This is a genomic window from Stenotrophomonas rhizophila, from assembly GCF_001704155.1.
Classification (GTDB): Bacteria; Pseudomonadota; Gammaproteobacteria; order Xanthomonadales; family Xanthomonadaceae; genus Stenotrophomonas; species Stenotrophomonas rhizophila_A.
This window is the reverse complement of sequence record NZ_CP016294.1, coordinates 2373510-2430362: the sequence shown is the minus strand read 5'-3', so window position 1 is coordinate 2430362 and position 56853 is coordinate 2373510. Positions and strand designations below refer to the sequence as shown.

General features: G+C 67.8%; 50 protein-coding genes and 1 pseudogene (2 of these 51 running past the window's edge). 20 read left to right on the top strand and 31 right to left on the bottom strand.

The genetic code is table 11. The features are described 5' to 3' along the window. Positions 1–1186: the 3' portion of a GH92 family glycosyl hydrolase gene (locus BAY15_RS10840; RefSeq protein ID WP_237334249.1), read on the top strand. Its footprint begins 1118 nt before the window's first position; 1186 of the gene's 2304 nt are visible here — the last part of the coding sequence; the start codon falls outside the window, past its left edge; it ends in the stop codon at positions 1184–1186. A gap of 6 nt (positions 1187–1192) precedes the next feature. On the opposite strand, the gene BAY15_RS10835 is transcribed toward BAY15_RS10840, so the two are convergent. Beyond that, complete coding sequence (locus tag BAY15_RS10835) at positions 1193–1921, bottom strand: SOS response-associated peptidase (protein WP_068852325.1); 729 nt, start codon at positions 1919–1921, stop codon at positions 1193–1195. A gap of 94 nt (positions 1922–2015) precedes the next feature. Between BAY15_RS10835 and BAY15_RS10830 the strand changes: the two genes are divergently transcribed. Next, a complete protein-coding gene (locus BAY15_RS10830) occupies positions 2016–2813 on the top strand; it encodes an AraC family transcriptional regulator (protein ID WP_068852322.1) in 798 nt (265 codons plus the stop codon). Between the two features lie 126 nt (positions 2814–2939). Here the strand turns inward: BAY15_RS10830 and BAY15_RS10825 are convergent, their stop codons facing one another. Further along, positions 2940–3878, bottom strand: coding sequence for a hypothetical protein (locus BAY15_RS10825; RefSeq protein ID WP_157771737.1), 939 nt, complete (start codon positions 3876–3878; stop codon positions 2940–2942). A 364-nt stretch (positions 3879–4242) separates the two neighbouring features. Beyond that, positions 4243–5484 (bottom strand): MFS transporter, encoded by a 1242-nt coding sequence (locus BAY15_RS10820; protein ID WP_068852319.1) that lies wholly within the window; start codon positions 5482–5484, stop codon positions 4243–4245. A 179-nt stretch (positions 5485–5663) separates the two neighbouring features. Here BAY15_RS10820 and BAY15_RS10815 point away from each other — a divergent pair, with 179 nt between their 5' ends. From BAY15_RS10815 to BAY15_RS10805, 3 genes are all read left to right on the top strand, one after another. Then, entirely contained in the window at positions 5664–7028 is a 1365-nt protein-coding gene (locus BAY15_RS10815; RefSeq protein ID WP_068852317.1) for an XAC2610-related protein, read from the top strand. Positions 7029–7094: 66 nt separating this feature from the next. After that, positions 7095–7517 carry a DUF2231 domain-containing protein gene (locus BAY15_RS10810; RefSeq protein WP_068852315.1) on the top strand — a complete coding sequence of 141 codons (423 nt, stop codon included), beginning with the start codon at positions 7095–7097 and terminating at the stop codon, positions 7515–7517. Next, positions 7514–8893 carry a PQQ-dependent sugar dehydrogenase gene (locus BAY15_RS10805; protein ID WP_068852312.1) on the top strand — a complete coding sequence of 460 codons (1380 nt, stop codon included), beginning with the start codon at positions 7514–7516 and terminating at the stop codon, positions 8891–8893. The genes BAY15_RS10810 and BAY15_RS10805 overlap by 4 nt, the downstream gene beginning before the upstream one ends. Before the next feature lie 67 nt (positions 8894–8960). Here BAY15_RS10805 and BAY15_RS10800 read toward each other — a convergent pair whose 3' ends face one another. Further along, a complete protein-coding gene (locus tag BAY15_RS10800) occupies positions 8961–9635 on the bottom strand; it encodes a hypothetical protein (RefSeq protein ID WP_068852309.1) in 675 nt (224 codons plus the stop codon). Positions 9636–9798: 163 nt separating this feature from the next. Between BAY15_RS10800 and xth the strand changes: the two genes are divergently transcribed. From xth to glgX, 8 genes and pseudogenes are all read left to right on the top strand, one after another. Beyond that, a complete protein-coding gene (xth, locus tag BAY15_RS10795; protein WP_068852306.1) occupies positions 9799–10596 on the top strand; it encodes an exodeoxyribonuclease III in 798 nt (265 codons plus the stop codon). A 326-nt stretch (positions 10597–10922) separates the two neighbouring features. Beyond that, on the top strand, positions 10923–12491 hold the full coding sequence (gene glgA / locus BAY15_RS10790; RefSeq protein WP_083214154.1) for a glycogen synthase GlgA: 1569 nt from the start codon (positions 10923–10925) through the stop codon (positions 12489–12491). 41 nt (positions 12492–12532) lie between these two features. Beyond that, positions 12533–14440 (top strand): annotated as a pseudogene (glgB, locus tag BAY15_RS10785) (1,4-alpha-glucan branching protein GlgB); the annotation flags it as partial. Continuing rightward, positions 14437–16176 (top strand): malto-oligosyltrehalose trehalohydrolase, encoded by a 1740-nt coding sequence (gene treZ, locus BAY15_RS10780; protein WP_068852303.1) that lies wholly within the window; start codon positions 14437–14439, stop codon positions 16174–16176. The pseudogene glgB and the gene treZ, both read left to right, overlap by 4 nt. Beyond that, positions 16173–18086, top strand: coding sequence for a 4-alpha-glucanotransferase (locus BAY15_RS10775; RefSeq protein ID WP_068852300.1), 1914 nt, complete (start codon positions 16173–16175; stop codon positions 18084–18086). The genes treZ and BAY15_RS10775 overlap by 4 nt, the downstream gene beginning before the upstream one ends. Then, entirely contained in the window at positions 18083–20587 is a 2505-nt protein-coding gene (gene treY / locus BAY15_RS10770; protein ID WP_068852298.1) for a malto-oligosyltrehalose synthase, read from the top strand. The genes BAY15_RS10775 and treY overlap by 4 nt, the downstream gene beginning before the upstream one ends. Positions 20588–20596: 9 nt before the next feature. Further along, positions 20597–20761 (top strand): DUF2934 domain-containing protein, encoded by a 165-nt coding sequence (locus BAY15_RS18900; protein WP_083214152.1) that lies wholly within the window; start codon positions 20597–20599, stop codon positions 20759–20761. Continuing rightward, positions 20758–22884 carry a glycogen debranching protein GlgX gene (glgX, locus tag BAY15_RS10765; RefSeq protein ID WP_068852296.1) on the top strand — a complete coding sequence of 709 codons (2127 nt, stop codon included), beginning with the start codon at positions 20758–20760 and terminating at the stop codon, positions 22882–22884. The genes BAY15_RS18900 and glgX overlap by 4 nt, the downstream gene beginning before the upstream one ends. A gap of 18 nt (positions 22885–22902) precedes the next feature. Here the strand turns inward: glgX and BAY15_RS10760 are convergent, their stop codons facing one another. Next, positions 22903–24126 (bottom strand): patatin-like phospholipase family protein, encoded by a 1224-nt coding sequence (locus BAY15_RS10760; RefSeq protein ID WP_068852292.1) that lies wholly within the window; start codon positions 24124–24126, stop codon positions 22903–22905. Positions 24127–24181: 55 nt separating this feature from the next. Continuing rightward, positions 24182–25102, bottom strand: coding sequence for a LysR family transcriptional regulator (locus tag BAY15_RS10755; protein WP_068852289.1), 921 nt, complete (start codon positions 25100–25102; stop codon positions 24182–24184). Between the two features lie 126 nt (positions 25103–25228). Between BAY15_RS10755 and BAY15_RS10750 the strand changes: the two genes are divergently transcribed. Continuing rightward, positions 25229–26359, top strand: a complete 1131-nt coding sequence (locus tag BAY15_RS10750; RefSeq protein WP_068852286.1) for an alkene reductase — start codon at positions 25229–25231, stop codon at positions 26357–26359. On the opposite strand, the gene pip is transcribed toward BAY15_RS10750, so the two are convergent. Next, the gene (pip, locus tag BAY15_RS10745; protein ID WP_068852283.1) at positions 26335–27297 is read right to left on the bottom strand and encodes a prolyl aminopeptidase; all 963 of its coding nucleotides are present in this window, start codon (positions 27295–27297) and stop codon (positions 26335–26337) included. The two genes, BAY15_RS10750 and pip, sit on opposite strands and share 25 nt — an antisense overlap. A 49-nt stretch (positions 27298–27346) precedes the next feature. After that, on the bottom strand, positions 27347–27793 hold the full coding sequence (locus tag BAY15_RS10740; RefSeq protein ID WP_068852279.1) for a hypothetical protein: 447 nt from the start codon (positions 27791–27793) through the stop codon (positions 27347–27349). A gap of 130 nt (positions 27794–27923) precedes the next feature. On the opposite strand from BAY15_RS10740, the gene BAY15_RS10735 reads away from it, so the two are divergent. Then, entirely contained in the window at positions 27924–32678 is a 4755-nt protein-coding gene (locus BAY15_RS10735; RefSeq protein WP_068852276.1) for an ATP-dependent helicase, read from the top strand. A 10-nt stretch (positions 32679–32688) separates the two neighbouring features. Here BAY15_RS10735 and BAY15_RS10730 read toward each other — a convergent pair whose 3' ends face one another. The 21 genes from BAY15_RS10730 to BAY15_RS10630 all read right to left on the bottom strand — a co-directional run bounded on the left by BAY15_RS10730 (position 32689) and on the right by BAY15_RS10630 (position 52642). Beyond that, the gene (locus tag BAY15_RS10730; protein WP_335743673.1) at positions 32689–33288 is read right to left on the bottom strand and encodes a nucleotidyltransferase family protein; all 600 of its coding nucleotides are present in this window, start codon (positions 33286–33288) and stop codon (positions 32689–32691) included. After that, positions 33285–34316, bottom strand: coding sequence for an XdhC family protein (locus BAY15_RS19645; protein ID WP_068852270.1), 1032 nt, complete (start codon positions 34314–34316; stop codon positions 33285–33287). Before BAY15_RS19645 ends, BAY15_RS10730 begins: the two co-directional genes overlap by 4 nt. After that, complete coding sequence (paoC, locus tag BAY15_RS10720; protein WP_068852267.1) at positions 34313–36511, bottom strand: aldehyde oxidoreductase molybdenum-binding subunit PaoC; 2199 nt, start codon at positions 36509–36511, stop codon at positions 34313–34315. Before paoC ends, BAY15_RS19645 begins: the two co-directional genes overlap by 4 nt. A 3-nt stretch (positions 36512–36514) precedes the next feature. Continuing rightward, positions 36515–37465: an FAD binding domain-containing protein gene (locus tag BAY15_RS10715; RefSeq protein WP_068852264.1), complete on the bottom strand. Its 951-nt coding sequence runs from the start codon at positions 37463–37465 to the stop codon at positions 36515–36517. After that, a complete protein-coding gene (gene paoA / locus BAY15_RS10710; protein WP_068852261.1) occupies positions 37462–38106 on the bottom strand; it encodes an aldehyde dehydrogenase iron-sulfur subunit PaoA in 645 nt (214 codons plus the stop codon). The genes BAY15_RS10715 and paoA overlap by 4 nt, the downstream gene beginning before the upstream one ends. A 60-nt stretch (positions 38107–38166) precedes the next feature. Then, complete coding sequence (locus BAY15_RS10705) at positions 38167–38634, bottom strand: molybdopterin synthase catalytic subunit (RefSeq protein WP_068852258.1); 468 nt, start codon at positions 38632–38634, stop codon at positions 38167–38169. Then, positions 38631–38873 (bottom strand): MoaD/ThiS family protein, encoded by a 243-nt coding sequence (locus tag BAY15_RS10700; RefSeq protein WP_068852256.1) that lies wholly within the window; start codon positions 38871–38873, stop codon positions 38631–38633. Before BAY15_RS10700 ends, BAY15_RS10705 begins: the two co-directional genes overlap by 4 nt. Continuing rightward, the gene (locus BAY15_RS10695) at positions 38873–39463 is read right to left on the bottom strand and encodes an NTP transferase domain-containing protein (RefSeq protein ID WP_068852253.1); all 591 of its coding nucleotides are present in this window, start codon (positions 39461–39463) and stop codon (positions 38873–38875) included. The genes BAY15_RS10700 and BAY15_RS10695 overlap by 1 nt, the downstream gene beginning before the upstream one ends. Further along, positions 39460–39948 (bottom strand): cyclic pyranopterin monophosphate synthase MoaC, encoded by a 489-nt coding sequence (gene moaC / locus BAY15_RS10690; protein ID WP_237334248.1) that lies wholly within the window; start codon positions 39946–39948, stop codon positions 39460–39462. The genes BAY15_RS10695 and moaC overlap by 4 nt, the downstream gene beginning before the upstream one ends. Further along, positions 39948–40973: a GTP 3',8-cyclase MoaA gene (moaA, locus tag BAY15_RS10685; protein WP_068852247.1), complete on the bottom strand. Its 1026-nt coding sequence runs from the start codon at positions 40971–40973 to the stop codon at positions 39948–39950. The genes moaC and moaA overlap by 1 nt, the downstream gene beginning before the upstream one ends. 1 nt (position 40974) lies before the next feature. Further along, positions 40975–42135 (bottom strand): molybdopterin molybdotransferase MoeA, encoded by a 1161-nt coding sequence (locus BAY15_RS10680; RefSeq protein ID WP_237334247.1) that lies wholly within the window; start codon positions 42133–42135, stop codon positions 40975–40977. A gap of 99 nt (positions 42136–42234) precedes the next feature. Then, positions 42235–44511, bottom strand: a complete 2277-nt coding sequence (locus tag BAY15_RS10675; RefSeq protein ID WP_068852244.1) for a xanthine dehydrogenase family protein molybdopterin-binding subunit — start codon at positions 44509–44511, stop codon at positions 42235–42237. After that, positions 44508–45578 carry an FAD binding domain-containing protein gene (locus BAY15_RS10670; protein ID WP_068852240.1) on the bottom strand — a complete coding sequence of 357 codons (1071 nt, stop codon included), beginning with the start codon at positions 45576–45578 and terminating at the stop codon, positions 44508–44510. Before BAY15_RS10670 ends, BAY15_RS10675 begins: the two co-directional genes overlap by 4 nt. After that, entirely contained in the window at positions 45551–46135 is a 585-nt protein-coding gene (locus BAY15_RS10665; RefSeq protein ID WP_083214151.1) for a (2Fe-2S)-binding protein, read from the bottom strand. Before BAY15_RS10665 ends, BAY15_RS10670 begins: the two co-directional genes overlap by 28 nt. A 162-nt stretch (positions 46136–46297) precedes the next feature. Continuing rightward, entirely contained in the window at positions 46298–47503 is a 1206-nt protein-coding gene (locus BAY15_RS10660) for a sensor histidine kinase (protein ID WP_208856098.1), read from the bottom strand. 71 nt (positions 47504–47574) lie between these two features. Next, on the bottom strand, positions 47575–48267 hold the full coding sequence (locus BAY15_RS10655) for a response regulator transcription factor (RefSeq protein ID WP_068852237.1): 693 nt from the start codon (positions 48265–48267) through the stop codon (positions 47575–47577). A gap of 1 nt (position 48268) precedes the next feature. Further along, positions 48269–49381, bottom strand: coding sequence for a type 1 glutamine amidotransferase domain-containing protein (locus BAY15_RS10650; protein WP_068852235.1), 1113 nt, complete (start codon positions 49379–49381; stop codon positions 48269–48271). A 75-nt stretch (positions 49382–49456) separates the two neighbouring features. After that, a complete protein-coding gene (locus tag BAY15_RS10645; protein ID WP_068852234.1) occupies positions 49457–49849 on the bottom strand; it encodes a hypothetical protein in 393 nt (130 codons plus the stop codon). Between the two features lie 43 nt (positions 49850–49892). Continuing rightward, positions 49893–50144, bottom strand: coding sequence for a hypothetical protein (locus BAY15_RS10640; RefSeq protein WP_068852233.1), 252 nt, complete (start codon positions 50142–50144; stop codon positions 49893–49895). Continuing rightward, the gene (locus BAY15_RS10635; protein ID WP_068852232.1) at positions 50141–51475 is read right to left on the bottom strand and encodes a hypothetical protein; all 1335 of its coding nucleotides are present in this window, start codon (positions 51473–51475) and stop codon (positions 50141–50143) included. The genes BAY15_RS10640 and BAY15_RS10635 overlap by 4 nt, the downstream gene beginning before the upstream one ends. Before the next feature lie 18 nt (positions 51476–51493). Further along, a complete protein-coding gene (locus BAY15_RS10630) occupies positions 51494–52642 on the bottom strand; it encodes an SPFH domain-containing protein (protein WP_068852230.1) in 1149 nt (382 codons plus the stop codon). 522 nt (positions 52643–53164) lie between these two features. On the opposite strand from BAY15_RS10630, the gene BAY15_RS10625 reads away from it, so the two are divergent. The 3 genes from BAY15_RS10625 to BAY15_RS19205 all read left to right on the top strand — a co-directional run bounded on the left by BAY15_RS10625 (position 53165) and on the right by BAY15_RS19205 (position 54282). After that, a complete protein-coding gene (locus BAY15_RS10625) occupies positions 53165–53422 on the top strand; it encodes a hypothetical protein (protein WP_068852228.1) in 258 nt (85 codons plus the stop codon). Between the two features lie 269 nt (positions 53423–53691). Then, complete coding sequence (locus BAY15_RS19210; RefSeq protein WP_157771736.1) at positions 53692–54012, top strand: hypothetical protein; 321 nt, start codon at positions 53692–53694, stop codon at positions 54010–54012. A 78-nt stretch (positions 54013–54090) separates the two neighbouring features. After that, positions 54091–54282: a hypothetical protein gene (locus tag BAY15_RS19205; protein WP_141236262.1), complete on the top strand. Its 192-nt coding sequence runs from the start codon at positions 54091–54093 to the stop codon at positions 54280–54282. 136 nt (positions 54283–54418) lie between these two features. Here BAY15_RS19205 and BAY15_RS10615 read toward each other — a convergent pair whose 3' ends face one another. After that, positions 54419–54694 carry a hypothetical protein gene (locus tag BAY15_RS10615; protein ID WP_068852224.1) on the bottom strand — a complete coding sequence of 92 codons (276 nt, stop codon included), beginning with the start codon at positions 54692–54694 and terminating at the stop codon, positions 54419–54421. A gap of 150 nt (positions 54695–54844) precedes the next feature. Here BAY15_RS10615 and BAY15_RS10610 point away from each other — a divergent pair, with 150 nt between their 5' ends. Continuing rightward, positions 54845–55159, top strand: a complete 315-nt coding sequence (locus BAY15_RS10610) for a hypothetical protein (protein ID WP_068852222.1) — start codon at positions 54845–54847, stop codon at positions 55157–55159. Here the strand turns inward: BAY15_RS10610 and BAY15_RS10605 are convergent. Then, positions 55126–56337, bottom strand: coding sequence for a sensor domain-containing diguanylate cyclase (locus BAY15_RS10605; protein WP_237334246.1), 1212 nt, complete (start codon positions 56335–56337; stop codon positions 55126–55128). The two genes, BAY15_RS10610 and BAY15_RS10605, sit on opposite strands and share 34 nt — an antisense overlap. Before the next feature lie 156 nt (positions 56338–56493). Here BAY15_RS10605 and BAY15_RS10600 point away from each other — a divergent pair, with 156 nt between their 5' ends. After that, positions 56494–56853, top strand: partial view of a TonB-dependent receptor gene (locus BAY15_RS10600; RefSeq protein WP_068852218.1) — the beginning only. It continues 1686 nt past the right edge of the window; the window shows 360 of its 2046 coding nt (coding positions 1–360); the start codon lies at positions 56494–56496; its stop codon lies beyond the right edge, outside the window.

The window sequence follows — 56853 nt, the reverse complement described above, 5'->3', positions numbered from 1 at the left end:
CCGCGCCCTGCACCCGCTGCTGACCCTGGTGCAGCCGGAGCAGCGCACCAGCGACATGGTCAATTCGCTGCTCGCGCACCAGCACAGCAGTGCCTACGGCATGCTGCCGGTGTGGGCGTTCCATGGCCAGGAAACCTGGTGCATGATCGGCTACCACGCAGTGCCGGTGATCGCCGATGCCTACGTCAAGGGCATTCGTGGCTTCGATGCCGACAAGGCGCTGCGGGCGATGGTGACCACCGCAAACTACGGCCCCTACGATGGCATCGCGCAGTACCGCGAGCTGGGCTGGGTGCCGATCGACGAAGAGGGCGAGGCGGCCAGCAAGACGCTGGAGTATGCCTTCGACGACTGGACCATCGCGCGCATGGCCACGGCCATGGGCAAGACGGATGTGGCGGCCGAGTTCGACAAGCGCGCCGGCAACTGGCGCCATGCCTTCGACGCCGAAACCGGCTTCATGCGCGCACGCAAGCGTGACGGCAGCTTCCGCACCCCGTTCGATCCCAGCGCCAGCGGTTACGGCACCGACTACACCGAAGGCAACGCCTGGCAGTATTCCTGGTACGTGCCGCAGGACGTGGCCGGCCTGGCCGAAGTGCACGGCGGCGCTGACAAGCTGCTGGCGCGGCTGGATGCGGTGTTCGATGCCAAGGTGGATCCGTCCATCTTCGAGCACATGGAAGACATCACCGGCCTGATCGGCTGGTACGCGCACGGCAACGAGCCCAGCCACCACGTGGCCTACCTGTATTCGTACGCGGGCCAGCCGTGGCGCGCGCAGGCGCGCTTGAAGCAGATCATGGACACCCAGTACGCCGACCGCCCCGATGGCCTGGCCGGCAACGACGACCTGGGCCAGATGTCGGCCTGGTATGTGTTCACCGCGCTGGGCTTCTACCCGGTGGCACCGGGCAGCGCCGAGTACATCATCGGCCGCCCGTTCCTGCCCAAGGCGGTGCTGAACCTGCCCAACGGCAAGACCTTCCGCATCACCACCGACGGCATGGGCAAGGGCCACGAGTACGTGGGTTCGGTGACGCTCAACGGCAAGCCGTTGAACCGCACGTTCCTGCGCCATGCGGAAATCCTGGCCGGCGGCGAACTGCACTTCACCCTGCAGGCAACGCCGAACAAGGCATGGCCGGGGCAGGGCGCGGAACAGCCGTACTCGATGTCGCGCTGACGCCGCTCAGCTGTCCTCGTCCCAGCCATCGCCGTCCCCGTCCACCGGGGGCGGCGATGTCGTTTCCACGTCCGGGTCGACCGGTTCCAGCAGCGTGTAGTCGTCGCGCTTGAGGTCGCGGAAGGCGCGTCCGACCGGATACGCCTCCAGTGCCGGCGAGCGTACCCGCAGCGAGGCAGGGGTGTTGGCGGCACCGGAAAGCCATGCCATTGCCAGCTCGGCGGACAGGAACACCGGCCCATCCGGCGTCAGCGGTTCCGGAATGGCGCGGTTGGGTGCGGTGAGCACGCTGAAGGAATCCATCGCGTGGCCGTCGCCGTCCTCCCAGTGCTCCCAGATGCCGGCGGCCAACAGGGCGAGGCCATCGCGCCGCTGCACGAACAGCGGCCACGGCGGCCGGCGTTGGCGGTCCAGCTTGTAGTACCCGGTCATCGGAATCACGCACGGGCGTTCGGCCCAGGCCTTGGCGAAGATGCGGCTGCCCGGCGCCCGATCCAGCCGGGCGGTGACGGTGGTGTAGGGCGTATCCGGCGTCTTCGACCAGCGCGGCACCAGGCCCCAGACCATGTCGGTTACGATCAGCTCGCCATCGGCATTGCGGGCCAGCACCGATGCCGTGGACCCCTTGCCGATGTTGTAGCGGTCCGGCGCTGCGGCCACGGCAGTGGCGAGCTCGCGCGGCAGTCCGTCGGGGACCGATTCCGGCTCGGCAATGGCTTGGGCGAAACGACGCATGGGTGCAGGGTAGGGCGCGTGCCGTGATCGTGTGGTTGAGTGGCGGCGCGGGCGGGGCTAGAGTTGCGGGGTGGTTGTTTCGCGGTATCTGCCCATGCCTCATCGGAAAAAAGACATCCCGCCGGTCGACGCTGCAGGCCAGCGTCTGCCGCTGGGCCCCGAGTCCGCCGTGCTGTGCCGGGCGCGCGACTACGCCGCCGGCACGGTGATTCCGCTGCACCACCATCCGGACCGCCACCAGCTGGTCTACGCCGCCTCCGGCGTGCTGGTGGTGCAGGCCGGCGCCGGCCGCTGGGTGGTGCCCAGCACGCGCGCGATCTGGATGCCGGCCGGGATCGGCCACAAGGTGAGCTGCATCGGCGCGGTGCGCATGCGCAGCCTGTACATCCTGCCGCAGGCCATCGCCGATGCGCCGCCCAGCGCAGCGACCGTGTCGATCACACCCTTGTTGGCCGAACTGATCGGTGCGGCCGCCATCGTGGAGCAGCCCTACGTTCCGGACTCGCGCGACGGCCATCTCATGCAGCTGATCCTGGATGAACTGCAGGCGCTGCCGGTGCTGCCACTGCATGTTCCGGAACCGGTCGACCCGCGCCTGCAGCAGATCGCACAGCACTGGGACGCCGCGCCCGACGACGCTTCCACGCTGCAGGACTGGGCCGTTCGCCTCGGCGTGGACGCCAAGACGATCCAGCGCCTGTGTGCGCGCGAACTGCACATGACGTTCGGTCAATGGCGCCAGCAGATCCGGCTCGTCCGCGCCCTCGAACGCCTCGCCCATGGCGAGAAGGTCATCGACGTAGCGCTGTCGCAAGGCTACGCCAGCCCCAGCGCGTTCACCGCCATGTTCAAGAAGCGATTCGGCCAGCTGCCCAGCCAGTTCTTCGAGTAGTGCCGGCCGCTGGCCGGATCCCCGCCACCCAAGCGAAAGGTCGTGCTGACGGTAGTGCTGAATGTCGGTCGGCAAAGCACTGAAGCTGCCGACCGTTGGGTCGGCAGCGAGAGACATCTGTATCAATCAGGGGCGCGGCGTTGGTTGCCGGGAATGGGCAAACGACTGGTACAGCTGTGACGCGCGTCGGTCGATGGCCGCCTGTTCCATCTGCTGCAGTCCAGGAAAGCGCCGCTGCAGCTCGTCACTTGCCTTGGAATCACCGAGAATGTAGGCGACTCTCAGATACGCGCCAGACTCTACGATGCCGCCCAATCCCGGTGTCCCATACACTCTCGACATTGCGTAATAACCATAGATGCTGCCTCGCTGAGTCGCATCGAAGATGTACACGAGACCAGCATCGGTATCCCCTTGCGAAGCCAATCGTTGGCCATAGTTGACCATCGCCGCCAGCGAGCCTCTATCAGCCTCGCGCTTCAGCTGACGATCTGACATGGCCTCGAGTCGATTCAGCAGCTCGGAGGATGGAAACCCATTCTGTAACAGCCACCGGGCCTCTTCGGGTGTACTTGCGCCGAGAATATCCGCGTCGCAAACAGGACCCGCTTCGCAGATGTATGCCAATGACAAAAGCTCCTGCGATGGAGTTGAGCTGCCAGGAGGAGGGGGCGCTGAGGAATTGTCCGCACTGGGCTCGGACGCCACCTGGGCAGCCTTCTCCAATTCCGCTTCCTTTGCCGGTGCGTTCTCGTGCCGAACGCAGCCTGCGCTTGTCGTCAGGACTATCATGATTGAGATCGACAACACGAGCCTGTGGTTGCGCATGGAGAACTTCCTGGTCAAATGCTGCATTGCTTTTCCCCCGCTGCTCAATGCCTCAATTCTTCGGGCAATCAGAAAGAGCAGGTCGCACGATATGCGGCCGGCAGCTCGGGACGGAGCGTCAAGCCCCTGGAGAGAGGCTGGATGTGAGTAGATGTACGGCTTACTTCCATCCAGTGCGCGAACCATGGCCGCGAATTGGCTCGGCTTCTTCGGACGATAGAGCGTGAAGTTGGTCACGCAACTTCGCCGCCAAGGCAGGCTGAGCTGAGGCAGGCCTCAATCTCAGGGGGCGATGCTCGCGCCCAGGGCGAGCGCGACGGAACTCTACGGGTAACACTTGCTTGCATTGGACAATCCATTTGCCGAGTCTCGCTTTGCTCCTGGCTGGAAAGTTGAATTACTTTCCGGCATCCGCAATGGAGTGCGGAGGCTGAGCAGCGTATTTCGGCGCACGCTGGATATCCAATTGATCTTCACGGCACTTGTGGGCCGGAGTGATATTTCCCGTCGATCGTTAGCTAGCGATCTGCAGCTGTCAGCTTCCAATAACGCGAAAAGTCTGACGCGAAACGGTAGTGCCGACTGTTAGTCGGCAACTATGTCAGCGCCCGTTGGTCTTCGGCAGAAACGCAGTAGCCAACCCCAACAACGGCAGGAACGAAGTGAGGTGATACACCCACACGATGCCATGGATGTCAGCCAGCTTGCCCAACCCGGCCGCGCCGATCCCACCGATACCGAACATCAGCCCGAACATGAGCCCGGACACCATCCCGACACGCCCCGGCACCGCTTCCTGCGCATACACCACCAGCGCGGCAAACGCAGATGACATCACCAGCCCGACGGCAACGGCCAACACCGCAGTGCCCATCAGATTGGCATAGGGCAGGGCAAGCGCGAACGGCGCCACGCCCAGGAACGAAATCCAGATCACTGCCTTGCGCCCGATCCGGTCACCCACCGGGCCACCGATGAAGGTGCCCAGCGCGATCGACGCCAGGAACACGAACAGGTACATCTGGCTCTGCTGCACGCTCAGGTGGAAACGTTCGATCAGGTAGAAGGTGAAGTAGTTGGTGATGGAGGCGATGTACACGAACTTGGCGAACATCAGCACCGCGATCACCGCGATGGCCTGCACCACCTTGCCGCGGCTCAGGCCGATGCCATGCGAGCGCGCCAGGCTGTTCATCTTGGCCTGGCCGTGGCGCACGGTCCAACCGGTCAGCCGGAACAGCACGAAGATGGCCACGGCGGCGATCAGCAGGAACCAGCCGATGGCGCGCTGGCCGTGCGGAATCACCACGGCAGCGGCCAGAAGCGGGCCGATGGCCGAGCCGGTATTCCCGCCGACCTGGAAGGTGGACTGCGCGGTGCCGAAACGCCCGCCCGAGGCCATGCGCGCCACCCGCGAAGCTTCCGGGTGGAACGTGGCCGAGCCCACGCCCACCACGGCGGCGGCCAGCAGCAGCATTTCGTAACTGCTGGCCATGGCCATCATGCCGATGCCGACGAAGGTGGCGATCATGCCGGAGGGCAGCAGGTAGGGCAGCGGGCGCTTGTCCGTGTACATGCCCACCCACGGCTGCAGCAGCGAGGCGGTGAACTGGTAGACCAGCGCGATGGTGCCGATCTGGCCGAAGGTCAGCGCGAACTGGCTCTTGAACATCGGGTACACGGCCGGCAGCACGGCCTGGATCATGTCGTTGAGCAGGTGCGCGAACGCGGCGGCACCGACGATGCGGATCGCAAAGCCCTGGTGGGCGGGATCGGAGGCGGCGGGCAGTACCGGGGAAGCTGGGACGGCGGGCGGAGCGGACGGCGGGGCTTCTGTGCTCATGGGACCATTGGAACTACAGCTGCGGTCCCGGCCGGCCACGCCGCCAGGGATCCGGCGCGTGCTCCAGCCTGGACCTGGTGGGGGACAAGCGGAGCACGAGGGTAAGCCGGCCGCACGCTGCCGTCTCGCGCGATAGGGACCACTATCGTCGCGTTAGGGACATCACGCATGATGGCGGCATGAGAATCCGCTACGCCGCGTTGTTGCTTGCCATCCTGACGACCCATGCCGAAGCGGGACCGCTGCTGGAGCCCGGCATTTACCAGCTTTCGCCCGAGGCGCCCCAGGCAGAAACGGCAGCACCGCCGGCCGCAGGCGAAATCCAGCAGGACCTGCTTGCCACCGCGATTCCCGACGCGGCGAAGGTGCGCTACGCCTTCGTGTCGCGCGATCCGGGCGAGGCGTTGAACAAGCTGGTGTTCGTCACCGATGCGGCGTACCGCTACGACATCAACAGCGCCGACCGGCTGTGCCCGGCCTATGCGTTTCCCGATTGGAACGAACGTTCCGAGGCGCAGCCGTTCTGCCGCACCAACATTGGCAGCGCGGACAGCGAGGCGGCGCTGGCCTGGACCGAACGTGGTTTCACCCTGCGCTGGGCCGACCAGAAAACGCTGATCCGTACCGAGCAGGTTCCCGCCAGGCGCAAGCCCACCCCGGATGAGATCGGCGCCTGCGCGGTGGGCGGCGTGTGTGCGCCCGACGCTTACGGCAGGTCTGTGCACCACTACCAGGTCAGCCACTATCGCGACGGGTTCGCCCTGCAGGCGCCACGACCCTACATCGATGTGTTCGCGGCGACCGTGGACACCCCGGTCTACCGAAGCGCCGGGGACGGCACGGCATCCGGCACGCTTGCCGCGGGGCGCTATGCCGGTGTGCTCAGCAGGGGCGCTGAGTGGATCGGCATCGAAGAAGTGGCGGCAGACGGCGCGGCGACGCCCGGCTGGATCCGTCGGGATGATCTTGCCGCCGGCGATATGCGGATTCCCCAGCAGGCAGCCACCGACCACCTGCGTTTCGTGCTGGTCGTTGCGCCCGCCGACGACGATCAAGCGGTGCTGCAGGCCATCGACATCCTGGACGCCACGACCGGCCAGCGCCGGCAGATCCTGCGCGACATCGATGCCGAGCCGCTGAGCGCCGGCCCGGACGTGGTGCAGCTGGTGGACGCCAACTTCGACGGCTGGCCCGACCTGAGCGTACCCGGATACGCCGGGGGTGCAGGCCCGAATGCCACGCGGAACCTGTACCTGTTCGACCCGGTGGCCCAGGCCTTCGTGTTCGAGCCAACGCTGTCGAGCCTGCCACAGCTGGACATCGACCCCGCCACGCGCACCCTCATCTCCGCCTCGCGCGGCGGCTGCTGCTCGCACGCCACCGAAACCTACCGTTACGTGGACGGGCAGCTGCAGCAGGTGGCCAGCTGGGAGGAATCGCTGTCGCCCGATGGCGAGCACCTGCAGACGACGGAGGGAACGCTGCGCAATGGAACGATGAAGTACCGCACCCGCACGCGGAAGCTGCCCGCCGACTGGCGCTGAGCACATCAACCGCCCGTCACGCAGGCGGTGGCAGGATACCGGTTGCATTCCCCTCAGGAGACAGCCGTGTCCACAACCGCCGTCGTGACCCGCCACTGGGTCATCCATCCGTTCCATGCCGCCGTGCTCGGCGGCGTGCTGCCGCTGTTCCTCGGCGCGCTGCTGGCCGATTACGCGTACTGGAACACCTACGAAATCCAGTGGAGCAACTTCGCCTCCTGGCTGCTGGTCGGGGCGATGGTCATGACCACGCTGGCGCTGGTGTGCGGCCTGGTGGGCCTGGTGCGCGGCAGCCGGAACGGTTTCTACGTCATCGTGCTGGCGGTCACCTGGATCGTGGGCTTCATCAACTCGCTGCACCACGCACGCGATGCCTGGGCGATCATGCCGGCTGCGCTGCTGTGGTCGGTGATCGTCACGGTGCTGGCATTGATTGCCACCTGGCTTGGTTTCTCCAGTGTGCGCGTGCGCGTGGGAGGTGTCCTGTGAACCGCGCCCCGAAGGTATTCGCACTTTCCGTACTCGCCGTGGCCTTGGCCGCTTGCAGTGGCAAGGCCCCGGAGCTGCAGCAGCTCGGCGCCAACCCGGAACTGCCCAAGCCCCATCGCGGCGTGATGCCGGACATGACCATTGCCCAGCCGACCGCGTGGGGCGATACCGTGCCCACCGTGCCGGCCGGTTTCAAGGTCGCGGCGATCGCCACCGACCTGGCCATTCCGCGCCAGACCCTGGTGCTGCCCAACGGCGATATCCTGGTGGCCGAAGGTCGGGGCGGCAGCGCGCCCAACCTCAAGCCGAAGGATGTGATTGCCGGCAAGATCAAGGCCAAGGGCAATACGCAGGTGAAGAGCGGCAACCGCCTGACCCTGCTGCGGGATGCCGATGGTGACGGCGTGTATGAGCTGAAGACGGTGTTTGCCGACAAGCTCAATGCCCCGTACGGGCTGGCCCTGGTGGGCAACGCCCTGTACGTGGCCAACCAGGATGCGCTGGTGCGCTTCGACTACACCGAAGGCCAGACCAAGGCCAGCGGTGCGCCGACCAAGGTGACCGACCTGCCGTCGGCCATCAACCACCATTGGACCAAGTCGCTGGCGGCCAGCGCCGATGGCAGCCACCTGTACGTGGGCATCGGCTCCAACAGCAACATCACCGAACGCGGCATGGCGGCGGAGATCGATCGCGCCCAGGTGTGGGAGATCGATGCGCAGACCGGTGCGCACCGCACCTACGCCAGCGGCATCCGCAATCCCACGGCACTGGCCGTACAGCCCGGCACCGGCACGTTGTGGGCGGTGGTCAACGAACGTGACGAAATCGGGCCGAACCTGGTGCCGGATTACCTCACTTCGGTGCGCGACGGCGGCTTCTATGGCTGGCCCTACAGCTACTGGGGCAAGCACGTGGACCGCCGGGTGATGCCGCAGAACCCGGAGAAGGTGGCGTCCGCGCTGACCCCGGACTTCGCGCTGGGCTCGCACGTGGCCGCGCTGGGCGTGGCGTTCGCCAACCCGGCGGTGGGCGGCAACTTCACCGACGGTGTCTTCGTCGGCCAGCACGGCAGCTGGAACCGCAATCCGCCGGTCGGCTACAAGGTGGTGTTCGTGCCGTTCCGTGATGGCAAGCCCGCCGGCGACGCCATCGATTTCGCCACCGGCTTCCGCGGCGATGACGGCAAGACCCGGGGCCGCCCGGTGGGCGTCAGTGTCGATCCGCGCGGTGCGGTGATCGTGGCCGATGACCTGGCCAACACCATCTGGCGGATCACGCCGACCGCAGCTCCCGCTACGCCAGCCGCACCGCCTTCGGCAACTCCGTCGACGCCGCCGGCAACCCCATCGGCGCCTTCGGCCCCGGCGCCGTAGAGCCACGCCCTGCGTGGCTGCTCGACCCTGAAGCGCGCCTGCGGCCCAACGCCGCAGGCGCAGACGTTCACTCCACCCAGCGCACGGCCTTCAAGGCAGCCGCAAGCTTGTCCCGCGCATCCTCAGTGCTGAACGGCGGTGTACGCGGCGGGTCGTACACCTCCGGCCGGGTACCGGCCACGACCAGATCAATCGCATAGCACCGCCCGTGCTGCACGGCGCGGTAGCTGTCGGCCGATACGTAGTGACTCATCGCTGCGTCGCCCACCGGGAAGTAGGTGAAGCTCACGCCGCCTATGTCCACGGTGTCGGCTGGCCCCGTAGCCTCCGCGGGAGGCGTCAGGCAGTCGGCGACGGCACCGGCGTCGTCGCTGCGTCCGACGCGTAGCTCGGCAGCCGTTACCTCGTTGGACCCGTCCAACACCAAGGCCGCCAGTGGCGAACCGGTGCTGCCAGGCGCGGCAAACAGCTTCCAGCCATCAAGCGCCAAGTAGGTGCGGGTGAAATCCCTGCGCAGCTCCGTACCAGGAACCGCAGCCAGCGCGATGCCGGGCGGCGTTTCACTGAATGCCAACGTGGGCGCTTCGGATTCTGCGTGGACGTCGGTCGCCACGGCGGCTTTCGCGGCACCCGGATCGGCGCCGGAAGGCTGCGGTGTGCCGGCGCTTTCCGGCGAAGGCGCACAGCCGGCAGACGCCAGCACGGCCGCCAGCAGCAGCGGACGGGTGGACAGGATAGGCATCGAAAAGGGCTCCATTAATAGGGTCCAACAAGCATGCGCTCGCCCCCGTTGCGCGGAGTGAAGCAGGCAGACGCGTGGGTGCGATGGCCCCGTGAGCGGGCTCTTGACGCGCACGCAGCGCAGCGACGGGAATACTGCTGCTTCCCTCCTGCTGGAGCACGGTATGGCCCGTCGCAGGCGTCTCCGGATTGCCACCTTCAACGTCAACGGGATCAAGACGCGGCTTCCGCACCTGTTGGCGTGGCTGGAGAAAGAGAAACCCGACATCGTGGCGCTGCAGGAGCTCAAGGCCAGCCAGGATGCGTTTCCTGAAACCGAGATCCGCGACGCAGGCTACGGCTGCCTGTGGCAGGGGCAGCGTGCGTGGAACGGCGTGGCGCTGCTCGCGCGTGGGCAGGACCCGATCGAAAGCCGGCGTGGGCTTCCAGGCGATCGCACCGATGACCAGAGCCGCTATCTGGAGGCGGCGGCGCACGGCGTGCTGGTGGGAGGGCTGTACCTGCCCAATGGCAACCCGCAGCCCGGCCCGAAGTTCGAGTACAAGCTGAAATGGATGCAGCGGCTGCACAAGCACGCGCTGGGACTGGTCGGCCTGCCGCATCCGGTCGCGCTGATCGGCGATTTCAACGTGGTCCCGACCGACGCGGACATCTACGATCCGAAGTCGTGGCGGCGGGATGCGCTGTTGCAGCCGGAAGTCCGGGAGTCTTATGCCGAGCTGCTTGCACAGGGCTGGACCGACAGTCTCCGCCACGTCTACGGCGAGCAGACGATCTACACGTTCTGGGATTATTTCCGCCAGCACTACGAACGCGACCGCGGGCTTCGCATCGACCACCTGCTGCTCAACCCGGTTCTTGCCGAGGGACTGAAGGACGCCGGTGTGGACCGCTGGGTTCGTGGTCTGGAGAAAGCAAGTGACCACGCGCCGACCTGGATCGAGGCGCTCGCTCCGCAATGACTGCAACGCAGGCGTGACAGTACGCGGCCGAGAATGAAGGATTCAGGCGGGCGGCTGCAGGCGCGAAGGTCATGATGCGAACGCATCTGCTCATGCCGTTCAAGCATCGACAACCTGCGACAAGCGCTGCATTGCAGGCACTTTGCGCCTGCGAAGCGTGGCGGGGTCACGATGTTGTCGCATCAAGTTCACGCGGTGTTTATTCCGCACACAGGTAGATTTCAACCAAGGTTCGCGCGCGACGTTTCCGGCGCCGCAGAAACCCCCGCCCTTGGCGCAATGCCGATGGCACCCCCACCGCGGTACCACCTTCGAGATTTCCCCCCATGTCGCATCTGCGTCAGATCGCTGTTCCCGTGGCTTTGCCCGTTCCCGCTGGCGAGGAAGGCGGCGCACGCGTTCGTCGCACGCCCCGGCTGCGCGCCGTCGAGACCACCCCGCCGCCGCTCGGTCGTGTCGATCCGGCTCGGCGCGTCCTGTTCGTCACCTCCGAGATGGCGGACTACGTCAAGGCCGGCGGGCTGGGCGACGTTGCCGCGGCCCTGCCGCGTGCGCTGCGCACCCGATCGGATGTGCGGGTGCTGATTCCGGGCTACGACGAAGTCATCGCCGGGGCGCCGGACCTGCGGTTGGTGGGCCGCGTGCCGGCACGGGCCGGAATTCCCGCCTGCGACATCGGGGAGACGTTTGCGGGTGGCGTGCCGGTGCTGGTGCTGGTGTGCCCCGGGCTGTTCCAGCGGGGTGGCAGTCCATACGTGGATGGCAGCGGGCAGGACTGGAGCGACAACGCGGTGCGCTTTGCCGCGCTGTCGCGCGCCGCGGCGGTGATCGCCTGCGGCAATGCCGGCATGGAATGGCAGCCGGAACTGCTGCACCTGAATGATTGGCCGTGCGCACTGGCCGCCGCCTATCTGCGCTGGTACGGCTCGGACGTGCCCGCGCTGCTGACCGTCCACAACCTGGCCTACCAGGGGTTGTTCCCGCTTCAAGACGCCGCAGTGCTGGGCGTTTCGCCCGAGCAGGCCGAGAGCATCACCTTCCATGGCCGGCTGTCGTTCCTGCAGGCGGGCATCGTGCATGCCGACCATGTGAACACAGTCAGCGTGAGCTACGCGCGCCAGATCACCGGCCCCGAACAGGGCTGCGGGCTGGACGCGCTGCTGTCCGGCCACGCGGCGAGCGGTCGCTTGAGCGGCATCGTCAACGGCATCGACAGCAGCTGGGACCCGCGCACCGACCTGCACCTGAGCGAACACTTCGACCTGCACCGCTGGGAAGGCCGGGTCGCCAACAAGCGGCGCGTGCAGCGTGCGCTGGGGCTGCCGCACAGCGACGGGCCGCTGTTCGCGGTGGTCTCGCGCCTGGTCCACCAGAAGGGCCTGGACCTGAGCTGCGCGGTGGCGCACCAGATCGCCGCCGCCGGGGGCCAGTTGGCCATCATCGGCGGCGGTGAACCGCGCATCGAAGCGGAAGTGGCCGCGCTGTCGCGGCGGTTCCCCTCCAGCGTGGGCGTGTACCCCGGGTTCGACGAAGGCCTCGCCCGCAAGATGTTCGCCGGTGCCGATTTCCTGCTCATGCCCTCCCGCTTCGAGCCGTGCGGGCTGAGCCAGATGTATGCGCAGCGGTTCGGCTGCCTGCCGATCGCGCACGCCACCGGCGGCTTGATCGACACGGTGGAGGACGGCGTGACCGGCCTGCTGTTCAACTCGGCCGACGCCGACTCGCTGCGCCGCTGCGTGCAGCGTGCGTTCCGCACCTACCGCATCCCCGGGCTGCTGTCGGCCATGCGCCGCGCGGCCATGCTGCGGCCGAGCAGCTGGGACCTGGCCGGTACGGAGTACCTGAGGCTGTATGAGCGTGTACTGGATGCGCGCGTGCCGGAGCTGCAGGCATGAGCGAGCACGCCTTCGTTGCGCGCGACGCCAGCCTCGCATCCGATCCGACCGAATCACCCGGCACTACGGACGACACCGCGCTCACCCCGGTGCAGCTCGACGCACTGCGCAGCGGGGACCCGGACGCCGCCCGTCGGCTGCTGGGCGCGGTGGCCACCGGAAACGGCGGTGTACGCTTCGCCGTGTGGGCCCCCAATGCCAGCCGGGTGGCGGTGGTAGGCGATTTCAACGGCTGGGACGCGGAGCGGCACCCGCTGCGCCTGCATCCCGAAGCGGGGGTCTGGGAAGGCTTCGTGCCGCGCGTGGAGGCCGGTGCCCGGTACAAGTTCGCGGTCACGGCAGGTGACGGAAGCTCGGTGGCGTTCAAGGCCGACCCGATGGCGCGTGCCTGCGAATTGCCGCCCGACACCGCGTCACGCGTTGCCGGTCCTGCGAGGCACGCCTGGCAGGATGACGCGTGGATGGCCGCCCGCGGCGTGGCCGAGGGCCGGGCCATTTCAGTGTACGAAGTGCACGCGGGTTCCTGGCGCCGCGATGCGGACGGCCAGCCGCTCGGCTGGTCGGCATTGGGCGATGCGCTGATCCCGTACGTGAAGGCCCTGGGTTTCACCCACATCGAGTTGCTGCCGGTCAGCGAGCATCCCTTCGGCGGGTCCTGGGGCTACCAGCCGCTGGGCCTGTTCGCGCCGACCGCGCGCCACGGCGGCCCGGAAGACTTCGCGGCGTTCGTTGACCGCTGCCACGTGGCCGGGCTGGGCGTGATCGTCGACTGGGTGGGAGCGCACTTCCCGAGCGATGCACACGGCATGCAGCGCTTCGACGGCACCGCGCTGTACGAGCACGAAGACCCGCGGCTCGGATTGCATCCGGACTGGAACACGCTGATCTACAACTACGGGCGCACCGAAGTGGCCGCGTTCCTGATCGGCAGCGCGTTGGAGTGGATCGAACGCTTCCACATCGACGGCCTGCGCGTGGATGCAGTGGCCTCGATGCTGTACCGCGACTACAGCCGCGCCGAAGGCGAATGGCTGCCGAACGTCAACGGCGGTCGCGAAAACCTGGAGGCGGTCGCCTTCCTGCGCCAGTTCAATGAGGCGATCCGGACGCGCTTCCCGGAGGTGCTGGTCATGGCCGAGGAATCCACCGCGTGGCCGGGCGTCACCGCACCGGCCACCGCGAACGGCCTGGGGTTCACCCACAAATGGAACATGGGCTGGATGCACGACACCCTCGCGTACCTGCGCCGCGATCCGATCCACCGGGGCCACCACCACGGCGAAATGACCTTCAGCGCCATCTACGCTTTCAGCGAGCGCTTCATCCTGCCGCTGTCGCACGACGAAGTGGTGCACGGCAAAGGCTCGCTGCTGGCGAAGATGCCGGGTGAGCGTGCGCAGCAGTTCGCCAACCTGCGGGCCTGTTATGGGTTCATGTGGGCACACCCGGGCAGCAAACTGCTGTTCATGGGCGGCGAGTTCGCCCAGCCGGCGGAATGGAACCACGACGCTGCCCTGGACTGGGGCAGCGCGGCGCAGCACGAACATGCCGGCATCGCCCGACTGGTCGGCGACCTCAACCGCTTGCTGCAGCAGGAACCGAGCCTGCGCCTGGCCAACGATGACGATGCCGGATTCGAGTGGAGCGTCAGCGATGACCACCAGAACAGCGTGCTTGCGTTCGTGCGCCATCCGCCGCGCGGCGAAGGCCGGGCGACGCTGGTGGTCTGCAACTTCACCCCGGTGGCGCGGCATGGCTACCTGCTGGGGGTGCCGTCCGCAGGTGACTGGGTGGAGATCCTCAACACCGACAGCGCGTTCTATGGCGGCAGCAACCTGGGCAATGAGGGTCGCGTGGCGACCATTGCGCAGTCGATGCACGGCCACGCGCAGTCGCTGCCGTTGACCCTGCCGCCGCTGTCGGTGCTTTACCTGCAGGCCAGGGAATGAGTGCAGCGCAGGTGCGGTGGGGAGCCTGGCAGGATACGGACGGCAGTTGGCGTTTCGCACTGTGGGCACCGGCGGCCACGTCGGTGGATCTGCTGCTGGAAGACCAGGTGCTGCCCATGCAGGGCAGCGACGACGGCTGGTTCGCGCTGACGGCGCCGGGTGCGCCCGGCATGCGCTACCGCTACCGCATCGATGGCGGCGACGCGGTGCCCGACCCGGCCTCGCGTCAGCAGCCTGACGGCCTGTTCGGACCCAGCGCGCTGGTGGCCGACGACTTCGACTGGCAGCATCCGGACCGGTCCGGCCGGCCGTGGCACGAGGCGGTGATCTACGAGGTGCACGTAGGCGCCGCCGGCGGGTCGTTCAACGCCGTGCGCGAACAGCTGCCGAAACTGGCCGACCTCGGATTCACCGCGATCGAGCTGATGCCGGTAGCCACCTTTCCGGGTGGGCGCAACTGGGGCTATGACGGTGTGCTGCAGTATGCGCCTGCGCCCGCCTACGGCACGCCTGACGAGCTCAAGGCACTGGTCGATGCCGCCCATGGACTGGGGATGATGGTGCTGCTGGACGTGGTGTACAACCATTTCGGGCCGGACGGCAATCCGCTGCCGGCCCTGGCGCCGGCGTTCTTCCGCAGCGACCTGTGCACCCCGTGGGGCAACGCGGTCGATTTCCGCCGTCCCGAGGTGCAGTGCTACTTCATCGACAACGCGGTGATGTGGATGCGCGACTACCGGTTCGATGGCGTCCGCCTCGACGCGGTGCACGCCATCCACCCGCTGGCGTTCCTGAACCTGCTGCGTGACCGGGTGCGCGCGGCGCTGCCCGGCCGCGAGGTGCTGCTGGTGCTGGAGAACGAGAACAACCAGTCGGCGTTGCTGGCCAGCGGGTTCACCGCGCAGTGGAATGACGACTTCCATAACGCGTTGCACGTGCTGCTGACCGGGGAGCATGAAGGCTACTACGGCGACTATGCCGACGATCCCTCCGGCCGCCTGCGCCGGGTGCTGGCCGAAGGCTTTGCCTGGCAGGGCGAGACCACCCGCCGTGGGCGTGCGCGGGGCGAACCCAGCGCGGGCATTCCGCCGCAGCAGTTCGTGGTGTTCTGCCAGAACCACGACCAGACCGGCAATCGTGCGCAGGGCGAGCGCCTGCTGCAGCTGGTGGGGCCGCGCCGGACCGCGTTGGCGATGGCATTGACCGCCTTGACGCCGATGATTCCGATGTTCTTCATGGGCGAGCCTTGGGGCGCGCGCTCACCGTTCCTGTATTTCACCGACCACCGCACGCCGCTGGACGAGCAGGTGCGCGAGGGCCGCCGCGCCGAATTCGCGCACTTCAGCAGCTTCAAGGATGAGCACCGACGTGCGCTGATTCCGGATCCGAATGCGCCGACCACGCTGGCCCTGTCCCGTGCCCCGTGGCCGACGGAAGACGATCCCGACGCCGCGGCTTGGCTGACCTGGTTCCGGGACCTGCTCGCGGTGCGTGCGGCCTGGCTCGGCCCCGCCGCCAGCGCGCAGTCGCTGGGTGCTGATGTGCTGGCGCCGGGCGTGCTGCGCGCTGGCTGGCAGCTGCCCGGAGCGCAGTGGTGGATCGCGTTCAATGCCAGCGATGCCACCGTGCCGGTGACGTTGCCGGCCGGGCGCGAAGTATTCCGGCTCGGCCCACCGGCCCATGAGGACGGACTGGCGCCCGACAGCCTGTACGCGGTGGTGGTGGCTGCAGCATGAGCACGCAACCGGGATTGGGCGCATTGGCGGAGGCGGTCGGCCTCGCCGTTGACTGGGTGGATATCGCCGGGCGTCCGCAACGCGTGGATGACGCGGTACTTGGCGCGATCCTCGACGCCCTGGAGATTCCCAACGCCACGCCCGCGCAGCGTCGCGAGTCGCTGTCCGCGTTGGGGTCGCGCCGCCAGGTCCCGCTGCTGCGCACTGCCGTGGTCGGGATGCCGGTGGATGCCGGCGCCGCAGATGCGCCCTGCGTGTGGGAAGACGAGGACGGCACCCGGGAGGACGGCCACACCAACGCGGCGGGGCAGGCGACGGCGCCGGCACGTCCGGGCTACTGGACCCTGGCCTGTGGCGCACACACGCAGCGTGTTGCGGTGGCGCCGCTGCGGTGCTTCGGGGTCCACGATGCGGTGAGCCGTGCGCATCCGTGGGGCCTGGTCCTGCAACCGTATGCGGCCCGTGGCCCACACGATGGCGGCACCGGCGATACCGCTGCCTGCGCGGCGTGGGCGCGGCAGGCGGGCGCGGCCGGCGCGGATGCGCTGGCACTCGGGCCGGTGCACGCCGGCGGCGGCATGGACGCAGACTACAGTCCCTATTTCCCGGGCGACCGGCGCTTCCTGGAGGCGGTGTACGCCGCACCGGTGGAGCAGCTCGGTGATGCGGCGCTGCAGGTGCTGGAGCGCGACCCCGCGTTGCGCGAGCAGCTCGCCGCACTGCGCGCCGCACCCCTGATCGATTGGCCGGCGGCGGCGATGGCCAAATGGGCATGGCTGGGTGCGGTGCGCGGTGCGGTGAAAGATGACGCAGATGCGACCCGCGACCTGCAGCGTTTCGTCAGCGACGGTGGCCCGGCGCTGGCGCGGCATGTGGCGTTCATGCATCCGCGCCTGGGACTGTCGTCGTCGCTGTACCTGTTCGGACAATGGATGGTGAGCCGCGGCTGGCAGCGTGCACAGGCGCAGGCGCGCGCGAGCGGCATGGGGCTGGGCCTGATCGCCGACCTCGCGGTGGGCTTCGATCCCGCCGGCGCTGAAGCCGACGCCGCCGGCAGCGCACTGCTGCGCGGGCTGGTGCTCGGTGCGCCGCCTGATAGATTCTGCGCCGCGGGCCAGGTCTGGGGCGTAACCAGCTATTCGCCGCACGGGCTGGCCGAACAGGGCTTCGCACCGTTCATCGCGCTGCTGCGTGCGGTAATGCGCGACCGTGGCGGGATCCGGATCGACCACATCCTCGGCTGGCAGCGGTTGTGGGTGGTGCCCGATGGCGCCGGGGCAGGACAGGGCGCCTACCTGCGGTATCCGCTGCAGGACCTGCTCAACATCGCCGCGATCGAGTCGTGGCGCAGCCGCTGCATCGTGATCGGCGAGGATCTCGGCGTGGTGCCTCCGGGCATCCGCCAGACACTGGCCGCACGCGGCGTGCTGGGCATGGATGTGCTGCCGTTCGCACGCGATGAAAACGGCGGGTTCCTGTCGCCCGGGGCATGGCGCGCGGATGCCGTGGCGATGACCGGCACCCACGACCTGCCGACCCTGGTCGGCTGGCGGCGGGGGCTGGATCTTGGCTGGCGTCACCGGCTCGGCGAGCTGGACGAGGAGGGACTGCGGCAACAGGCCGCCGAGCGCAGCGCCGATATCGCGCGCCTCGATGAAGCCATGAAAGGGCGTGCCCTGGATGAGATATCCGGCCGCCGCGCGGCACTGGAATACGTCGGCGCCAGTCCATCGGCGCTGGCGCTGCTGCCGGTGGAAGACGCGCTGGGCATGGCCGGGCAGGTCAACCTGCCGGGGACGGTAGGGGTCCACCCGAACTGGCGCCAGCGCCTGCCCACGGACGGGGTCGAGCACACTTTGGAGGACGCCATGCAACGTTTCGCTACCGCCCGCGCGCAGGTGGGCCCATGAGCCGGGTGCGCGCCACCGCGCGTCTGCAGCTGCATGCAGGATTCACCCTGGACGATGCCGCGCGCCAGGTGGAGTACTACGCCGCGCTGGGGATCAGCCACCTGTACCTGTCGCCGATCTGGCGCGCCGTGCCCGGGTCGACCCACGGCTACGACGTGGTGGACCCGACCGAAGTGAACCCCGAGCTGGGAGGCGAACGTGCCCTGCGCGCGCTTGCCGACCGGGCGCGGGCGAGTGGCATGGGGCTGGTGCTGGACATCGTGCCCAACCACATGGCCGCGCACGCAGACAACCGCTGGTGGTGGGACGTGCTGCAGCATGGCCGCGCCAGCCCGTATGCCCACTGGTTCGACATCAACTGGAAGGCGCCGCTGGCAGGGGGCGCGCTGCAGCTGCCGATCCTGGATCGACCGCTGGACGCGGCCATCGAGGACGGCGTGCTGCGCGTAGAGCAGGAGGCTGGCGTTGCGGTGCTGCGTCACCACGACGCGCGGTTGCCGCTGGCGCCCGGCACGGTGCCCGATGCCGCCCCTGACGCGCTGCCCGGCGTGATCGAGGCCCAGGCCTACCGCCCGATCTGGTGGCGGCTGGGCGACGACCGCTTGAACTACCGGCGCTTCTTCACCATTTCCAGCCTGGTCGCCCTGCAGGTGCACCACGACGCGGTGTTTGACACCGTGCACCGCCTGCCGCTGGCGTTCCTGGCCGAAGGGCTGGTGGACGGCCTGCGCGTGGACCACGTGGACGGCATTGCCGACCCGCAGGCCTACCTGCAGCGACTGCGCACCGCGATGGACAGCGCCTGCGCCACGCACCGCGTTGCGCCCCTGCTGTGGGTGGAAAAGATCCTGGCGCCGGACGAGGAACTGCCGGCGTCGTGGGCCTGCGACGGGACCACCGGCTACGATTTCATGGACCAGGTCTCGGCCTGGCTGCACGACGCGTCGGGCGAGGCATCGCTGGCCCGGCAGTGGCAGCAGGCCACGGGGCGCACCACGTCGTTCGGCGAGGAAGAACGGCGGGCGCGCGATGAAATGCTGGCGCGTGGCCTGCGCAGCGAGTTCGACACACTGCTGCGACACCTGCTGCGCATGGAGCGCGCCGCGTTGCCGGCCAGCGCCCGGTTCGGGCGTGCGCTGCTGTCGCGTGCGTTGACCGCGCTGCTGGTGCGGTTCCCGGTTTATCGGACGTATGCCACGCCAACCTGTTTCGACGAACACGACCAGCGTCGCTGGGACGCGGTGCTGGACAGCGTGGAGCGCGAGGAACCGGCAGATACAGCGCTGGCGGCGGGTTGGATAGCCGCGTGCTTCCGCGACGACGGCGATGATGCGCGCGCACGCGCCACGCTGCGGCGGCGCTTCCAGCAGCTCAGCGCGCCGCTCAACGCCAAGGCGGTGGAGGACCGCGCGTTCTACCGCTACGGCGTGCTGCTCTCGCGCAACGAGGTGGGCAGCCGTCCCGACCATTTCGCCCTGTCCACGCGCGCCCTGCATACGCGCACGCTGATGCGCGCCCACCACCACCCGCAGGCCATGCTGGCCACGGCCACCCACGACCACAAGCGCGGGGAAGACAGCCGTGCGCGGTTGGCGGTGCTGTCCGAGCAGCCGCAGTGGTGGGGCAGGCTGGTGCGGACATTGGATCGTCGCGCTGCACGCGTCGGGATGGCCCTGCCGCCGCCGGCGGTGCGCCACATGCTATGGCAGACCCTGCTCGGCGCGTGGCCGATGCAGGGCCTGCACGATCCGCGCAGCTTCGCGGAAAGGGTCGTGCAGTGGCAGCTGAAGGCGTTGCGGGAGGCCGATCTGTTTTCCTCCTGGACAGACCCGGATACCGCCTTCGAGTCCCGCACGCAGGCCTTCATCGAACAGCTGCTGCTGCACCCGGCCACGGCCTCGCTGCGCGGCACCCTCCAGCAGGCGGCCGAGCATGTCGGTGCCGCCGGCGCCCGCAATGGGCTGGCCCAGCTGGCGCTGCGGCTGACCCTGCCGGGCGTGCCCGACCTGTACCAAGGCACCGAGGGCTGGGACCTGTCGCTGGTGGATCCGGACAATCGCCGCGAGGTGGACTACGCGCGCCGTCGCGCTTGGCTCGACGATGCACGCCGCTGGCCGCAGCTGCTGGCGCACTGGCAGGACGGCGCGGTCAAGGCGCGCCTGCTGCGGCACGTGCTGGCCCTGCGACGCGAACAGCCGGCGCTGTTTGCCGAAGGCACCTACCAACCCCTGCATCCGGACCGCGAGGTGGCGATGCTGGCCTTCCAGCGCGAACACGCCGGCCAGCGGCTGCTGGTGGCGGTGGCGCGCCACACCGCGGCGCAGCCTGCTCGGCAGGGCGCCGCGCTGTCCGCTTCGCATTGGGGCGGGGCAACCCTGACGGTCCCGCCCGGACATTACCGCAACCTCCTGACCGGCGCCGCGCTGGTCAGTGATGGCACTCCCCTGCGCCTGCGGCAGCTGTTCGACGGCAGCCCGGTCGCGATTCATTCAACCTGCTGAGATACGACGATGGACGAGCAACAGAAAGCCGAACGCACCCGGGAACTGGCCCGGCAGATCTGGGAGGCGGAAGGCCGCCCGGAAGGACAGTCGGCACGTCATTGGCAGATGGCCGAGCGGCTCGTGGCCGCCGAGATCGAAGCGCTCCTGCACGACCAGGAGGTACCGCGATGAGTACCGGCAACGGCGGAGGGCATACCCGGGTCAGGGCAGGGCGACCGTACCCGCTGGGCGCCACCTGGGATGGGCTGGGCGTCAACTTCTCGCTGTACAGCCGGCACGCCACGCAGGTGGAGCTGTGCCTGTTCAACGAACGCGGGCGCGAGGTGGAGCGGATCCGCCTGCCCGAATACACCGACGAGATCTGGCACGGTTACCTGCCGGACGCGCGGCCCGGCCAACGCTACGGTTACCGCGTGCACGGCCCGTACGCGCCGGAGGCCGGCCATCGCTTCAACCCCAACAAGCTGGTGATGGACCCGTACGCCAAGCAGCTGGTCGGGCAGATCAAATGGGCGCCGCACCTGTTCGGCTACACCCTGGGCCATAAGGACAAGGACCTCAGCTTCGACCGGCGCGACAGCGCGGCCTACGTGCCGCGCTGCGTGGTGGTCGATCCGGCGTTCACCTGGGGCGCCGACCGCAGCCCGGCCACGCCGTGGGACCGGACGGTCATCTATGAGGCGCACCTGCGCGGGTTGTCGATGCAGCACCCGGCCGTGCCCGAGGCCATGCGCGGCACCTTCTCGGCGCTGCGTTCCGACGCGCTGTCCGACCACCTGCGCCAGCTGGGCGTGACCGCACTGGAACTGCTGCCGGTGCATGCGCACGTGGACGACCAGTACCTGGTCGAGCGCGGACTGAAGAACTACTGGGGCTACAACACGCTGGGCTTCTTCGCGCCAGATCCGTCCTTCCTTTCCACCAGCACCATCGCCGAGTTCAAGCAGATGGTGGCCAGCCTGCATGACGCCGGGCTGGAGTTGATCCTGGACGTGGTCTACAACCACACCGCCGAGGGCAACGAACTGGGTCCGACGCTGTCGTTCAAGGGCATCGACAACGCAAGCTACTACCGCCTCGCCGACGATCGCCGTTATTACATCAACGACACCGGCACCGGCAACACGTTCGACCTGACCAACGCGGGCGCACTGCGCATGGTGATGGACTCGCTGCGCTACTGGGTGCAGGACATGCACGTGGACGGCTTCCGCTTCGACCTGGCCACCATCCTCGGGCGCGAACGCGCCGGCTTCGATCCGTCCGGCAGCTTCCTCGATGCGGTGCGCCAGGACCCGGTGCTGAGCCAGGTGAAGCTGATCGCCGAACCTTGGGACATCGGGCCCGGCGGGTACCAGCTTGGCAATTTCGCACCGGGTTGGGCCGAGTGGAACGACCGCTTCCGTGACAACCTGCGCGCGTTCTGGAAGGGCGACGAAGGCCAGCTCTCCGAGTTCGCCACGCGCCTGATGGGCTCGGCGGACCTGTTCGACCACAACGGGCGCCGGCCGTCGGCGTCGGTCAATTTCGTGACCGCGCACGACGGCTTCACCCTGCACGACCTGGTGAGCTACAACGACAAGCACAACCTGGAAAACGGCGAGGAAGGCCGCGACGGGACCGACCACAACATTTCCTGGAACCACGGCGCGGAGGGAGCGACCGACGACCCCGGCATCCTGGCGCTGCGTCGCCGGCAGATGCGCAACCTGCTGGCCAGCCTGCTGCTCGCGCAGGGCACGCCGATGCTGCTGGCCGGGGACGAGTTCGGCCGCACCCAGAATGGCAACAACAACGCGTATTGCCAGGACAACCCGATCAACTGGATCGACTGGGAGCGCGCGGCGAGCGAAGAAGGCCAGCAGCAGTCGCTGTTCGTACGCCGCCTGCTGGCGCTGCGCCGACGCTACCCGCAGCTGCGTCGCAGCCGCTTCCTCGACGCCCGCGACGGTCACGGTACCGACGCCGCGCACTGGATCCGGCCGGACGGCCAGCCGATGCAGGAAGGCGACTGGCACGCACCGCAGCAGCGGGCCTTGATGCTGCAGCTGCCGGCGATGCCCGCCGATGGCGACGGCAACGGCAACGGTGTGGAGGGCATCCAGCTGTTGCTGCTGGTCAATGCCGCTGCGGAGCCGCAGGCCTTCGTGCCGCCGCCGCTGGACAACACGCCCTGGCGGCTGTTGATCACCTCCGTCGACGACGCGCCGGTGCAGGCCGACGAGCACGGGCACTGGCACCTGCCGGGCCGCGCCATCGCGTTGCTGGCCAGCCGGGGCAGCAGTACGCACTGACCGCGTTGCCTCCCGCGTTCAGGGCTCGTCGGCGGGGAACATTCCGGGCGGGCGCGACAGCCACACCGGGCCTTCGCGGGCCCGGTCGTAGCCGACCTGATAGAGCACGGTCATGCGCGCCGGATCAAAGCTGGCGGCGTCGGCCAGCGCAAGCCGCGAATCGATGGTGACCCAGGCAAAACGCGCACCGTCGCGCCGGGCGTAGGCGTACTCGCGGAACAGGTCGCCGATCATCCCGGCGCGGCCGGCAACGTCGATGGAACGGAAGGCTATGCCGCGCAGCGAACGCTCCGCCGGGTCCGATGCCGCGGCCAGCTGGCCGTTGTGGATCATGAACGTATCGTAGGTGGCCGGCGCGCGTGACAGCCGGTTGTAAATCCGCTGCGGATCGATGATGCCCGCATGCAGGAAGATGTTGGCGGCGACAAAGCCGTCCACATGCATTTCGTCGTAGCGCTTGCCCAGTACGTCGACCTCGATCAGTACCGGCGGAAAGGCGATCGGGATCGAGGCCGACGCCAGCATCACCCGTCGGAACAGCGCCAGCGCCTCGGGCGATCCGCGCGTGGCGATCAGGCCCATGTTCCAGACCACGAACTGCCGCGAATCCAGGTCTGCCGTGCCCATGTAGAGACGACGCCCGGCGCGGTGTTCGGCGGCGATCCTGGCCAGCAGCGGCGCGTCGATGGCGCGTGCGATCAGTGCCTCCAGCGGCGCCGTGTTCGCCAGTGCATCGCGGCGAAGCAGCGCCATCAGCGGGTTGCCGGCCGCGAACACGTCGCCGTCGGAGGTGGTGGTATAGAAGCGTCGCAGCGCCTGGTCGTAGTCCGGGCCGAGAAACGCGTAGGGCGCCATCAACGCACCGGTGGATACGCCGGTGACGATCTTGAAGGTGGGGCGGGTGCCGGTGGCGGTCCAACCGTTGAGGAAGCCCGCGCCGAAGGCACCATTCGCGCCTCCGCCGGACAGGGCCAGATGTGGATAGTGGATGCGCCCGTCGGCGGCCACTGGAAACTGATCCGCGCGCTCATCGCGGATGGACTGCTCGAAGTCGAGCTCCGTGTCGCGGTTCGGCCGGCCGGCCCAGGCACGCACGTCCGGCATGCCGGGTACCACCGCCCAGGCGATCTGGTCGGCGGGCACCGGGGTGCGAGGCAGGGTGGCGCAGCCGCCGAGCAGCAGGCACACCGCCAGGACAGCGGCCAGAAGCGGGAGGCGGCGGAAGGCATGGATCGCATCCATGCGCCCAGCGTGGCATCGACCCGGACCCGGTTCCACAGTAATTCCCGCAGCGTCTCTACAGATCCCAGGCGGGTGGGGTGCCGAAGCCTTCCAGCAGGAAAGCGGTCACCTCGCGCACCTTGCGCGAGCGCAGCTTGTTCTCCGGTGACAGCAGCTGGATGTAGGAGGTCTCGGTCGCAACCGAGCCTTCCCACGCCCCGAGCAGCGGCACCAGTTGCTGCTTCGCAAAGCTTTCGCGGTGGTACAGCCAGCTGGGAAACAGCACCACGCCGTGCCCTTCGAGCGCGGCGGCGAGCAGCACTTCGGCGTTGTTGCTGCACAACGGCCCGCTGACATTGATGCCTTCGAATGCCTGCGACGCTTCCTCTCGGAAGTACCAGCGCTGGGTGCCGAACTGGCCCTTGTAGAGCAGGCAACGCTGGTCCAGCAAGTCGGCGGGTACCTGCGGCGTGCCGTGCGCGGCCAGGTAGTCCGGACTGGCGGCCACGATCTGCTGCTGGGCAGCGACGGTCCTGCCGATCAATCCCGAGTCCACCTGCGGCCCGATCCGCACCGTGATATCCACGCCTTCCTGCACCGGGTCGATGTACGCATCGGTGAGCTGCAGTTCCACATCCAGTGCCGGGTGCGCGGCCTGCAGCGCGTTGAGCAGTCGGGCCACGTGCAGCCGCCCGAAGGCTTCCGGCGCGTTGATCCGCAGCCGGCCACTCAACCCTCCGTCATCGCGCCCCAGGTCGTCCACGGCCGCATCCAGCAGTTCGATCGCCTCCCGCACCTGCTGGTGGAAGCGCTCGCCGTCCTCGGTGAGCCGCACCGCGCGGGTGCTGCGGTAGAACAGCTGGCGGCCCAGGTCTTTTTCCAGCGCGGCGATGAAGCGCGACACCGAGGAGGCCGGTACCCGGAAATGCCGGGCGGTGGCCAGGAAGCTGCTGGTACTGGCCACCATCAGGAAGTAGCGCAGGGCCTTGAGCTGCATGGGTTTGCTCCATAAATGCAATTTGAGCAATTGTGATTTGCCCATTGGCTGGATTGTAGCTGTATCGGCATCTGCCTAGCATGCACACCTGCCCGCACTGGCGGGCCCCTCCCCAGGAACACCGCAATGACGTCCTTGTTCACCCCGTTCGATCTCGCCGGCACGCCGCTCCGCAACCGCGTGGTGATGGCGCCGCTGACCCGCGCCCGCGCGCCCAACGACATCGCCGACGAGCGCATTGCGCTCTATTACGCCCAGCGCGCCACCGCCGGCCTGATCGTGAGCGAAGGCACCCCCATCTCGCAGGAAGGGCAGGGTTACCTGTTCAATCCGGGCATCTTCCGCCCGGAGCAGATCGAGGGCTGGCGCCTGGTCACCAACTCGGTACATGCCGTGGGCGGCCGCATCGTGGCCCAGCTCTGGCACGTGGGCCGGGTTTCGCACCCGACCATCCAGGCCGACGGCCGCCTGCCGGTGAGCGCCAGCTCCAAGCAGCCGATGGGCGCGCAGGCGTTCGGCTACGATGAGACCGGTACGCCGACCCTGGTAGCACCGCCGGCGCCGCGCCAGCTGGCCACCGACGAGATCGCACGCATCGTGGGTGAGTTCGCGCAGGCGGCGGCCAATGCCATCGACGCCGGCTTCGACGGCGTGGAAATCCACGGCGCGAACGGCTACCTGTTCGAGCAGTTCATGAACCCGCTGGTCAACGACCGTACCGATCAGTACGCGGCAGACACCATGGAAAACCGCCTGCGCTTCACCCTGGAGGTGATCGATGCGGTGGTGGCCCGCATCGGTGCGGCGCGCACCGGCATCCGCCTGTCGCCCTACGGGCAGCTGTTCGACATGCCGTTGCACGACGCCATCGACGAAACCTACGGCGTGCTGAGCAAGGCCATCGGCGAGCGTGGGCTGGCCTTCGTCCACCTGATGGACCAGTCCGGGTTCAAGGTGGGCGATGTGGTGGTCGACCCCGGCGCCGAAGGTGGCTTCCAGGGCCTGCTGCGCACCCTCAAGGGCAACCTGCCCAACACCGCGTTGATCCTCGCCGGTGGGCTGGACCGTGCACGCGCCGAGCAGTTGATCGACGCCGGGCTGATCGACCTGGCCGCCTTCGGCACGCCGTTCATCGCCAACCCGGACCTGGTGGCACGCCTGCAGAACGGCTGGCCGCTCAACACGCCGGACCGCACCACGTTCTACGGCGGTGGCGCGAAGGGCTACACCGATTACCCGGCGTACGCCGCGGCCTGATCGGCGAACGCATCGGTGGCGCGCACCAGCGCGTCCACCGTGGCCGGCTCGGTCGCGCTGTGGCCGGAGAGCACCATCTCCAGCTTCGCTTCCGGCCATGCCTGGGACAGGTCCCAGGCACTGCGCGGCGGGCAGATGATGTCGTAGCGCCCCTGCACGATCACCCCGGGCAGGTGGCGGATGCGATCGATGTCGCGCAGCAGCTGGCCGTGTTCGAGAAAGGCGTTGTGGCGGAAGTAGTGCGCCTCGATCCGCGCCTTGGCCAGGGTCTCCAGCGGGTCGGCGTCGGACACGGCATCGACCTCGTGCACCAGCGTGGCGGCGAAGTCTTCCCAGCCCAGCCAGGCCTGCGCGGCCGCGATGCGGGTGGCGCTGTCGTCGCTGTTCATGCGCTGCCAATAGGCTTCAATCATGTTGCCGTGCGCTTCCTCCGGCAGATGGGCGGCATAGCGCGCCCAGCGCTCGGGAAACACCCAGCGCGCACCGCCATCGGCTTCATTGAACCAGCGGTTCTCTTCGGCACGGCCCAGGTAGACGCCGCGTACGATCACACCGGTGGCACGGTCGGAGTGCGCCTGCGCATACGCCAGTGCCAGCGTGGAACCCCACGAGCCACCGAACACCAGCCAGCGTTCGATGCCCAGCCAGGCACGCACGGTTTCGATATCGGCCACCAGGTGCGCGGTGGTGTTGTCGCGCAGTTCGCCGAACGGCGTGGAGCGGCCGCTGCCGCGCTGGTCGATCAGCACGATCCGGTAACGCGCCGGATCGAAGAAGCGCCGGTGCGTCGGCGATACGCCTGCACCGGGGCCGCCATGCAGGAACACCACCGGGATGCCGCCTGGGGTTCCGCATTCCTCCACATACAGCGTATGCAGGTCATCGACCGGGAGGTGGTGCTCCCGGAACGGGGTGGTCGGCGGATAGAGCGTGCGCATGGCGAAAAACCTTGGGACGGGTGCCCGCCAAGGATAGCCCAGGCGTCAGTCAGTCGCGGTCCACGTCGACATCGACATCCCGTGCGGTATCGCGCAGCAGTTCGACGGTAAAGCGCGGTGAGCCGCGCTGCGCCGTGATGACGACATCCTCACCGTCCACGACGACGGCCGCATAGCGTTCGCCAAGCCGGTTCGCCAGTGCATCGCGGGCGGCACGCGCGATCTCGCTGTCCGACTCGCCCTTTCGGATCGGAACATCGACGTGCATCGGCGACTCTTCCTGCACCCACAAGCGGAAGCTGATGATGCCGTCTGAATCGGCTGCGTCGTGGAAATCCAGCCGCCAGCGCTCGGCCGGCTCCGGCCGCGGTGCCTGGTTGGCGTTCGGCATGAGGAGCGGAGCAAACTGCGCATACGCAGGCGCATCCGGGGCAGGCAGCGCGCACAGGATGACCAACACCACCGCCAGGGTGTTTCTGATCGCCTGCGGATTCATGCTGGACGCTCCGCTGTTGGCCGAGGGGCCAACCCAGTGTGAGCCTTGCATGAAAAACCGTCGGCCGCATCGGAAAATCTGCGCGGCCGTGATCGGTATTTCTACGCAGCGGCAGGTAAGGTGGGCAGCCATGACGCCTTCGCCCGCTGCCGCCCTGACGTTGTTCGAACCCGCCACCAGCGCCTGGTTCGCCTCGGCGTTTCCCACGCCCACCCCGGTACAGACCGCGGCGTGGCGCGCCATCGGTGCGGGCGAGCACACGCTGGTGATCGCGCCGACCGGATCGGGCAAGACCCTGGCGGCGTTCCTGCACGCCATCGACCAGCTATACCGGGCACGGCAGCAGGAGGCCGCGCGCGCCGGCGCGTCGAAGGCCGCGCAGCGCCGCACCCGTGTGCTCTACCTGTCGCCGATCAAAGCGCTTGGCGCCGATGTACAGCGCAACCTGCAGGTGCCGTTGCAGGGCGTGGACGCCGAGCGGGAACGGCGGGGCGATCCCGCGGTCGCGCTGACGGTCGGCATCCGCACCGGCGACACTCCCGTGGCTGAACGTGCGCGACTGCTGCGGAGGCCGCCGGACATCCTGATCACCACGCCCGAATCGCTGTTCCTGATGCTGACTTCGAAGGCGCGCGAGACCCTGCGCGAGGTCGATACCGTGATCGTGGATGAAATCCATGCGGTGGCCGGCAGCAAACGCGGCACCCATCTGGCGCTCAGCCTGGAGCGGCTGGACGCATTGCTGCAGGTGCCCGCGCAGCGCATCGGCCTGTCGGCCACGGTGCGCCCGGTGGAGCAGGTGGCGGGGTTCCTGGGCGGCGACCGGCCGGTCACCGTGGTCGACCCGGCCAGCCCGCGCAAGCTGGACGTCAGCATCGTGGTGCCGGTGGAGGACATGGCGGACCTGCCACCCCACGCAGGGCCGGGCGCGGAAAGGGAGCAGAGCGGACGGGTGGGCTCGATCTGGCCGCACGTGGAAGCAAGCATCCTCGACCAGGTGCTGGCGCGGCGCTCCACCATCGTGTTCGCCAACTCACGCGGGGTGGCCGAGAAGCTGACCGCGCGGCTCAATGAACTGCATGCCGAACGCACCGCACGCGCGGCCGGCCAGCCGCCTGTCGCGCCCGTACCCGAGCAGTACGGCTCGTTCACCGGCAGCACGGTGTCGCGGGTGGTGGCCAGCCCCGAGCTGATCGCGCGCTCCCACCACGGCTCGGTGTCCAAGGAACAGCGGCGCGACATCGAGCAGTCGCTCAAGGACGGTTCGCTGCGCTGCGTGGTGGCGACCTCCAGCCTGGAGCTGGGCATCGACATGGGGCTGGTGGACCTGGTCATCCAGGTCGCTGCGCCGCCGTCGGTGGCCAGTGCGCTGCAGCGGATCGGCCGGGCCAGCCACCAGGTCGGCGGCACCTCCACCGGGCTGGTCTACCCGCGCACGCGACGTGACCTGATCGACGCCACCGTGGCGATCGAGCGGGTGCTGGAAGGGCGCATCGAAGCGGTGGATCCGCCGCGCAACCCGCTGGACGTGCTGGCCCAGCAGACCGTGGCGGCGGCCTCGATGGAGCCGCTGGATGTCGACGCCTGGTATGCGCGCGTGCGTCGCGCGGCGCCGTACCGCAGCCTGCCGCGCAGTGCGTTCGATGCCACCCTGGACATGCTGGCCGGGCGCTACCCGTCCGACGACTTCGCCGGCTTCCGCCCGCGCCTGGTGTGGAACCGGCAGAGCGGTGAACTGAGCGCACGGCCGGGGGCCAAGCAGCTGGCGGTGACCAGCGCCGGGACCATTCCCGACCGTGGCATGTACAGCGTGATGCTGCCCGAAGGCGAAGAACGTGCCGGCTCGCGCCGGGTCGGCGAGCTGGACGAGGAAATGGTCCACGAATCACGGGTCAATGACGTGATCACGCTGGGCGCCACTTCCTGGCGGATCGAGCGGATCACGCATGACCAGGTCGTGGTCACGCCCGCGCCCGGGCGCTCGGCACGGCTGCCGTTCTGGCGGGGCGAAGGCGTGGGCCGCCCGGCGGAACTGGGTGAGGCGGTGGGCGCGTTCCTGGCCGCGCTGGATGCCGAAGCGGGCAACGACACGCTTGCGCCGGCGTTGCTCACGCGCTTGCAGGGTGCGGGTCTGCAGCCCAATGCTATCGCGAACATCATTGGCCTGCTGGATGAGCAGCGCGCGGCAACCGGCGTGCTGCCGACCGACCACCGGCTGGTGGTGGAACGCTGCCGTGACGAATCCGGCGATTGGCGGGTGATGCTGCATTCGCCCTATGGACGGCGCATCCACGATCCCTGGGCGCTGGCACTGGCAGGGCGCATCCAGGAACGCTGGGGCGTGGACCCTGCGGTGGTGGCCAGCGATGACGGCATCATCGTGCGCATTCCCGATTCGTCAGGGCGGCTGCCCGGCGCCGAGCTGTTCCTGTTCGAGCCCGAACGGCTGCGCCGTGAGGTGACGCTGGCCGTGGGCGGTTCAGCGCTGTTTGCCGCACGGTTCCGCGAGTGCGCGGCGCGGGCCCTGTTGCTGCCGCGAAGCAAGCCGGGAAAGCGCTCACCGCTGTGGCAGCAGCGCCTGCGCGCCGCCGAGCTGCTCGCCATCGCGCAGCGCTATCCGGAGTTCCCGATCCTGATCGAGGCGGCGCGCGAGTGCCTGCAGGATGTCTACGACCTGGATGCGCTGGACACGCTGATGCAGCGTCTGGCGGATGGGCGCATCGAGATCGCCGAGGTCACCACCGAGGTGCCGTCTCCGTTTGCCGCCAACCTGCTGTTCGGCTACGTGGCCGAGTTCATGTATGGCACCGATGTGCCGCTGGCCGAGCGCCGCGCGTCGGTGCTGTCGCTGGATGCCGGGCTGCTGGGTGACCTGCTCGGCCAGGTGGATCTGGGTGAACTGCTTGATCCCGCCGTTGTGGAACAGGTGGGGCTGGAGTTGCAGCGGTTGGCACCGGGGCGGCAGGCGAACGGCAGGGAGGGGCTTGCCGACCTGCTGCGCGAGCTGGGCCCGTTGAGCGCAACGGACATCGCAGCGCGCCTCATCGACGCAGACAGCGTCGGCACGCATCTGCGTTCGCTCCAGGGCGAGCAGCGCATCGTTTCCGTCCAGGTGGCCGGGCGGCCGGTCTGGGCCGCCGTGGAGGACGCCGCCCGCTTGCGGGATGCGCTCGCCGTTGAACTACCAGGCGGCATACCCGCCGTGTTCCTGCAGCCTTCCAGCGACCCGTTGGGCGAGCTGCTTGGACGCTACGCGCGAACCCATGCGGCATTCACCACGGGCGATGCAGCCCGCCACTGGGGGCTGGGCGTGGCCGTGGTGGATGCGGCGCTGGAGCATCTGGCCGGACAGGGCAAGGTGCTCAGTGGTCATTTCGGCGCGGGGAACGCGCGCGACGACGGCGCCGATGCTGCAACGGTTCCGTTGGCGCGCCGCGAATGGGTAGGCGAAGCGGTGTTCCAGCGCCTGCGCCTGCGCTCCCTGCAGGCCGCGCGTGAAGCGACCCGTCCGGCCAGCCGTGAAGCGTATGCAGCGCTGCTGCTGGAGCGGCATGGGCTGGTGGCCGACGCGACGGTGGCATCGCGCTCCAGCGCGGTACCCGCGCACGGCGCACTGGAAGGTGGCGATGGCGTCCTGCGCGTGATCGAGCTGCTGGCCGGCGTTCCGATGCCGGTGTCGGCGTGGGAGCACCAGATCCTGTCGGCGCGGGTAGCCGACTACACCCCGACGATGCTGGACGAACTGCTGGCGACCGGCACGGTGGCGTGGGTGGGTCATGGCCGCCTGGGCGAGGATGACGGTCTGGTGTCGCTTCACGTGCAGGAGGGCATGGGCGAAACGCTGCCTGTCGTGCAGGCGATCGAACCTTCGCCCCTGCAGGCCGCGCTGTTGACGGTAATGTCCGATGGCGGTGCGTTCTTTGCACGACAACTGGCCACTGCGGTGCAGGCGCGCCTGGCTGCTGCCGGCGTGGACGACGTCGTAGTCGATGCCGAGACGCTGCACACCGCGCTGTGGGAACTGGCATGGGCCGGTCGGGTGACCACCGATCTGTGGACGCCGCTGCGGAACCTGTCGGCCACGCGACCCGCTCGCCCGCGGGCGACGACCACTGCGCGACAGAACCGCTACGCCCGGGGCAGGGCGATGATGGATCCGCTCGGCGCTGCGGGCGGCCTGCAGCCGATGGCGACCACGTTGGCCACGCCTACCCTCGCGGGTCGATGGTCGCTGCTGCAGCGGCCGTTGGTCAGCGACACGGTGCGTGCGGTCGCGCTGGCGAACGGGCTGCTGGAGCGCCACGGTATCGTGACGCGCGGCGCGGCCATTGCCGAAGGCATCGCCGGGGGTTTCCCCGCGCTGGTGCAGGTCTATCGCGGCATGGAGGATGCCGGCCGGGTGCTGCGCGGGCGGTTCGTGGAGGGGATGGGCGGCGCACAGTTCGCCGAACGTGGCATGGTCGATGCCCTGCGTGAGGTAGCCGAGGCGCAGCAGCCCGGGCGGGTCGGGTTCAGCGTGGGACTGTCCGCGGCGGACCCTGCCAATCCGTTTGGTCCGGTGCTGCCATGGCCGGCGCACCGCGTGTCACAGCGGCCGGTACGACGGCCCGGTGCACTGGTGGTGATCGGCGGCGGTCGCCTGCGCATGTACCTGGCCCAGGGCGGGCGGCAACTGCTGACGTGGTTCGAGCCGGGCGCGCCTGGCGAAGACGCGGCGCTGACTGCGGCCGCCCAGGCGCTGGTCATCGCACTGCGACGCGGGCGGCGGATGACGTTCACCCTGGAATTGATCGACGATGCGCCCATCCAACGCGATGCGGTGACCGAGGCACTGCGTGCGGCGGGTTTCTCCAGCGCGCCACGCGGGCTCGACTGGCAACCCTGAAGCCACGGCGTCAGTCGTCGATCAGGCCGAGTTCGTGCGCGGCGCGCAGATCGTCCGGGGTATCGATATCCAGCGCGAGGGCAGGGGCGTGCAGCACGCCGACCGTTCCGGGTTCCAGCGCGCGCAGCCGTGCGCGGAAGCCGCTGTCACCCTGGCCGTCGGCGAGATCGGCGAACCATGCGCCGGGCACCACCGCCGGCACGCCGAGCGTGCCCCGCAACAGGGTGGCCGCGCAGCCTGAGGTTGACTGGCTGGCACTGTCCAGCAACGCCTGCAGATGCGCAGCCTCCAGCGCGGGCTGGTCGCAGGCGACCACAAGCACCCGTGCGGAGGCCTGGACCATCGGCGCGGCGACCACCAGGCTGCTGCCCATGCCGCGCTGCGGCTGTGGATTGAGCGCCTGCACGCATTCGAGGTCGGCCACCGCATCGGTGAGCGGTCCAGACGCCTCGGGCAGCACCACCACCAGCACCGAAGGTACGGTGCCTGCTGCCAACCGGACCATGCGGTGCAGCAGGGTCTCGCCATCGCGGCGCAGCAGCTGCTTGGGGCGGCCCAGCCGCGTGCTTGCGCCAGCGGCGAGCACCACGGCGGCATGGGCGTTGATCACGGCACTTCCGGCACGCCGTGCCGCCATGCCTGCAGCTGGGCGGCAATGCTGAGCGCAATGGCCTCCGGCCCCCGCCCACCCAGCCCCAGCCCGATCGGCGAGCGCAGGCGAGGGGACAGCGCTGCCCGTGCTTGCGGGGGCAGCAGTTTGAACAGGTCGTCGCGCCTTCGGCCTGGCCCCAGCAATCCGATGAAGGGAATCGAGGTTGCCGCCAGGGCGTCCAACGCTTCCCGGTCCAGCTCGAAATTGTGGTGCATCACCAGCACCGCATCCGGAAGCGGCCCGTTGGTCCACCGCGTGCTGCAATCGGTAAACGAACCCGCGGTTGCACCCGACCGTTGGTCGGGTGGCACGACAGCAGCAAGCCGCCCCTGCCACCGTGGGCGCGGCTCACGCACCTCTACCCGCCATCCCAGGCCCACCAGCAGGGGCAGCAACGGCGCGGCCTCCGGGCCCGCGCCCAACACCACCACGCTCGGCGCACGCCGCCATTGCAGCTGCCACTCCCGGCGAGGCGCTTCCCAGTCAACCCGCGGACTGGCGATGCCATGGGAAAGGCCCATGTCGCCACAACGCCATTGCAGCGTTCCGTCACCGTGCAGCCTGAGCTCCAGCGTCCCCTCTCCCCGCAGCCACGGATCAAGCACGCTGTGGATGCCGGCAAGCGACGCCAGCGGAATCAACACCACCCGTTGCCGCCCGCGGCATCCCACCGCGTTGCCGGCAAACAACGCGTCATCGTCGCGGGTATCGATCTCCATCCATGCCAAGCTGTTGTCGTCCACGGCCTGCATGGCGCGGCGTTCAATCTCCGGCTCGAGGCAGCCACCGCTGAGCCAGCCGACGTGGCCGTGATCGGCAAACAGCACCACCGTGCCGGCGCGCGTATAGGTGGACCCTTCGGTTTCCAGCACCACCGCCAGCGCCGCGCGGCGACCCGCGCGCAGCGCGTCGAGGGTCGCCTCGAACACGAGGCCGGGGTTACCGTCCTCGGCATCCAGGGGCGTACTGGCCAGGCCGGCACTCATCCCAGCGCGGGCAGCCCGGCCAGCAGTTTGTCCAGCGTGATCGGATACTCGCGCACGCGGGTGCCGGTGGCGTTGTAGATCGCATTGGCCACCGCCGCACTGACACCGCACAGGCCGAGCTCGCCCACGCCCTTGGCCTTCATCGGTGACGACACCGGGTCGGTCTCGTCCAGGAACACCACCTCCTGGTGGGGAATGTCGGCATGCACGGGCACTTCGTAGCCGGCCAGGTCGTGGTTGACGAAGAAGCCCAGCCGCGTGTCCACTGCCAGCTCTTCCGACAAGGCCGCACCCACGCCCATGGTCATGGCGCCGATCACCTGGCTGCGCGCGGTTTTGGGGTTGAGGATGCGCCCAGCGGCGCACACCGCCAGCATGCGCCGGATGCGGCTTTCGCCGGTGGCGACATCCACGCCCACTTCCACGAAGTGCGCGGCGAAGGTGGACTGCTGGAATTTCTCCTCCAGCTCGGCGAACTCGATGGTGTCTTCCACCACCAGCTCGCCGTCGGCTGCGGCCTTGCCCAGCGCGAAGCGCTTGCCGCCGGCGCTGACCTGGCCGTCGGCAAAGGTCGCGGTGGCCGGGTCCAATCCCAGTTTCGTCGCCACCGCCTCGCGCAGCTTGGTGCAGGCGGCGAACACGCCGGCAGTGGAACTGTTGGCGCCCCATTGGCCGCCGGAACCCGCCGAGGCCGGGAAGCTGGAATCGCCCAGCTTCACCGTCACCTTCTCAAGGGGCACGCCCAGCATCTCTGCGGCGGTCTGGCCCAGGATGGTGTAGCTGCCGGTGCCGATGTCGGTCATGTCGGTTTCCACCGTGACCTGGCCCGTGGCATCCAGGCGCACGCGCGCACCCGACTTCATCACCAGGTTGTTGCGGAAGCCGGCGGCAACGCCCATGCCCACCAGCCAGCGGCCATCGCGCTGCTGGCCGGGGCGCGCATTGCGCTTGTCCCATCCAAAGCGCTGCGCACCGTCGCGCAGGCACTGCACCAACTGGCGTTTGGAGAAGGGTCGTTCCGGATTGGCCGGGTCCACCTGGGTGTCATTGCGGATGCGGAACTCGACCGGATCCAGGCCGAGCTTCTCGGCCATTTCATCCATCGCGATTTCCAGCGCCATCAGCCCCGGGGTTTCGCCCGGCGCGCGCATGGCGTTGCCTTCCGGCAGGTCCAGGTGCGCCAAGCGCAAGCCGGCCAGCCGGTTTGCGCCTGCATACATCAGCTTGGTCTGCTGGATTGCTTCTTCGGGGGAGCCGCCGGGCAGGTTGCCCGACCACGATTCGTGACCGATCGCGGTGAGCGTCCCCTGCGCGGTGGCACCCAGCCGGATACGCTGCAGCGTGGCCGGGCGATGGGTGGTGTTGTTGGCGATCTGCGGGCGCGACAGCGCGACCTTGACCGGGCGCTTCGCTGCGCGCGCACCCAATGCCGCCAGCAGCACGTCCGAACGGACGAACAGCTTGCCGCCAAAGCCGCCGCCGATGTACGGCGAAACCAGGCGCACGTTTTCCTTCGGTAATCCCAGGGTCTTGGCCAGGTCGGACTTGCCCCAGTCGATCATCTGGTTGGAGGTCCACACCGTGAGCTTGTCGCCTTCCCACGCGGCGAGGGTGGCGTGCGGTTCCATCATCGCGTGCGACTGGTCGGGGGTGTGGTACAGCGCATCCAAGGTCACCGGTGCCTCGCCGAAGGCCTTCTCGAAATCGCCCACGCGGGCGTCCGGGTCGGTCTTCTGGAAATTGGTGCCGGCCTTCTTCGCCGCGGCCAGGTCGTAAGCGCCTTTCTGCGTGGTGTAGCGGACCTTGACCAGGCCGGCCGCGGCACGCGCCTGTTCAAAGGTCTCGGCCACCACCAGCGCCAGCGCCTGGTGGTAATGCGAGATCTCCGGCCCGCCCAGCAGCGCGGCGGTATTGCGTTGCGACTTCTGCAATGGCCCGGCGTTGTCGGCGGTGACGATGGCCAGCACCCCCGGGGAGCGGCGTGCGGCATCCAGTTCCATGCTGCTGACCCGGCCCTTGGCGATGCCGGCGGTGACCACGTAGCCGTATGCCGGCGCGGCCACCGCGTCGTGGCGTTCGTAGGCATAGGGGGCATGGCCGGTGGTCTTGAGCGGACCGTCGATGCGATTCAACGGCTGGCCGACCACCTTGAGCTGGTCGATCGGATTCTTTCCTGCAGGCGTGTCGAATTTCATGGCTTATCCCTTCGCCTCCAGCAGCACGGCGGCGAGCGTGCGTTCGGCCAACTGCACCTTGAAGGCGTTCTGTGACGAGGGCGTCGCGCCTTTCAGCAGCGAGGCCATGACGGCAGCCGCACCCTGCGGCAACAGCGCGTCGGCTTCCGGCGTGCGCCAGGGCTTGTATGCCACCCCGCCCAGGGCGACCCGACCACTGCCGTCGCGCTGGACCACCGCGGCCACCGACACCAACGCAAACGCGTACGAGGCGCGATCGCGCACCTTGCGGTAGATGTGCGTCCCGCCAAGCGGAGCAGGCAGCACCGCGGCGGCGATCAATTCGCCCTTGTCGAGCACGGTGTCCACCTGCGGCGTGGTGCCGGGCGCGCGGTACAGGTCATTGAGCGGGATGCGCCGGCTGGAGCCGTCCGGGCGGATGGTTTCCACCACCGCGTCCAGCGCCATCATCGCCACCGCCATGTCGCTGGGATGGGTGGCGATGCAGGCTGGGCTGGCGCCAACCACCGCCAGCTGCCGGCTGACGCCGCCGATGGCGCCGCAGCCACTGCCCGGCAGGCGTTTGTTGCACGGCTGCGCGGTGTCGTAGAAATACGGGCAGCGGGTGCGCTGCAGCAGGTTGCCGGCGGTGGTGGCCTTGTTGCGCAGCTGGCCGGAGGCGCCGGCGACCAGCGCGCGGGTGAGCAGGGCGTAGTCGCGACGGATGCGCGGGTCGGCCGCCAGGTCGGTGTTGCGTACCAATGCACCGACGCGCAGGCCGCCTTCGGCGGTGGCTTCGATGGTATCCAGCGACAACCCGTTGACGTCGATCAGGTGCGCGGGCGTTTCGATCTCCAGCTTCATCAGGTCCAGCAGGTTGGTGCCGCCGGCAATGAAGCGCGCGCCCTGCGTGCGGGCCGCCGCAGCGGCCGCTTCGGCCGGTGTAGTGGCACGTTCGTAAGTGAAGGCCCTCATGCGCGCGTTCCTCCGACGTCTTCGATCGCTTCGACGATGTTGGAATAGGCGCCGCAGCGGCAGATGTTGCCGCTCATGCGTTCGCGTATCTCATCGGCGCTGAGCGTGGCGCGGGCGCCGAGGTCATCGGTGACGTGGCTGGGAATGTTGTCGCGCACTTCCTGCAGCACCGCCACCGCCGAGCAGATCTGCCCGGGGGTGCAGTAGCCGCATTGGTAGCCATCGTGTTTGACGAACGCAGCCTGCATCGGGTGCAGTTTGTCCGGGGCGCCCAGCCCTTCGATGGTGGTGATCTTCGCGCCCGGGTGCATCACCGCCAGGGTCAGGCAGGCATTGATGCGGCGGCCGTCCACCAGCACCGTGCAGGCACCGCATTGGCCGTGGTCGCAGCCTTTCTTGGTGCCGGTCAGGTGCAGGTGCTCGCGCAGTGCATCGAGCAGGGTGACGCGGGTGTCCAGCTGCAGCGTGCGCGGCTTGCCGTTGACCTCGAAGGTCACCTCGGCGGTCACCGGTGCGCGTGCGCCGGCGGTGTTTCCCTGGGCTTCTGCGACCACGGTGGGGATGACCATGCTGGTGGCCGAGCCGGCGCCGAGTTTCAGCACGTCGCGGCGGGAAAGGGAAAGCTGGGGGGGCGTGCTCATGGGGTGGCTCCTCGTTGGCTGCTGCAGCCTGGCTCACGGGATCGGTACGACGATGATGATTCAGGGGCGGTCGGCATGCGGTGAAGCGCCATGTGAATGGGGGTTGCCGCCGTGCGAGCAGACCACCCACTCGCTGTCGCCTTCCACGTACAGCTCTTTCTTCCAGACCGGAAGCCGGTGCTTGATCGCATCGATGATGTAGCGGCATGCACCGAAGGCGGCGTCGCGGTGGGGCGAGGAAACGCCGACCCACACGGCCAGCTCGCCTACCGCCAGGCGACCGCTGCGGTGGACCCCGATCGCATCGATATCGCCGAAGCGCTCGCGGGCTTCGGCCAGGATGGTCTCGCCCTCGCTCTGCGCCAGGGCGGCGTACACCTCGTATTCCAGGCCTTCCACATCGCGGCCGTCGTTGCGGTTGCGCACCCAGCCTTCGAACGCACAGAACGCGCCGTGCGCGGGATTCTGCAGGGCCGAACGCAGTGCCGGCACATCCAGCCCCACCGCGCTTACCGAGAACCCGCTCATCCGCCGTTGACCGGTGGGATGAACACCACGGTGTCGCCGTCCTGCAGCGGGTGGTCCCAGCCACAGAAGCGCTCGTTTACGGCCACCCTGAGCGTGGACGCCGGCAGGGTGAAGCCGTGCCGGGCCTGCAGCTGCGCGTAGAGCGTGCCCAGCGAGTCGGCGTCGGTCTCCACGCGTTCGGCACCCCTGTTGGCCTGTTCGCGCAGTTGCGCGAAGTAATTGAGTTCGACCTGGGGCATCAGCTGGTTTCCAGTTGTTGGCGTGCCTGCAGCAGCTCGCCGGGAGTGTTGACGTTGTCCAGGGGACTGCCAGGCGAGGGCAGCGCGTGGATCTGCAACTGCAGCAACGCTTTGCGCGGGCAGTAGTTCCCCGCGTCGAAGCGCTGGCGCAGCAGCGGTGCGGAGGACGGTTCCCAGATCGCACAGAGCGGCTCGGGCAGGTCGTCGTGGCGGCTGACGAACGCCGTGGCGTCCATCGCGGGTTGCCGTGCCGCCACCAGCGCGCGCAGCGTGCGCGCATCCAGCAGGGGCAGGTCGCAGGCGATCACCAGCCATGCATGACCGGGGAACGCCTGCTGCGCGGAGAGGATGCCAGCGACGGGACCCACGCTGTCGACACTGTCCACCAAGGTTGGCAGGCTGCCCCTCAGCGTTTCGCCGCGCTGGTCCGGGCGAAGCGAGACGAAGGCCTGCACCACCTCTACATGCCTGAGCAGTGCCCAGGCACGCAGCAGCTGTGGCTGTCCGGCATAGTCGAGCAGTGCCTTGTCGGCCTGCATGCGGCGGCTGGCACCGCCGGTCAGCAGCAGGGCAGACAGCGGTGCGTTCATGACGGGTACGCCAGGTCGGACTTGCCGCCGCGTTTGGCCACCAGCCGCACCTGCTCGATCACGATGGCGTGCGACAGCGCCTTGCACATGTCATACAGCGTGAGCGCGGCAATGCTGGCCCCGGTCAGGGCCTCCATCTCGACCCCGGTGGTGCCGTGGCAGGCGACCGTGCAGTCGATCACCGCACTGTCGCCCTCCATGTCGATGGTGATATCGCAGCGCTGCAGGGCAAGCGGGTGGCACAGCGGAATCAACTGCGAGGTGACCTTGGCGCCCATCACCCCGGCAATGTGGGCCACGGTCAGCACCGCGCCCTTGGGCAGCACGAAGCCGGCCTCGCGCAGCTGGGTGGCGACCTCGGGCGGGAAGCGCACCCGGGCCTGGGCGTGTGCCACGCGGTCGGTGGCGGTCTTGCCGCCCACATCGACCATGCGCGGCCGTGCATCGGCATCCAGGTGCGAGAGCAGGGTAGGGTTGGGTTCCATCATCCACCTATGTAGTGCATTTCGATGCGGCGTCCTGGCGTTGACGCCGGGCGGCCGCGCAGTTCGCTGTAACGGTCGTTGCGGGCCGACCACACCCCCGCCAGCACCGCGCGCAGGGTGGCGTCGTCCGCGCTGGCGCGCAGCAGGCCGCGCAGGTCGGTACCACGGGTGGCGAACAGGCAGGTGTAGAGCTGGCCTTCGGAGGAAAGGCGCGCCCGCGTGCAGTCGCCACAGAAGGGCGTGGTGATGGACGAGATCAGGCCGATTTCACCGCCCCCATCAACGAAACGGTAGCGGGTGGCGACTTCGCCCGGATGGCGCGGCGGCAATGCCATCAGTGGCCAGCGGGCGTGGATGCGCGCGTGCAGTTCCTGCGAGCTGACCACGCTGTCCGCTGACCAGGCGGTGCGGTTGCCCACGTCCATGAACTCGATGAAGCGCAGCACCACGCTGCTGCCGCGGAAGCGTTCGACCAGCTCCAGCGCGCCGGCGTCGTTGAGCCCGCGCTGCAGCACGGCGTTGATCTTGACCCCGTCACGGAAGCCAGCGGCGCAGGCCGCGTCGATCCCGCGCAGCACGGCGTCCACGTCGCCACGCCCGCCGCTGATCTGGCGGAACAGCGCGGGATCCAGCGTGTCCAGGCTGACCGTGACCCGGTCCAGGCCCGCATCCGCCAAGGCCTGCGATTGCCGGTCGAGCAGCACGCCGTTGGTGGTCAGGGCGATATCGTCGATGCCGTCGATGCGACGCAGGCGCCGGATCAGGTCGGGCAACTGCGGGCGAAGCAGCGGTTCGCCGCCGGTCAGGCGCAGCTTGCTCACCCCCAGCGAAGCGGCCTGGCGGCACACCCGCTCGATCTCGTCGAAGCTCAGCCGCGCCTCGGGCGGCAGGAAGGCATAGTCCTCGCCATAGGTCGCCGCCGGCATGCAGTAGGTACACCGGAAATTGCAGCGGTCCATGACCGAGATGCGCAGGTCGCGCAGGGGGCGGTTGCGGCGATCCAGGAGGGGGGCGTGGACGCTCATCTCACCACCGGTGCAGCCGCAATGGCTGGCCTGCCTGGCCCGCGCTGCCGGCAACCAGCTCCAGCACGCCGGCGGTGCCGGCCAACGCCGTGAAGTCACCGGAGTTGCGCGAGGCCACGGGCTCGGCCACCGCATTGCCGGCGTCATCGTCGTGCAGATGGACCGGAATGAACTGGGCCAGTGCAAAGGCGGGCAGGGCGGTGGCGAGGGACACCTGCTCCGGTGCAGCGGGCGCAGCGCCCATGCCCGCCAGCAGCGCCGGGCGCACGTAGCGGATCAGGCAGACCAGCGACGAAACCGGATTGCCCGGCAGGGCGAAGACCCGCTGTCCTTGAGGCCCCACGCCAAACCACATGGGCTTGCCCGGCCGTTGTGCGATGCCGTGGAAGTGGCAACGCACGCTCAGCGCCTCCAGCGTGCCGGGCAGGTAGTCGCGCTGTCCCATGGAAACGCCGCCGGACAGCACCAGCGTGTCGTGCGAGGCCAGCAGCCGGCCCAGCGCCTCGGCAAGCAGGGCAGGATCGTCTGCGAGGTGGTGCAGGGAGGCGCGGCCGAGGCCGGCCGCCTGCAGCGCGGCCATCAAGGCCAGGTCGTTGGAACGACGGATGCGTCCGGGCGGAAGCGCTGCGTCCACGTCCACCAGTTCATCGCCGGTCGCGACGATGGCCACCTTCGGCAACCGAGCCACGGTGACCCGGGCCACGCCGTTGGCCGCCAGCAGCGCCACCTGTGGCGGTCCTATGGGGATGCCCGGTGCCAGCACCGGCGTGCCGGCAGCGCAATCGCTGCCACGGCGGTGGATGAACTGGCCGGCGACCGGCACGGCGGTGGCGCGCAGCGCATAGCCGCCGGCGGTGCGCTCCAGCTGTTCGATCGGCACGATGCAGTCGCACCCCTCGGGCAGGACGGCGCCGGTGGAAACCTCGATACAGCTGCCGGCGTCTTCCAGCACCTGGCCGTGCATGCCGGCCATCTGCGCACCGGCAACGCGGAGCACGGCGGGCATCACCGGCTGCCAGCGCGTGGCCACGCCATCCATCATGACCCGGTCGAACGGCGGCTGCGCGCCTTCAGCTACCACCGGCTGTGCCAGCACGCGGCCGACCGCATCGGGCAGGGCGATCTGTTCCGTGACAACGTCGGGGGTGCTGGAACGAAGCACGGCATCGGCTTCCTCTACGCTGATCAACGGCCTCATCAGTGCGTGCGGGTGGCTTGGGATGGCCCAGTCTGGCGATTCCGGCGTGATCGCCATTTCACGTCAGCGCATCACCTTGTCCGGGGTGATCGGGGTGCTGCGGATGCGCTTGCCGGTGGCGTGGAAAATGGCATTGCTGATCGCGGCCGATACCCCCACCAGGCCGATTTCGCCCACGCCCTTTGCCCCCAGGCTGCTGACCACGCGGTCATCCTCCTCGACGAACAGCACGTCCACGTCGTGGATGTCGGCGTTGACCGACACGTGATACTGGGCGAAATCCCGGTTCATGAAGCGGCCGAACCGATGGTCGGCCTCGGTGTGCTCGTGCAGGGCCGCGCCGATGCCCCAGACCACGCCGCCGATGATCTGGCTGCGTGCCGTGGTCGGGTTGAGGATGCGCCCGGCGGCAATGGCACTGACCACCCGCATCACCCGCACGGTGCCCAGGTCTTCGTCGACCCGCACTTCCACGAACACCGCGCTGTGGGTGGCGCGGGTGAACTTCCGTTGTTCCAGCAGGTTGGGCAGCAGCAGGTAGCTGGCCTCGATGCTGGCGCGCTCAGCGCCGGCCAGCAGGGCGGTCAGCGGCACCGCGCTGGCCGGGTCGTCGCGCAGCGCCAGGCTGCCATCGCGGAACACCACATCCTCCAGGCGGGCGCGCGCGAACGCGGTTCCCGGCGCCAGCCGCGCCAGGGCCAGCAACCGGCGGCGTAGTTTGGTGCAGGCGCCTTCCACCGCCGAGCCGACGGTGCTTACGTGCGACGAGCCCCCTTCGATTGGGGCCACCGGCAGCGTCGAATCGCCCAGCTGGAAACTCACCTGCTCCAGCGGAAGTCCCAACGCCTCGGCGGCGATCATGCTCATCACGGTGTAGGTGCCGGTGCCGATGTCGCTGGCGGCGCTGCTTACCACCAGCCGTCCGTCGGCGTGCAGCACGGCGCGCGCGCGGGCGAACATCTGCATGGCATCCCATTGACCGGTAGCCATGCCCCAGCCGACCCACTCATTGCCTTCGCGGCGCGAACGCGGCTGCTGCGGGCGGTCGGCCCAGCCGAAGCGGGCTGCACCCTGCTCATAGCATTCACGCAGCGCCTTGCTCGAATAGGGCTTGCCGTCGGCCGGGTTGACCTCGGCATAGTTCTTCAGGCGCAGTGCCAGCGGGTCCATGCCGAGGCCTGCAGCAAGCTCGTCCATCGCCACTTCCAGCGCATGCACGCCGTGTGCGGCACCGGGTGCGCGCATGTCGATCGGGGTGTACTGGTCCAGGTCCACCACTTTGTAGCCCAGGTGCACGTTGTCGCAGGTGTACAACTGGCCGCTCCAGTTCACCACCACTTCCACGTAATCCTCGATGCGCGAGGTTTCGCCTACGGCTTCGTGCCAGATCGAGTGCAGGGTGCCGTCGGCGTCCGCGCCCAGCTTCACCCGCTGCACGGTCTCGGCGCGGTGGCCGAAGGTGAACATCTGCTGCCGGGTCAGCACCACCCGCACCGATCTCTCCAGCGCCAGCGAGCCCATCACGGCCAGCGGCAGCTGATACTGCGGGCGCAGCCCCGCCCCGAAAGCGCCACCCACATACGGGTTGCGCACTGTCACTTTCCGCTTGGGCAGGCCGAACACATGCGATACGTACCACCGGCTGTTCTGCGACCCCTGGGTCTTGTCGTAGATGGTCAAGTGCCCGTCGTCGGCGCGGATCACCGTGCTGGCGAACAGCTCCATCGGGTTGTGGTGTTCCACGCCGTGGTAGAAATCGGCGGTGACCTGGAAGGGCGCCTGCGTGAATGCGTCGTCGGGCTGGCCCTTGTCCTTGGGCGGGGCCGAAAAGCCTGCCTTCAGCTTCTTCGGTGGGCGTGCGCGGGCCATGGCGGCCACCAGGTTGGTGTCGTGCTCGTCGACCTCGTAGTGCACTTCCACGCGTTCGGCAGCCTCGCGGGCGGCTTCAAACGTCTCGGCCAGTACCAGCGCGACCGGCTGGCCGCTGTACAGCACGGTGGCGTCGTACAGGGGGCGGAACGGGCTGCCAGCGGGCGCGGTCATGTCCTTGTAGAACAGACCTGCGCTGCGCATCCGCGGGCGGTTGTCGTGGGTGAGAATGCGCAGCACGCCGGGGACCGCCTCGGCGGCATCCAGGCTGAAGCCCAGGATGCGCCCCTTCGCGATGGTGCTGTTGACCGCCACGCCGTATACCAGGTCCGGTGCAGGCCACTCGGCGGCATAGCGCGCCTGGCCGGTGACCTTCGCACGCCCGTCGATGCGCGGCGTACCGGTGCCGGTCGGCACGTGTCCGGTGCCTGCCGGGGCCACCGGCGGATGGAGCGGGTTGGGAAGATTCATGCCGGCGTCTCCGGTTGGGGGCGCGAGCTGCCCTGGTTGTCGACGGTGCCGCGTGCGGCGGTTTCGAGCGCGCGGATCACCGTGCGGCGGGCCAGCGGAATCTTGAAGGCGTTCTGGCCCTGCGACACCGCGCCCTGCACAAGTGCCTCGGCGGCGGCAGCGAAGGCTTCGGGTCCAGGTCGTGCGCCTTCCAGTGTCGCTTCGGCGGCAGCCACCCGCCACGGCTTGTGGGCCACGCTGCCCAGTGCCAGGCGCGCCGCGCGGATGGTGCCATCCGGCGCGATATCCAGTGCGGCCGCGACCGAGACCAGCGCGAAGGCGTAGGACAGGCGCTCGCGAACCTTCAGATACGCGCTGTGGGCGGCAAAGCGCGTGGCCGGTGGCAGCTCGATGCGCAGGATCAGTTCATCGGCGGCGAGCGAGGTGTCGACGTCGGGCGTGTCCCCCGGCAGGCGATGGAAATCGGCGAACGGAATCTCGCGCTCGCCGTGCACGCTGGCTACGTGCACCACTGCGTCCAGGGCGGCCAGCGCCACGCACATGTCAGACGGGTGGGTGGCGATGCAGTGCTCGCTCGCGCCCAGGATGGCGTGGTGGCGGGTCAACCCGCCGATGGCGGAGCAGCCGCTGCCCGGCTCGCGCTTGTTGCAGGGCGTGGCCCGGTCATAGAAGTAGGTGCAGCGTGTGCGCTGCAGCAGGTTGCCGCCGTTGCTGGCCATGTTGCGGATCTGCGGCGATGCCGCTGCAAGCATGGCGGCCGACAGCAACGGGTAGTCGCGCTCGACCAGCGGGTGCCAGGCCGTGTCGGCGTTGCGCGCCGTCGCGCCCAAACGCAGGCCGCCGTCCTCGCGTGCTTCGATACGATCCAGCGGCAGCCGGTTCACGTCGACCAGTGCACCGGGGGTGACCAGCTGCAGCTTCATCAGATCCAGCAGGTTGGTGCCGCCTGCGATGGGCCGGGTATCGTTGCTTCCGATGGAGCCGGCCAGGGCCTGCAGGGCGTAGGCGATCGAATCGGGTCGCTGGTAGGTGGCGGGAATCATGCGGGCACCGTGCCCGGAACCCATTCAGCCGCCGGGGATTCGGCCGTCAGTGGTTGTTCGGTCCCCAGGACGGACATCACCGCGTCGGTGATCTGCGGGTACGCGCCGCAGCGGCAGACGTTGCCGCTCATCAGCTCGCGCACCTGGTCGCGGCTGCACGCCTTGCCCTCGTTGATCAAGCCTTGCGCCGAGCAGATCTGCCCCGGCGTGCAGTACCCGCATTGCAGCGCGTCGCAGGCGATGAAGGCCTGCTGCAGCGGATGCAGGTCGTCGCCGTCGGCGAGACCTTCGATGGTCTGCACCTGTGCGCCATCCTGCATCACCGCCAGGGTCAGGCAGCTGTTGATTCGCCGCCCATCCACCAGCACGGTGCACGCGCCACACTGCCCGTGGTCACAGCCCTTCTTGGTGCCGGTCAGCTGAAGGCGTTCACGCAACAGGTCAAGCAGGCTTACCGAGGATTCGACCTGAAGCGCATGCGGGGCCCCATTGATGGTCAGGCTGAGCGGGTACAGCACGCGCGGTCGGGGATCAGGACGCGGTGGGGAGGCGGCAAGCAGGGGGGCGACAGACTCGCTCATGGCAGTTCCGGCTGGGGCGATGCGTCCCACCGTGCGCCATGCCGCGTCCAACGGGGGTGGAGGCGCAGTGCAGTACGCGCGAAGATGCAATTGACTGCCCTCACGTAGACTTACTGAGTCATCCAATGGGCTGAACGATCGACATTGGGCTGACAAGCCTTCTCAAGTGCACGTGCGTGCAGCCGGATCGAGCCGGATGGACACCATGGTGCGGGTCCTGTCGGGATTGAATCGAAGGTCGATCTGGTGGCGTTCGCACAGCCGATGGACGATCGACAGCCCCAGGCCGTAACCGCTGCTTGCCGCGCCTTTGCTGAAGGGCTGCAGGGCCTCCGCATCGATGCCGGCACCCGGGTTGGTGATCTGCAACCAGCCCGCTTCCACCGTAATGCTTACCTCTCCCTTCAGCGTGTGCGCGAAGGCATTGCCGATCAGGTTGGACAGGATGACACGAAGCGCGGTGGGCGGCAGGCAGGCCTTTGCATCGCCCGCCACGTCCAGCGCCAGCTGCACCGGGCGATCGCCAAGAAGGCCGGTCTGGTCCACGATCACCCGCTCGATCAGTGGCAGCAGGGTGATCGATTCCGCGGGTTCCTGCAGATGCTGTTCGCGGGCCAGCATCAGCAGCGCGCTGATGGTGTGTTCCAGTTGCAGCACCGATTGGTTCATGTGGCCGAGCTGCAGGCGAAGCGCGGGGTCCAGATCGGCACGGGCCTGCATGCGCTCGCACGCACTGCGGATGACAGCCAGCGGCGTGCGCAGTTCATGACTGGCATCCCGCGTGAACTCGCGTTCGCGGTCCACGAAGGCCTCGATGCGTACCAGCAGCCCCTGCAGTGTGCGCGCCAGTGCGCCAACTTCATCGTCGGGAAGGCTCTCGGCGAACCCGGTCGGCAGATGCGTGGGACTGGCGCCGGCGACCACGTCGGAAAGCCGTGACAGCGGCGCGGTCATCCGTCGAGCCAGCCATGCGCCCAGCAGCAGGGCGATCCCAAGCACGCCAAGGCTCGACCAGCCCAACCATTGCAGGATGCCACCCCGCATCGGCCGCACCACCAACTGCTGGCTGACCTCCGCCACCAGCCACGCATCCGTTGGCTCCAGCCGCCGGAGATGGTAGTGGCGACCTTGGTCACCGGCGAACTCCCGGCGCCAGGGTTCCTCAACCAACCGCGCGCCGAGCCCTTCGGGCAGGCTTGCAGCAGTCTCATGCACCGACATGCCCGGCAATGCCGGTCGCGCCCATCCACCCTGGCTGGCGTGATGATGCAGCTGCACCCTGGCTTCCTGCTCCAGAAGCCCATTGAACATCTCGTCCTCGACCAGATAGACGAACAGCACCACGTAGAAGCCGTACAGCACCGCCACCAGCAGCGCGAAGCCGGAGAAGGCCAGCATCAGGCGGCGGCGCAGGCGACGACGCGGACGCGGTGCGGCGCTCACGTGTCCGCCTCCAGGCGGAAGCCCACGCCATGCACGGTCTTGAGCAGGGGCACCGGGAACGGTTTGTCGAGCACCTGCCGCAGGGTGTACAGGTGCGTGCGCAGCGGATCGGACTCGGGCGGGTTGGTGCCCCACAACCGCTCGACCAGCTCGCTTCGGGTCAGCGTGCGTGGCCATGCTTCGGCCAGGAGCAGCAGGAGCTGCAGGGCGGTGTGGTGGAGCACCAGCGTCTGCCCGTGTCGCTGCACCAGGTTGCTGCGCCGGTCAATGCTGAGGCTGCCAACCGTCAGCAGGTGCGGGGTGCCTGCGCGGTGGCGCTGCGACAGGGCCACACACCGCGCCACCAGTTCGGCACCGGCAAACGGCTTGACCAGGTAGTCATCGGCACCACTTCGGAACCCGGCCAGCTTGTCCTCCAACGCATCACGCGCGGTCAGCATCAACACCGGCACGTGCCGGTCGCTGCGCGCGCGCAGCTGCTCGCACACGCGCATGCCATCCAGGCCGGGAAGGCCCAGGTCCAGCACCAGCACATCGGGCGGCTCGGCCAGTGCCTCCTGCAGCCCGGAAAGGCCATCGGCGGCGAAGCGGCTGTCGATGCCCTGGCCGGCGAACAGCTGTTCGAGGTTGGCGCGCAGCACCGGGTTGTCCTCGATCACCAGTACGCGCAGGGCAGGGCAGGTTGTCATGTCAGCTGTCGATCCGTTTCAGCAGGTCACCAGCCTGTTGCATGCCGGGCGAGGCGTCCAGTACCTCCAGCACCAGTGTCCGTGCCCGGCTGCGGTCGCCCAACCGCAGGTGCGCCTCGGCGACGCCCAGTTTCAGCTGCGGCTCGGCCATGTAAGGCATGGCCAGCTCCATGGTCTGCAATGCAGGGCGCAGTGCCGCGAGGTCCACATTCGCCGCCTTCGCCTGGTAGAAGCCCAGCATGCCGATCAGCTCGACGTGGTAGGAAGCAGGATCCTGCTTCAGCGTGCGGGCCGCGCCGGCCGCATCACCGCCGCGCAGGCGCTCGACCAGCGCCATGGAACGCTCGTCGCGCCCGGGCGTACGTGCCACCGGGGTCCGCCCCAGGCCGCGTACGAGCGCCTCGGCCACGCCGACGGTGGAGTAGGGGTTCTGGCCCGTGACCAGGCGCCCATCGACGACCACGTGCGGCATCATCAGCGGCGCTTCGCTCCACTCACCGCCGCGTTGGCGAAGCGCGTCCTCCAGCAGCCACGGGAATTCCTTCGCCCATTTCTTGCCGAACAGAGCTTCTTCCTCGTTGGTGAAGCCGGTGAGCTGCCGGCCCGCGACCAACGGGCTGCCGTCCGCAAGCCGCACCTCGGCCAGTGCGGCAGGCCCGTGGCACACCGCCGCGATCACCGCGCCGTTGGCCCATGCGGCACCGATCAACTGCTGCAGTGGCTGCGAGCGGGGCAGGTCGAACATGGCCCCTTTGCCGCCCACCACATAGACTGCGCGGTAATCGCTGGCACGCAGCCCGGCGATCGGCCGGGTGGCGGCAAGCTGCGCCATGGCAGCGCCATCGGCCAGCAGCTGTGCGTTGAACGGTTCGTCGGGATTGTATTTGTCGGGCTCGACCGGGCCACCCTGGGGGCTGGCCACCTCGACCGCCAGCCCGTTGGCCTTGAAGACCAGCCAGGCCTGCGAGAGCTCGTCGAATTCATACCCGGGCCGGGTCTTGCCGGCATCGCGGCCCTCGCCACTGAGGACGATCAGGACCTTGTCGGCCGCCAGTGCGGCGGGCGGGAACAGCAGGGCAGCGCCCAGCAGCAGGGCAGGAAGGAAGCGGTACATGGCAACTCCAGATCGGATGGTGATCTGGAGCATGCACCGCGCCCCTCAAGCAGACTTCAAGTCACGGTTGTCGCGTCAGTTGGCGCTGTCGCCATGGCGCACGGCAAAGATGATCTCCTTGCGGTGCATCTCCGCCAGCTCCGAGCGGGCCACCACGATCTCGTCGTCCATATCCCACACGACCTCCTTGAGGTCACCACGCAGCTCGCGCTTGGCCGACATTTCGTCATCCCAGGCGCTGCTGTCGGTGACCACGGTGACGGTGTCCGGCTCGACCTTGATGACCTTCAGCAGGCCGTAGGCCTTTTCACCCGGCTGCTGGAACTCGGCAAACTCCGAAAGCACCGCTGCATACAGGTCACCGACCTTCGGGTCGTTCGTCTCGGCGGCCTTGTCGCCGCCACGGGCGCAGGCAGTGAGAAGGCTCAGCGAGGTGAGCAGCAGGGCAAGGAAGGCAAGCTTCTTCATGGCTATCCATAATCTGAAGGGTAGAAAGTGGCGGCATTCTACCTCACCCGCTGTTGCGCACGACCCGCTTGCGGTACTCGCGCACGTTGTCGCCACGGATCCGCGTTTCCTGCGTGCCGGTGATGGTATCCACCTGCCGGTCCGAGCCGGTCACCGGTTTGGCCTCCACCGTGGTCTCACGCTCGAACGCATGCGACTTGTCGGTGTTGCGGTAGTACCGGTACAGGCCCCAGTACAAGGCGGTTGCGCTGGCGGGACCCGCCAGCAACAACCAGAGACCACTTTCATCGCTCATGAGGCAGCTACCAGGAACCAGAGGGTGATGGCTTCAACGATGGTGCCGGTGGTGAGCGCGGCCAGCAGCAGCTTCCACTGCTGCACCGGCACGCTGCCCATGGTTTCACCGGTACGGCCGTTGACCGCGATGTAATGCAGCATGCCGCCGTTGCGGCCAGGCTGGTGGTACGAATACAGCCACACCGGCAGGTACATGGAGACCCAGCGCGAGCCGTGCAGGTCCACGCGTTCCTGCTCCCAGCGCACGCCGCGGTCGTAGCGGCGCACCGAACCTTCCACCTGCGCGCGGGCGATGGAGAGCAGCTGGTCTTCCAGCCGTGGCTTCATCTTTTCCACGTCCAGGTTGCGCTTCTCGGACGAGAAGCCCAGCAGGTACGAGGCGTTCCACTTCAGCGCATTCTTGGTATCGAACGGCAGGATCGCATTGATGATGTTGTTGGTGTTGGCCTTGGTATCCAGGTTGCCGCGCTCGGCCGACGATTCCAGCGGCAGGTCATCCACGGTGAAGTCCACCGCACGGTCCACCTGGTACACATCGGCGTCGTAGTAGGTCTTCTTCTTGTCACCTTCGCCGCGGGTGTACTGGCGGGTCTTGATTTCGCCCTTGCCGGACACGCTGGCGCTGACCTTGCTGTCCACGATCATGTAGGGCATGTACACGCCCACCACGTTCTCGGGCGTGAACTGGTCCTTGAAGGCCTTCAGCGCGAACAGCCGGCGCTTGTCCACGAACTGGCGGATACGCGCCACTGCATCGTCTTTCGTGATGCGGAACGGCAGCACTGCATCGGGCACCGCACCGTTGGCGACCTGCTCGTTGACCCCGAACACATGGCGGCACCAGTGGCAGCGCGCGGTCATGGTGGTTTCGGTGTTGATGGTCACTTCGGCGCCGCAGCCGGTGCACTTGAAGCTCATCAGGCTGGCGGTGCCGGCCTCGATGTCGCGCGCACCCGACGCGATGATGGTGCCGCGCAGCTGGTCCAGGCCTTCGCCCAGCCCGAACTCCTGCTCGACCAGCGCGCCATGCCATTCGTTCCGGCAGAACTGGCAGACCAGCACATCGGTGCCCAGCTTCAGGCGCACATCGGTGGAGCCGCACTTGGGACAGCGGTTCAGGCCGTCCTTCAGCTCCTCTGCACGGGTATCGAGCGCGACCGGATCGGGCGCCTCGATCTCGGCGCGGATCGGGTCGGGCAGGGTAGCTGGGTCAAGCGGGAAGCTGCCCGGCAGCGGCGGCACATCGCGCGGCGAGCCGGGGCCGGTCACGGCGTCCGGCAACGGCGGGGGGCCCCCGGGTAGCGGGGGCGGGGTTCGGGGGTCGGACATGGTTATCGTGTGTCCGCCTTACAGACCCAGTGCCTTGGCCTTGAGCGCGTTGTAGTCGTCCTGGGTGATCAGGCCGAGGTCCAGCATCTCCTTGGCCTTCTGCAGCTTGGCCACCGGGTCATCGGCCGCAGGGGCCGCCGGGGCGACCGGCTGCTGCATCGCGCCGGCGCCGAACATGCCGGTCGCCATGCCCACACCGACCAGGCCTGCCGCGCCGCCATTCTCACCGGCCGACTGGATGCCCTGGGCGACGCTGGCCTGCAGGTTGGAATTGCCACGCCCACCCGACAGCGCATCGGCGCGCTGCACCGTCTTGAGCAGTTCGCGGGTGTTGGCGTCGTATTCGATGGAAACGATGGCGGTCTTGACGATGGCCAGGCCACGGTCGGACTTCCACTGGTAGCCCTGCTCAACCGCCGCCGACAGGCTCTGGGCAAAGCCCAGCGAATCCTGCTGCAGCTTGGTGATGCGGTTGCCCTTGCCGGGATCGTTGGTGTACAGGCTGAAAGCCGGCGCCAGCGAACCCACCACTTCGTTGAACAACTGGCTGGCCGCCGCGTTGTCCAGGTCGGTGAAGTCGAACACCTTGCCCGGCTGCAGGTAGCTGGCCGGCACGAAGTTCTTCACGAACAGGATCGGGTCGACGATCTTCAGCGTGTACGAGCCACGGGTGACCGCGCCGACCTGGGTGTTGAGGAAGCCGTCGTCCCAGTAAATTTCCGACTGGGTACCGAAGCGGTTGTCGGGCAGTTCCTTCAGCGAGACAAAGAACGCCGCCTGCTGGCCGCCCGGCTGGCCGCCGAACTTGAAGCGCTCCCAGCTCTGCTTGATCAGCGGGGTGACGATGCCGTCGCCGGCGAAGATCGACTGCGAGTTGAGGTCATCCGACCGCCACTCATAGCCACCCGGTTCGGCGACGAAGCCGGTGATGGCCCCGTCCTGGAACAGCAGAAGGCCGTAGCCTTCGGGCACTACGATCTTCGACCCGTTGGTGATGATGTTGGAGGAGCCGCTGGTATTGGAGCCGCGCCCGGCATTGGTGCCCTGCGGCACGGCGGCGAACAGCGCCGCGGTGGCCGGCAGGCCCGCCGGTACGGTGTAGAAGTCCTTCCACTGGTCGGCCAGCACGCCGCCTACTGCACCTTTCACTGCCTGGATGAGACCCATGACCCGCTCCCTGTGATCCAACGACGGGCGGGGTGCCCGTCACGATGGATGAACTATAGCAGCGGGGCACGGCCGGGGTGATGGGCGTTTCCGGCAGGCGCGGCCTCAGGGGCTAAACCTTTTAGCGCAACGCTGGATGTCCCCACAAGGGGACGGCTCGGAGCTCGGTGAAACCATCGATGGTGGAGGCAGTTCAGAGGAATCAATACGGCCCCATATCAAAGGAGGCTGCAGCGAAGAGTCGATCTGAATTCGGTCGATTTAAGGGCGACCTCATGGCAGAGTGGGAGCGCAACACCGGCCAGGTATGGCCAACCTATTCGCAGCCAGTAATCAGCAAATCCGGGGAAGTCAGCAGAAGAGTTGGTCAGCACTATGAAGCCCATCACGTCATAGAGCTTGGTTATGGAGGGCCGAATGAAGGGTGGAATACTCACCCGGCGAGGTACCCTGATCAACATCAGGCGGCCATCCACAGGTCAGGGTCGCTTGGCAGAGATCTATTCGTAAGGCGAGGCGAGAATGACTGATTACGGGCGATTGAACGATATTCAAGGCATAGACGCTTTGTTGAAGAGGCTTGTCTCCGTTTCGAGCGAGAAGGCAGTATCGTTGCGGGAACAGCATCCCGGGTTGCCAGAAGACTATGTTGAGTTCCTTTTGCGTATCGGTGCCCGGGTTGTTGAAGTTGACACGGAAGACCCGACAGCAGTCGACGTAGCACCTGACTTCGCGACATTCATCGCGCAGAAGTTTAGTGAGATTGCGTCTTGGCAGTAAATTCAGGTGTCGGTTGGGTCTCGAACAGGCGGCGGTAACGCGCTTCGCTCTGCGCCAGTGCATCCACGGCGGAGCGTTGTTCCGTGACGTCCTGGATGGCGCCGATCAAGCGTGCGCCGGTCGCGTCCTCAACGCACTTTCCCAAGATATGCAACCAGCTGCGTTCGCCAGCAGCGGTGATGGCGCGAAGCTTCAGGTCGATGGCCGAGCCATCGGTGACGCCTTCCTCTAAATAAACAGTAGGCGCAAGTCATAATGGTGAGGTAACAATGGCCGGTTCTATCGTGTTTGGAGAAGGTAATTCAGTAGGGCTGAGTACGTTTCAGTTCAATCGTATAGCCGATATCATTCGGGATGCATTTTTGCTGGGGGAGGAGGATCTTTGTGCGGAAGTCTTCAGCCCTTTTGACGAAGGCGCAATGAACTTTATTTCTGCAGTGCTACTGCCCGCTGATCAATACTTGATCTTCTGTAGTGTAATTGAGCGAGCTTATTCCGCGAGCAAGGAAAGTGGGCACGCATTGATTGGCGAGTTGTTTTGGGTAAGAATATTCAGCGCGATGGTGCGCGATCCGAGATATCCGAAGTAGCGGCCTTGGATGGGGTTTTATTTGGCGATGGAAGCCCACTCTCTGGCCGCGTGATGGACAGGATGGAGAATCAATAAGATGACTGACGTGGTCGTTCCTGCGTTCCAGACGTTTGAATCGGCGCTCGCTGAATTTATGAAGGATGGCTCTGTTTCTACGGTTCGTTGCGAGCGATGCGATGCGTTGATTGAGATCACTGCGCCGAATCAGTCCGCAATGTTCATGAGATGCAGTTGCGGTGCCTACAACGATACCTTGCGCGGACTTTGAGGTAATCCAAAGGGTGGCTAGGGGTTGCTGCCGACGCAATCCATGAACTGCGGGAATGGCCGTCAGCCGCTGCCCGGAAGGTCAGGCGCGCGGCGCTGGCGGGACTAAAGATGGCGTTGTCGCAGTGCTGAATGGCTTACGGCAAATCGCACTTCATCTTACCGTCGACGTAGTACGGCTTGGGCACGTTCGGGTTCTCGCTGGTCTTCTCGAAGACCACCTCAAAGGAGGCTGCATCCGGCGTGCCCTTGCGCTCTGTGCAGGCGTCCTGCAGCTTCTTCTTGACCGCGGCGATGCCTGCGTCGCGGTTGGCGCCGTCGGCGCTGTTGGTCAGGTTGGCGACCTCCGCGAAGGCGAGGGGACTCATGCCCAGCAGGCATCCGGCAAGAACGGCAGCGTGCAGCTTCTTCATTGCGACTCCTTTGCAGTGTTCGATTGCTTCTCTCGATCAAGCCGAGCGGAACGATTGATGCGCCGGGCGTTGTTCCTGCAGCGCGCTGCTAGGATAAGCAAGGCAGGTTAAGGCTTCGTGGTCGGTACTGGACGGAAGGAGTGATGCAGGATGCTTATCAAGGTGATGGCGTGGTTGCTGGTGCTGGCGGCGGCATTCTTCGCGATGGTTGGAGCCGCGCCGTTCGGTGGCGGCGTGTTCTTCCCGATCATCTCGTTGCCGGCGGCCGCGTTCTTTGCATGGCGCGGAACGGTGGTGGCGCCGCTGCTGGTCGTCGTCCTGGCGTGGATCGGCTTCCGTATCTCGGTCATCCCGCGCGAAGAGATCTTTGATGGGTGGCTATTGCCTGCGTGGCTGGCGCTGTGGGCTGCGGTCCTGGTTGTGGGGCTGCTTCACTCCGGTCGTTCGCGGCGGCGGCGCTCATAGAGCTTCATGTCTGCGCGGTTGATGGTGTCGGCGACGGTTTCGGAGGGGCGGCTGATGGCGCAGCCGCCTGAGAAGCGGACCGGTGCGAGGTGGGCGCGCGCCTGGTAGGTCTCTTCCAGTACCTGCAGCCGCTCCATCCTGGCGCCGGGTACGAACACCAGGAACTCATCGCCGCCCAGGCGCACCACCACCTCGTTTTCTTCCAGCGGGCTGGAAAGGAACGCCACGAACTCGACCAGCACCGAGTCGCCGTGCGCATGCCCCTGGGTGTCGTTGATTTCCTTGAAGTGGTCCAGGTCGAACACCAGGCAGCCCCACGCTTCCAGTTGCTGCTGTGCGAGTTCGGCCAGGTAGCGCCGGTTGAACGAGCGGGTCAGCGGATCGCGGATCGCCATCTCCAGCAGCTGGCGCTCCTGCAGGTGCTGGGTGGTGATGTCCTGCGCGTGGCCCAGCACGTACGGCGGGTCAGCTTCGGTGTCGAGCACGTTGTGGTACGCCCAATAGCGGCGTGAGCCATCGTCGGCCACCAGCTCCATCAGGCCGGAGTCGCTCTGGTTCTCCGCGACGCGTTGCAGGTAGTACTGGAGCTGATCCTGGCGTTCCAGCGGAATGATCTCTGCCAATGAACGCCCCAGCAGCTCGGCTTCGGGGCGGCCCAGTGACAGCGAGGCCGCAGGATTCACGGACGTGATCTCCCCGGACAGCGTGTGCGTGCAGATCAGGCCCAGGCTGTGCTGGAACAGGCGGCGGTAACGCGCTTCGCTCTGCTCCAGTGCATCCACGGCGGAGCGTTGTTCCGTGACGTCCTGGATGGCGCCGATCAAGCGTGCGCCGGTCGCGTCCTCAACGCGCTTTCCTACGATATGCAACCAGCTGCGTTCGCCAGCAGCGGTGATGGCGCGAAGCGTCAGGTCGATGGGCGAGCCATCGGCGGCACATGCGGCGATCGCTGCCTCCAGCTGCTCTCGGCCCGGTTGCGGGTAGAAAGACAGGGCGGCACCCACATTCGGATCGAAGTCCTCGGGTACGCCATGGATCAAATGGGTCTCACGGGTCCAGGACAGCGTATTGGTGTCCAGCGCCAGCTCCCAGCCGCCCACCTTGGCCAGTGTATTGGTCTGCTCCAGGAAGGCTTGGCTTCTCAGCAACTCCTGGTGCAGGCGTGCACGTTCGGTCATGGGTTCCTCCGCAGCATCTGCCGCCATCGTAGGCACCGGGCCGGAAGCAGTTGGTGAAGCTGCTGCAGAACCGCATAGTTGTAATGTTATAGTGTCACATTACACGCCCGGGCCGGCATCAGGCCTCCCCTCCAGATTTGTGACGCCTTCCTCTAAATGAAACGCCTTGCCTTGGTGACGGCCGTCGCCGCCGTCGTTTTTGCCCCCGAATCCCGCGCCCAGTCGTCTGACTCCGCACTCACCCTCGGCAAGGTCGATGTGCACCAGCACACCGAAGGCCAGCTCACCGCCCACCAGGTGCTGACCTCTGTGGACGTGCTTGGCGCCGACCAGATCGAGGACAAGAACGTCTCGCACAGCTGGGAACTGCTCGGCCAGATGCCCGGCATCCAGCTCACCGAAACCCGCCAGGGCGCCGAATCGGGCAAGGTCAGCTTCCGCGCTTTCAATGGCGAGGGCTACCTCAACGCGATCAAGACGCTGATCGACGGCGTGCCCAGCAACGTCAACAGCGGC

What these genes read in the sequence shown, in the direction of transcription:
- BAY15_RS10835 (WP_068852325.1), bottom strand. Translation starts at nt 1,921, where the DNA reads ATGCGTCGTTTCGCCCAAGCCATTGCCGAGCCGGAATCGGTCCCCGAC.
- BAY15_RS10830 (WP_068852322.1), top strand. Translation starts at nt 2,016, where the DNA reads ATGCCTCATCGGAAAAAAGACATCCCGCCGGTCGACGCTGCAGGCCAG.
- BAY15_RS10820 (WP_068852319.1), bottom strand. Translation starts at nt 5,484, where the DNA reads ATGAGCACAGAAGCCCCGCCGTCCGCTCCGCCCGCCGTCCCAGCTTCC.
- BAY15_RS10815 (WP_068852317.1), top strand. Translation starts at nt 5,664, where the DNA reads ATGAGAATCCGCTACGCCGCGTTGTTGCTTGCCATCCTGACGACCCAT.
- BAY15_RS10800 (WP_068852309.1), bottom strand. Translation starts at nt 9,635, where the DNA reads ATGCCTATCCTGTCCACCCGTCCGCTGCTGCTGGCGGCCGTGCTGGCG.
- xth (WP_068852306.1), top strand. Translation starts at nt 9,799, where the DNA reads ATGGCCCGTCGCAGGCGTCTCCGGATTGCCACCTTCAACGTCAACGGG.
- glgA (WP_083214154.1), top strand. Translation starts at nt 10,923, where the DNA reads ATGTCGCATCTGCGTCAGATCGCTGTTCCCGTGGCTTTGCCCGTTCCC.
- treZ (WP_068852303.1), top strand. Translation starts at nt 14,437, where the DNA reads ATGAGTGCAGCGCAGGTGCGGTGGGGAGCCTGGCAGGATACGGACGGC.
- BAY15_RS10775 (WP_068852300.1), top strand. Translation starts at nt 16,173, where the DNA reads ATGAGCACGCAACCGGGATTGGGCGCATTGGCGGAGGCGGTCGGCCTC.
- treY (WP_068852298.1), top strand. Translation starts at nt 18,083, where the DNA reads ATGAGCCGGGTGCGCGCCACCGCGCGTCTGCAGCTGCATGCAGGATTC.
- BAY15_RS18900 (WP_083214152.1), top strand. Translation starts at nt 20,597, where the DNA reads ATGGACGAGCAACAGAAAGCCGAACGCACCCGGGAACTGGCCCGGCAG.
- glgX (WP_068852296.1), top strand. Translation starts at nt 20,758, where the DNA reads ATGAGTACCGGCAACGGCGGAGGGCATACCCGGGTCAGGGCAGGGCGA.
- BAY15_RS10760 (WP_068852292.1), bottom strand. Translation starts at nt 24,126, where the DNA reads ATGGATGCGATCCATGCCTTCCGCCGCCTCCCGCTTCTGGCCGCTGTC.
- BAY15_RS10755 (WP_068852289.1), bottom strand. Translation starts at nt 25,102, where the DNA reads ATGCAGCTCAAGGCCCTGCGCTACTTCCTGATGGTGGCCAGTACCAGC.
- BAY15_RS10750 (WP_068852286.1), top strand. Translation starts at nt 25,229, where the DNA reads ATGACGTCCTTGTTCACCCCGTTCGATCTCGCCGGCACGCCGCTCCGC.
- pip (WP_068852283.1), bottom strand. Translation starts at nt 27,297, where the DNA reads ATGCGCACGCTCTATCCGCCGACCACCCCGTTCCGGGAGCACCACCTC.
- BAY15_RS10740 (WP_068852279.1), bottom strand. Translation starts at nt 27,793, where the DNA reads ATGAATCCGCAGGCGATCAGAAACACCCTGGCGGTGGTGTTGGTCATC.
- BAY15_RS10735 (WP_068852276.1), top strand. Translation starts at nt 27,924, where the DNA reads ATGACGCCTTCGCCCGCTGCCGCCCTGACGTTGTTCGAACCCGCCACC.
- BAY15_RS19645 (WP_068852270.1), bottom strand. Translation starts at nt 34,316, where the DNA reads ATGAGTGCCGGCCTGGCCAGTACGCCCCTGGATGCCGAGGACGGTAAC.
- paoC (WP_068852267.1), bottom strand. Translation starts at nt 36,511, where the DNA reads ATGAAATTCGACACGCCTGCAGGAAAGAATCCGATCGACCAGCTCAAG.
- BAY15_RS10715 (WP_068852264.1), bottom strand. Translation starts at nt 37,465, where the DNA reads ATGAGGGCCTTCACTTACGAACGTGCCACTACACCGGCCGAAGCGGCC.
- paoA (WP_068852261.1), bottom strand. Translation starts at nt 38,106, where the DNA reads ATGAGCACGCCCCCCCAGCTTTCCCTTTCCCGCCGCGACGTGCTGAAA.
- BAY15_RS10705 (WP_068852258.1), bottom strand. Translation starts at nt 38,634, where the DNA reads ATGAGCGGGTTCTCGGTAAGCGCGGTGGGGCTGGATGTGCCGGCACTG.
- BAY15_RS10700 (WP_068852256.1), bottom strand. Translation starts at nt 38,873, where the DNA reads ATGCCCCAGGTCGAACTCAATTACTTCGCGCAACTGCGCGAACAGGCC.
- BAY15_RS10695 (WP_068852253.1), bottom strand. Translation starts at nt 39,463, where the DNA reads ATGAACGCACCGCTGTCTGCCCTGCTGCTGACCGGCGGTGCCAGCCGC.
- moaC (WP_237334248.1), bottom strand. Translation starts at nt 39,948, where the DNA reads ATGGAACCCAACCCTACCCTGCTCTCGCACCTGGATGCCGATGCACGG.
- moaA (WP_068852247.1), bottom strand. Translation starts at nt 40,973, where the DNA reads ATGAGCGTCCACGCCCCCCTCCTGGATCGCCGCAACCGCCCCCTGCGC.
- BAY15_RS10675 (WP_068852244.1), bottom strand. Translation starts at nt 44,511, where the DNA reads ATGAATCTTCCCAACCCGCTCCATCCGCCGGTGGCCCCGGCAGGCACC.
- BAY15_RS10670 (WP_068852240.1), bottom strand. Translation starts at nt 45,578, where the DNA reads ATGGGTTCCGGGCACGGTGCCCGCATGATTCCCGCCACCTACCAGCGA.
- BAY15_RS10665 (WP_083214151.1), bottom strand. Translation starts at nt 46,135, where the DNA reads ATGAGCGAGTCTGTCGCCCCCCTGCTTGCCGCCTCCCCACCGCGTCCT.
- BAY15_RS10655 (WP_068852237.1), bottom strand. Translation starts at nt 48,267, where the DNA reads ATGACAACCTGCCCTGCCCTGCGCGTACTGGTGATCGAGGACAACCCG.
- BAY15_RS10650 (WP_068852235.1), bottom strand. Translation starts at nt 49,381, where the DNA reads ATGTACCGCTTCCTTCCTGCCCTGCTGCTGGGCGCTGCCCTGCTGTTC.
- BAY15_RS10645 (WP_068852234.1), bottom strand. Translation starts at nt 49,849, where the DNA reads ATGAAGAAGCTTGCCTTCCTTGCCCTGCTGCTCACCTCGCTGAGCCTT.
- BAY15_RS10640 (WP_068852233.1), bottom strand. Translation starts at nt 50,144, where the DNA reads ATGAGCGATGAAAGTGGTCTCTGGTTGTTGCTGGCGGGTCCCGCCAGC.
- BAY15_RS10635 (WP_068852232.1), bottom strand. Translation starts at nt 51,475, where the DNA reads ATGTCCGACCCCCGAACCCCGCCCCCGCTACCCGGGGGCCCCCCGCCG.
- BAY15_RS10630 (WP_068852230.1), bottom strand. Translation starts at nt 52,642, where the DNA reads ATGGGTCTCATCCAGGCAGTGAAAGGTGCAGTAGGCGGCGTGCTGGCC.
- BAY15_RS10625 (WP_068852228.1), top strand. Translation starts at nt 53,165, where the DNA reads ATGACTGATTACGGGCGATTGAACGATATTCAAGGCATAGACGCTTTG.
- BAY15_RS19210 (WP_157771736.1), top strand. Translation starts at nt 53,692, where the DNA reads ATGGCCGGTTCTATCGTGTTTGGAGAAGGTAATTCAGTAGGGCTGAGT.
- BAY15_RS19205 (WP_141236262.1), top strand. Translation starts at nt 54,091, where the DNA reads ATGACTGACGTGGTCGTTCCTGCGTTCCAGACGTTTGAATCGGCGCTC.
- BAY15_RS10615 (WP_068852224.1), bottom strand. Translation starts at nt 54,694, where the DNA reads ATGAAGAAGCTGCACGCTGCCGTTCTTGCCGGATGCCTGCTGGGCATG.
- BAY15_RS10610 (WP_068852222.1), top strand. Translation starts at nt 54,845, where the DNA reads ATGCTTATCAAGGTGATGGCGTGGTTGCTGGTGCTGGCGGCGGCATTC.
- BAY15_RS10605 (WP_237334246.1), bottom strand. Translation starts at nt 56,337, where the DNA reads ATGACCGAACGTGCACGCCTGCACCAGGAGTTGCTGAGAAGCCAAGCC.